The 56,322-nt window shown below is 66.4% G+C and carries 52 protein-coding genes (1 of these 52 only partly in view); 20 read left to right on the plus strand and 32 right to left on the minus strand.

Going from position 1 to position 56,322, the window contains the following annotated elements; translation table 11 throughout:
• Positions 1 to 223 precede the first annotated feature (223 nt).
• The 7 genes from ACX80V_RS15120 to ACX80V_RS15150 form a co-directional block, all read right to left on the minus strand.
• Positions 224 to 631, minus strand: a complete 408-nt coding sequence (locus ACX80V_RS15120) for a RidA family protein (RefSeq protein ID WP_485843836.1) — start codon at positions 629 to 631, stop codon at positions 224 to 226.
• A 196-nt stretch (positions 632 to 827) separates the two neighbouring features.
• Positions 828 to 1,028, minus strand: coding sequence for a hypothetical protein (locus ACX80V_RS15125; RefSeq protein WP_485843837.1), 201 nt, complete (start codon positions 1,026 to 1,028; stop codon positions 828 to 830).
• A gap of 584 nt (positions 1,029 to 1,612) precedes the next feature.
• Positions 1,613 to 3,064: an aldehyde dehydrogenase (NADP(+)) gene (locus ACX80V_RS15130; RefSeq protein ID WP_485843838.1), complete on the minus strand. Its 1,452-nt coding sequence runs from the start codon at positions 3,062 to 3,064 to the stop codon at positions 1,613 to 1,615.
• Between the two features lie 61 nt (positions 3,065 to 3,125).
• Positions 3,126 to 4,235: a mandelate racemase/muconate lactonizing enzyme family protein gene (locus ACX80V_RS15135; RefSeq protein ID WP_485843839.1), complete on the minus strand. Its 1,110-nt coding sequence runs from the start codon at positions 4,233 to 4,235 to the stop codon at positions 3,126 to 3,128.
• Positions 4,235 to 5,140: a 5-dehydro-4-deoxyglucarate dehydratase gene (locus ACX80V_RS15140; RefSeq protein WP_485843840.1), complete on the minus strand. Its 906-nt coding sequence runs from the start codon at positions 5,138 to 5,140 to the stop codon at positions 4,235 to 4,237. The genes ACX80V_RS15135 and ACX80V_RS15140 overlap by 1 nt, the downstream gene beginning before the upstream one ends.
• Positions 5,137 to 6,105, minus strand: a complete 969-nt coding sequence (locus tag ACX80V_RS15145; RefSeq protein ID WP_485843841.1) for an NAD-dependent epimerase/dehydratase family protein — start codon at positions 6,103 to 6,105, stop codon at positions 5,137 to 5,139. The genes ACX80V_RS15140 and ACX80V_RS15145 overlap by 4 nt, the downstream gene beginning before the upstream one ends.
• 27 nt (positions 6,106 to 6,132) lie before the next feature.
• A complete protein-coding gene (locus ACX80V_RS15150) occupies positions 6,133 to 7,557 on the minus strand; it encodes a Gfo/Idh/MocA family protein (protein ID WP_485843842.1) in 1,425 nt (474 codons plus the stop codon).
• A gap of 365 nt (positions 7,558 to 7,922) precedes the next feature.
• On the opposite strand from ACX80V_RS15150, the gene ACX80V_RS15155 reads away from it, so the two are divergent.
• A complete protein-coding gene (locus ACX80V_RS15155; protein ID WP_141141559.1) occupies positions 7,923 to 8,957 on the plus strand; it encodes a LacI family DNA-binding transcriptional regulator in 1,035 nt (344 codons plus the stop codon).
• Between the two features lie 12 nt (positions 8,958 to 8,969).
• Here the strand turns inward: ACX80V_RS15155 and ACX80V_RS15160 are convergent, their stop codons facing one another.
• Positions 8,970 to 9,692 carry a FadR/GntR family transcriptional regulator gene (locus ACX80V_RS15160; RefSeq protein WP_485843843.1) on the minus strand — a complete coding sequence of 241 codons (723 nt, stop codon included), beginning with the start codon at positions 9,690 to 9,692 and terminating at the stop codon, positions 8,970 to 8,972.
• Between the two features lie 96 nt (positions 9,693 to 9,788).
• Between ACX80V_RS15160 and ACX80V_RS15165 the strand changes: the two genes are divergently transcribed.
• Entirely contained in the window at positions 9,789 to 11,120 is a 1,332-nt protein-coding gene (locus ACX80V_RS15165; RefSeq protein ID WP_485843844.1) for an alpha-hydroxy acid oxidase, read from the plus strand.
• A gap of 29 nt (positions 11,121 to 11,149) precedes the next feature.
• Here the strand turns inward: ACX80V_RS15165 and ACX80V_RS15170 are convergent, their stop codons facing one another.
• Together ACX80V_RS15170 and ACX80V_RS15175 are read right to left on the minus strand one after the other, a co-directional pair.
• A complete protein-coding gene (locus ACX80V_RS15170; protein ID WP_485843845.1) occupies positions 11,150 to 11,692 on the minus strand; it encodes an ArsR/SmtB family transcription factor in 543 nt (180 codons plus the stop codon).
• Between the two features lie 79 nt (positions 11,693 to 11,771).
• Complete coding sequence (locus ACX80V_RS15175; RefSeq protein WP_485843846.1) at positions 11,772 to 12,983, minus strand: acetoin utilization protein AcuC; 1,212 nt, start codon at positions 12,981 to 12,983, stop codon at positions 11,772 to 11,774.
• 104 nt (positions 12,984 to 13,087) lie between these two features.
• On the opposite strand from ACX80V_RS15175, the gene ACX80V_RS15180 reads away from it, so the two are divergent.
• Positions 13,088 to 14,521, plus strand: a complete 1,434-nt coding sequence (locus ACX80V_RS15180) for a TrkH family potassium uptake protein (protein ID WP_485843847.1) — start codon at positions 13,088 to 13,090, stop codon at positions 14,519 to 14,521.
• Positions 14,514 to 15,200 (plus strand): potassium channel family protein, encoded by a 687-nt coding sequence (locus tag ACX80V_RS15185; protein WP_058931335.1) that lies wholly within the window; start codon positions 14,514 to 14,516, stop codon positions 15,198 to 15,200. The genes ACX80V_RS15180 and ACX80V_RS15185 overlap by 8 nt, the downstream gene beginning before the upstream one ends.
• 13 nt (positions 15,201 to 15,213) lie before the next feature.
• Here the strand turns inward: ACX80V_RS15185 and proC are convergent, their stop codons facing one another.
• The 6 genes from proC to ACX80V_RS15215 all read right to left on the minus strand — a co-directional run bounded on the left by proC (position 15,214) and on the right by ACX80V_RS15215 (position 23,312).
• Positions 15,214 to 16,047 carry a pyrroline-5-carboxylate reductase gene (gene proC, locus ACX80V_RS15190; RefSeq protein ID WP_485843848.1) on the minus strand — a complete coding sequence of 278 codons (834 nt, stop codon included), beginning with the start codon at positions 16,045 to 16,047 and terminating at the stop codon, positions 15,214 to 15,216.
• A gap of 275 nt (positions 16,048 to 16,322) precedes the next feature.
• Positions 16,323 to 17,327 (minus strand): Ppx/GppA phosphatase family protein, encoded by a 1,005-nt coding sequence (locus ACX80V_RS15195; protein ID WP_485843849.1) that lies wholly within the window; start codon positions 17,325 to 17,327, stop codon positions 16,323 to 16,325.
• Positions 17,328 to 17,379: 52 nt separating this feature from the next.
• Positions 17,380 to 17,832, minus strand: a complete 453-nt coding sequence (locus tag ACX80V_RS15200) for an SseB family protein (protein WP_248758737.1) — start codon at positions 17,830 to 17,832, stop codon at positions 17,380 to 17,382.
• 47 nt (positions 17,833 to 17,879) lie between these two features.
• On the minus strand, positions 17,880 to 20,609 hold the full coding sequence (gene topA, locus ACX80V_RS15205; RefSeq protein ID WP_485843850.1) for a type I DNA topoisomerase: 2,730 nt from the start codon (positions 20,607 to 20,609) through the stop codon (positions 17,880 to 17,882).
• 156 nt (positions 20,610 to 20,765) lie between these two features.
• Positions 20,766 to 22,481: a DUF7059 domain-containing protein gene (locus ACX80V_RS15210; protein WP_485843851.1), complete on the minus strand. Its 1,716-nt coding sequence runs from the start codon at positions 22,479 to 22,481 to the stop codon at positions 20,766 to 20,768.
• Positions 22,482 to 22,520: 39 nt separating this feature from the next.
• Entirely contained in the window at positions 22,521 to 23,312 is a 792-nt protein-coding gene (locus ACX80V_RS15215) for a MerR family transcriptional regulator (RefSeq protein WP_485843852.1), read from the minus strand.
• Between the two features lie 140 nt (positions 23,313 to 23,452).
• Here ACX80V_RS15215 and ACX80V_RS15220 point away from each other — a divergent pair, with 140 nt between their 5' ends.
• Positions 23,453 to 23,890 carry a DUF6023 family protein gene (locus ACX80V_RS15220; RefSeq protein ID WP_485843853.1) on the plus strand — a complete coding sequence of 146 codons (438 nt, stop codon included), beginning with the start codon at positions 23,453 to 23,455 and terminating at the stop codon, positions 23,888 to 23,890.
• A 68-nt stretch (positions 23,891 to 23,958) separates the two neighbouring features.
• Positions 23,959 to 24,552, plus strand: coding sequence for a DUF6023 family protein (locus ACX80V_RS15225; protein WP_485843854.1), 594 nt, complete (start codon positions 23,959 to 23,961; stop codon positions 24,550 to 24,552).
• A 13-nt stretch (positions 24,553 to 24,565) separates the two neighbouring features.
• Here the strand turns inward: ACX80V_RS15225 and trhO are convergent, their stop codons facing one another.
• Positions 24,566 to 25,459, minus strand: a complete 894-nt coding sequence (trhO, locus tag ACX80V_RS15230; protein ID WP_485843855.1) for an oxygen-dependent tRNA uridine(34) hydroxylase TrhO — start codon at positions 25,457 to 25,459, stop codon at positions 24,566 to 24,568.
• A 51-nt stretch (positions 25,460 to 25,510) separates the two neighbouring features.
• Complete coding sequence (locus ACX80V_RS15235) at positions 25,511 to 25,969, minus strand: hypothetical protein (protein ID WP_485843856.1); 459 nt, start codon at positions 25,967 to 25,969, stop codon at positions 25,511 to 25,513.
• A 95-nt stretch (positions 25,970 to 26,064) separates the two neighbouring features.
• On the opposite strand from ACX80V_RS15235, the gene ACX80V_RS15240 reads away from it, so the two are divergent.
• On the plus strand, positions 26,065 to 26,757 hold the full coding sequence (locus ACX80V_RS15240) for a GNAT family N-acetyltransferase (protein WP_485843857.1): 693 nt from the start codon (positions 26,065 to 26,067) through the stop codon (positions 26,755 to 26,757).
• Positions 26,758 to 26,784: 27 nt separating this feature from the next.
• Complete coding sequence (locus ACX80V_RS15245) at positions 26,785 to 29,214, plus strand: DEAD/DEAH box helicase (RefSeq protein WP_485843858.1); 2,430 nt, start codon at positions 26,785 to 26,787, stop codon at positions 29,212 to 29,214.
• On the opposite strand, the gene ACX80V_RS15250 is transcribed toward ACX80V_RS15245, so the two are convergent.
• From ACX80V_RS15250 to ACX80V_RS15285, 8 genes are all read right to left on the minus strand, one after another.
• Positions 29,187 to 29,546: an Rv3654c family TadE-like protein gene (locus ACX80V_RS15250; RefSeq protein ID WP_485843859.1), complete on the minus strand. Its 360-nt coding sequence runs from the start codon at positions 29,544 to 29,546 to the stop codon at positions 29,187 to 29,189. The two genes, ACX80V_RS15245 and ACX80V_RS15250, sit on opposite strands and share 28 nt — an antisense overlap.
• Positions 29,543 to 30,010 (minus strand): TadE family type IV pilus minor pilin, encoded by a 468-nt coding sequence (locus tag ACX80V_RS15255; RefSeq protein ID WP_485843860.1) that lies wholly within the window; start codon positions 30,008 to 30,010, stop codon positions 29,543 to 29,545. Before ACX80V_RS15255 ends, ACX80V_RS15250 begins: the two co-directional genes overlap by 4 nt.
• 71 nt (positions 30,011 to 30,081) lie before the next feature.
• Positions 30,082 to 30,444 (minus strand): DUF4244 domain-containing protein, encoded by a 363-nt coding sequence (locus tag ACX80V_RS15260; RefSeq protein ID WP_485843861.1) that lies wholly within the window; start codon positions 30,442 to 30,444, stop codon positions 30,082 to 30,084.
• Between the two features lie 173 nt (positions 30,445 to 30,617).
• The gene (locus tag ACX80V_RS15265) at positions 30,618 to 31,226 is read right to left on the minus strand and encodes a type II secretion system F family protein (RefSeq protein WP_485843862.1); all 609 of its coding nucleotides are present in this window, start codon (positions 31,224 to 31,226) and stop codon (positions 30,618 to 30,620) included.
• Entirely contained in the window at positions 31,223 to 32,104 is an 882-nt protein-coding gene (locus ACX80V_RS15270) for a type II secretion system F family protein (RefSeq protein ID WP_485843863.1), read from the minus strand. The genes ACX80V_RS15265 and ACX80V_RS15270 overlap by 4 nt, the downstream gene beginning before the upstream one ends.
• Entirely contained in the window at positions 32,101 to 33,324 is a 1,224-nt protein-coding gene (locus ACX80V_RS15275) for a TadA family conjugal transfer-associated ATPase (RefSeq protein ID WP_485843964.1), read from the minus strand. Before ACX80V_RS15275 ends, ACX80V_RS15270 begins: the two co-directional genes overlap by 4 nt.
• Before the next feature lie 26 nt (positions 33,325 to 33,350).
• Entirely contained in the window at positions 33,351 to 34,592 is a 1,242-nt protein-coding gene (ssd, locus tag ACX80V_RS15280; protein ID WP_485843864.1) for a septum site-determining protein Ssd, read from the minus strand.
• 116 nt (positions 34,593 to 34,708) lie between these two features.
• A complete protein-coding gene (locus ACX80V_RS15285; RefSeq protein WP_485843865.1) occupies positions 34,709 to 34,924 on the minus strand; it encodes an AsnC family protein in 216 nt (71 codons plus the stop codon).
• A 96-nt stretch (positions 34,925 to 35,020) separates the two neighbouring features.
• Between ACX80V_RS15285 and ACX80V_RS15290 the strand changes: the two genes are divergently transcribed.
• Both ACX80V_RS15290 and ACX80V_RS15295 read left to right on the plus strand, forming a co-directional pair.
• Positions 35,021 to 36,733 (plus strand): bifunctional 3'-5' exonuclease/DNA polymerase, encoded by a 1,713-nt coding sequence (locus ACX80V_RS15290; protein WP_485843866.1) that lies wholly within the window; start codon positions 35,021 to 35,023, stop codon positions 36,731 to 36,733.
• A 135-nt stretch (positions 36,734 to 36,868) separates the two neighbouring features.
• Positions 36,869 to 37,066, plus strand: a complete 198-nt coding sequence (locus ACX80V_RS15295) for a YegP family protein (RefSeq protein WP_083510592.1) — start codon at positions 36,869 to 36,871, stop codon at positions 37,064 to 37,066.
• 94 nt (positions 37,067 to 37,160) lie between these two features.
• On the opposite strand, the gene ACX80V_RS15300 is transcribed toward ACX80V_RS15295, so the two are convergent.
• The 3 genes from ACX80V_RS15300 to ACX80V_RS15310 are packed head-to-tail and all read right to left on the minus strand — an operon-like array spanning position 37,161 to position 39,978.
• Positions 37,161 to 37,838: an NUDIX hydrolase gene (locus ACX80V_RS15300; protein ID WP_485843867.1), complete on the minus strand. Its 678-nt coding sequence runs from the start codon at positions 37,836 to 37,838 to the stop codon at positions 37,161 to 37,163.
• Positions 37,835 to 38,659 carry an endonuclease III gene (nth, locus tag ACX80V_RS15305; RefSeq protein ID WP_485843868.1) on the minus strand — a complete coding sequence of 275 codons (825 nt, stop codon included), beginning with the start codon at positions 38,657 to 38,659 and terminating at the stop codon, positions 37,835 to 37,837. Before nth ends, ACX80V_RS15300 begins: the two co-directional genes overlap by 4 nt.
• Positions 38,660 to 38,667: 8 nt before the next feature.
• Positions 38,668 to 39,978: a hypothetical protein gene (locus ACX80V_RS15310; RefSeq protein ID WP_485843869.1), complete on the minus strand. Its 1,311-nt coding sequence runs from the start codon at positions 39,976 to 39,978 to the stop codon at positions 38,668 to 38,670.
• Between the two features lie 406 nt (positions 39,979 to 40,384).
• On the opposite strand from ACX80V_RS15310, the gene acs reads away from it, so the two are divergent.
• The 5 genes from acs (at position 40,385) to ACX80V_RS15335 (ending at position 46,784) form a co-directional block, all read left to right on the plus strand.
• Entirely contained in the window at positions 40,385 to 42,406 is a 2,022-nt protein-coding gene (gene acs, locus ACX80V_RS15315; protein ID WP_485843870.1) for an acetate--CoA ligase, read from the plus strand.
• Positions 42,407 to 42,614: 208 nt separating this feature from the next.
• On the plus strand, positions 42,615 to 43,925 hold the full coding sequence (locus tag ACX80V_RS15320; RefSeq protein ID WP_485843871.1) for an ABC transporter substrate-binding protein: 1,311 nt from the start codon (positions 42,615 to 42,617) through the stop codon (positions 43,923 to 43,925).
• Positions 43,926 to 44,058: 133 nt separating this feature from the next.
• Positions 44,059 to 45,030 (plus strand): carbohydrate ABC transporter permease, encoded by a 972-nt coding sequence (locus tag ACX80V_RS15325; protein ID WP_485843872.1) that lies wholly within the window; start codon positions 44,059 to 44,061, stop codon positions 45,028 to 45,030.
• The gene (locus ACX80V_RS15330) at positions 45,027 to 45,941 is read left to right on the plus strand and encodes a carbohydrate ABC transporter permease (RefSeq protein ID WP_485843873.1); all 915 of its coding nucleotides are present in this window, start codon (positions 45,027 to 45,029) and stop codon (positions 45,939 to 45,941) included. Before ACX80V_RS15325 ends, ACX80V_RS15330 begins: the two co-directional genes overlap by 4 nt.
• A gap of 57 nt (positions 45,942 to 45,998) precedes the next feature.
• Complete coding sequence (locus tag ACX80V_RS15335) at positions 45,999 to 46,784, plus strand: DeoR/GlpR family DNA-binding transcription regulator (RefSeq protein WP_485843874.1); 786 nt, start codon at positions 45,999 to 46,001, stop codon at positions 46,782 to 46,784.
• 19 nt (positions 46,785 to 46,803) lie between these two features.
• On the opposite strand, the gene ACX80V_RS15340 is transcribed toward ACX80V_RS15335, so the two are convergent.
• Together ACX80V_RS15340 and ACX80V_RS15345 are read right to left on the minus strand one after the other, a co-directional pair.
• Positions 46,804 to 47,823, minus strand: a complete 1,020-nt coding sequence (locus ACX80V_RS15340) for a LacI family DNA-binding transcriptional regulator (RefSeq protein WP_485843875.1) — start codon at positions 47,821 to 47,823, stop codon at positions 46,804 to 46,806.
• A gap of 17 nt (positions 47,824 to 47,840) precedes the next feature.
• Positions 47,841 to 49,040: a Gfo/Idh/MocA family protein gene (locus ACX80V_RS15345; RefSeq protein WP_485843876.1), complete on the minus strand. Its 1,200-nt coding sequence runs from the start codon at positions 49,038 to 49,040 to the stop codon at positions 47,841 to 47,843.
• A 210-nt stretch (positions 49,041 to 49,250) separates the two neighbouring features.
• On the opposite strand from ACX80V_RS15345, the gene ACX80V_RS15350 reads away from it, so the two are divergent.
• The 5 genes from ACX80V_RS15350 to aroQ all read left to right on the plus strand — a co-directional run bounded on the left by ACX80V_RS15350 (position 49,251) and on the right by aroQ (position 55,404).
• The gene (locus ACX80V_RS15350) at positions 49,251 to 50,192 is read left to right on the plus strand and encodes a carbohydrate ABC transporter permease (RefSeq protein WP_104060534.1); all 942 of its coding nucleotides are present in this window, start codon (positions 49,251 to 49,253) and stop codon (positions 50,190 to 50,192) included.
• A gap of 10 nt (positions 50,193 to 50,202) precedes the next feature.
• On the plus strand, positions 50,203 to 51,129 hold the full coding sequence (locus ACX80V_RS15355) for a carbohydrate ABC transporter permease (RefSeq protein WP_058931311.1): 927 nt from the start codon (positions 50,203 to 50,205) through the stop codon (positions 51,127 to 51,129).
• 43 nt (positions 51,130 to 51,172) lie between these two features.
• Positions 51,173 to 52,516, plus strand: a complete 1,344-nt coding sequence (locus ACX80V_RS15360) for an ABC transporter substrate-binding protein (RefSeq protein ID WP_485843877.1) — start codon at positions 51,173 to 51,175, stop codon at positions 52,514 to 52,516.
• Between the two features lie 95 nt (positions 52,517 to 52,611).
• Positions 52,612 to 54,801 carry an alpha-galactosidase gene (locus ACX80V_RS15365; protein ID WP_485843878.1) on the plus strand — a complete coding sequence of 730 codons (2,190 nt, stop codon included), beginning with the start codon at positions 52,612 to 52,614 and terminating at the stop codon, positions 54,799 to 54,801.
• 123 nt (positions 54,802 to 54,924) lie between these two features.
• A complete protein-coding gene (gene aroQ / locus ACX80V_RS15370; protein ID WP_485843879.1) occupies positions 54,925 to 55,404 on the plus strand; it encodes a type II 3-dehydroquinate dehydratase in 480 nt (159 codons plus the stop codon).
• A gap of 45 nt (positions 55,405 to 55,449) precedes the next feature.
• Here aroQ and ACX80V_RS15375 read toward each other — a convergent pair whose 3' ends face one another.
• Positions 55,450 to 56,322, minus strand: the 3' portion of a protein-coding gene (locus ACX80V_RS15375; RefSeq protein WP_485843880.1) for a MarP family serine protease. Its footprint extends 312 nt past the window's final position; only the last 873 of its 1,185 coding nucleotides appear in the window; its start codon lies off the right edge, out of view; its stop codon occupies positions 55,450 to 55,452.

The following is a 56,322-nucleotide window of genomic DNA, read 5'->3' on the forward strand; positions in this document are numbered from 1 at the left end:
CCGTCAGGGTGCGGGGCGACGGCGCCCGGCAAGCAGGACGGTGCCGAGCAGCAGCTTCAGGACGACGAGGCCGAAAATCGCGCCGTACAAGGGGTCGCTTCAGAAAAAGCAAAAAAACGTACGCTAAGGCCGCGTGGAGAAAAGTAACGGCTGGACCGCAGCTTGTCGATGGAAGCGGGCCAAAGTCCGTCCGTAGGGGGAACCTTGAGCGGACAATGGCCTGTCAGTCGAGAACTGCGGCGATGGCCTCAATCTCGACAAGCTGGTCGCGGTAGCCAAGAACTGTAACACCCATCAGCGTGCTCGGCACATCGTGGCCGCCGAACGCCTCTTGGACTACATCCCATGCCATCACCAGATCAGCCTGGTGGGCGGACGCGACGAGAACGCGGGTAGAAATCACATCTTCAATGCTCGCACCGGCGGCTTCCAGAGCAAGGCGCATGTTCTGGATCGCCTTCTCAGCCTGTGCCGCGTAGTCCCCGACACCAGCCGTCGATCCATCCTCATTCAACGGGCACGCACCGGCCAAGAAGATGAGCCGTGCGTTGCTAGGAGCGGTCGCCGCGTACGCGTACTGCGCAACATCGGCAAGTGCGCCCGAACGAATGAGAGTGATCGCGCGCGGCATGGCTGTCCTTCTTGAAGGTTGGTTAGTGGCTGGTTGCCAGCCTAGCAACGCCGACGCAGCGGTGATCACCACGTCCCATAAGCCGGTCCCCCACCGGTGATAGCGCCACCTAAAATGTACGGATCGCGATCGCCGCGTTTACGGGGTCGGTCGATTCCCGTAGGACCCGCCCGCAAAAATGCCCGGTGAGGGAACCCTATACGGGACGCATGGAGAGGTGTTCGCGGGTGATGGCGATGTCCGGTCCGTGAATCGCTCTCCACAGCATGCGGTGGTTCGGACTCGGCACGCGTCCGGTCTCCTGTTGCACGAACTGGAGCGGGTCCTGGAGATACTTTGCCATCTGCTTCTGTTCCTCGTCCCACAGGAAGTCGCGGGCGCCAACAAAGTATTCCATCGTTCCTGGATCAGGCGTGATTGTTTGGCCGACAATGGTGACCTAAGCGAGTATGAAGCGCCGGGGATCCGCACGGACATCCATGGACTGCCGGGTACGCGGGCGAACCTGATGGCGTAGTCGCCGGAGCTTACCGCCGGACCGGCAGGGGCGGAGGCGCCGGCTCCGTGACCGTTTGGTTTGTTGGATGCACCGGTTGGCGGAGCCGACCCACATGCGGTGGTGACGGCGGCTAAGGCGAGGCCCGCCATCGACAACAGCGCTTTCCTGTGTACTCCATGACCAGCGGTGCCCCCAGATGCAACCATGACGTGTGCGCGGCCCGATGTGACAGAACCCCTCATGCACATCGTCCGCTTCGGGACTTCGGGCATGTCTGCAGCGGGCGTTGAAGCTGGCACACCCGAGCAAGAATTCACGCGTCCGCCGAACTCATCCGGCCCTGTCTCAGTCAGGACCTCGTGCACATCTTGTCGAGTCAATAAGACAGGTGTCTCAGACGTAAACCCATGCTCCAAGCGGGAAGACACGCCAAGTGGGGCGCGCAAGAAAGCGAGTGTCACCGTCCTTTGGCCCGCGAACAGTTACGGAAGAACCAGCTCGCCGTCCACGCGGCGCGGGATGCCCAGCGGGTTGCTTTCGCGCAGCGCCGGGTGCAGCACCGTTTCCGGAGCATCCTGGTAGGCGACCGGGCGCTGGAAGCGGCGGACCGCCGTCGCACCTACCGACGTGAACAGGGACGTAGTGGCCGGGTACGGGCCGCCGTGCTGCTGCGCCCAGTTCACTGCGACGCCGGTGGGCCAGCCGTCGAACAGGACCCGCCCGGCGAGGCCGGACAGCTGCTCCACGAGGTCCCCGATGTCCTCGCCCGGCTGGGCGTGGACGGTGGCGGCCAGACTGCCGGGAACCTTGGCCAGGACGGCGGAGAGTTCTTGCTGGTCAGAGTATTCGATCAACATCGTGGTGGGGCCGAAGCACTCCTCCAGCAGCTCGTCCGGGCGCTCAAGGACATTGGCGGCAGAGGTGGAGAACACTACGGGCGCGGCGCCATTGAGGGTAGCGTCCTGGTCCGCGGTGCCGCTGACGATGGTCACGTCGGGCAGCGAAGCCACGCTGCGCAGCCCCTCCGGGTACGCATCGGAGATCCGGGTGGTGAGCATGGCCGCCGTCGGCTTGTCCTTGCTGGCCTCAGCCAGTTCCGCGGCGAATTCTGTGCCCGCCGGGATGAAGACCAGGCCGGGCTTGGTGCAGAACTGGCCGGCGCCCATAGTGAACGATGCTGCAAGTCCCGCCGCGAGCTGGCCTGAACGCTGGGCCAGCGCGGCCGCGGTGATGACCACCGGGTTGAGGCTGCCCAGTTCGCCGTAGAACGGGATGGGGTCGGGGCGGGAGACCGCGAGGTCAAACAGGGCCCGGCCGCCGGGGATGGACCCGGTGAAGCCCACGGCCTTGATGGCGGGATCCTGCACCAACGCGGTGCCCACCTCGCGGCCTGCAACGAGCGCGAACAGCCCCTGCGGCGCACCAGCGGAACGCAGGGCTTCGGTGACTACTTCGGCCGTCCGCTCGGACAGCTTCAGGTGGCCCGAGTGGGCCTTGACGATCACCGATGAGCCCACGGCCAGGGCCGACGCGGTGTCGCCGCCGGCCACCGAAAACGCGAAGGGGAAGTTGGAGGCCGAGAAGACTGCCACCGGGCCGATGGGACGCAGGATGCGGCGCAGGTCCGGCTTCGGCGGGGTGGCGGACGGGTCCGCGTGGTCAATCACGGCCTCAAGGTAGGAGCCCTCGGTGATCACGCGGGCGAACAGCCGCAGCTGCCCGGAGGTGCGGGCCACCTCGCCGGTCAGGCGGACGGTGCCGAGACTGGTCTCCGAATCGGCGATCTCCACCAGTTCGGCCACGTTGGCGTCCAACGCATCGGCGACGGCGGTGAGCCAGCCTGCGCGCTCGGCGTCCGTCGCGGCAGCCGCGATGGCGGCCGCCCGGGTAGCGGCAGCCGTGAGCTCGGAGAGGGAAAGGGTTGCAGTTGTCACTGGGGATACCTGATTTTCGTCGGGAGTGGTGGTGTCTGCGGTCAGTCGTGATTGCAAGCTGTCAGGCCTGCGGGTGGTCCGTGAACCGGAAGCCAAGTCCCGGCTGGTCTGTGAGGGTCAGGCGGCTGTTGCTGTAGCGGACCGGTGCGGGCCCGGACAGGATGCCCAGCTGTTCGAAGGACGCGTCTTCCACATCCTCGACCAGCGTGGGCTCCGCCAGGGTAAGGGCCAGCTGCCCGGACAGCTCCGGCAGCAGGTGCGGCATCACGCGGATGCTGTTGGTCCGGGCCAGCTCCACAATCCGCCGGAACGGCGTGATGCCGCCGACCCGGATGATGTTGGGCTGGATGATGTCCACCGCCTCCCCCTCAATGAAATCGCGGAAACGGTAGATCGTGTGCAGGTTTTCGCCCAGGGCGATGGGCACGGGTGAATGCTTCCGCAGCCTGCGGTAGGCCCAGAGGTCGTCCGCGCGGAGGGGCTCCTCGAGCCATTCCAGCCCGTACTCCGCGAGCACGTCCAGGGCCTTGAACGTGGTGGGCAGGTCCCACCGCTGGTTGGCATCGATCATCAGCTTCCGGTCCGGTCCGAGGACGGAGCGGACTGCCGCCACTCGCGCGGCGTCCTCGCTGATATCCGGCTTGCCCACCTTGATCTTGACCGCCCGGTGGCCCGCGGCCACCCAGCGTTCGGTCTGGGCCACCAGCTCCTCCAGCGTGTAGTGCAGGTTCACCCCCGAGCCGTACACCTCCGCGGACTCCTGCCGCTGGCCCAGCAGGCCCGTGACCGAAGTACCGGCACGCCGTGCCTGGAGGTCCCAGAGGGCAAGGTCGACGCCGGCCATCGCGATGGTGGTCAGTCCCCCGCCGCCGGCCTCATGCAGCCGCTTCCACAACGCGTCCCATACCGTCTCGGGGTTGGCGGGCAGCCCCGTAATGAAAGGCGCGATGTCGTAGTCGAGGAGCGCTTTAACGGCCTGCGGGCCGATGGTGGGCGTCCACGAAAAACCGTGCCCCGCGCCGCCGTCGTCCGTCTGGATCTCCGTAACGATCACGTGGTTTTCCGGTGCCTCCACTCCCCAGCTGCGGCGCAGCGGGACAGTCAGGAGGCGGGTGGTCAGACCGGTAATGAGCGGAACGGTCCGGACGGTTTCGACGGCGGGCGAACTCATCAGCGGCCGGCCAGCTCGTAGCCCTTGGCCAGGATGGACTTCAGCTGGAGCAGCTGGTCCTCGGTGGGGTCCACCAGCGGCGGCCGGACCGGGCCAACAGGAAGTCCGCCGAGCCGCAGGCCGGCCTTGACCAGCGAGACACCGAAGCCGGGGGTCTCGTCCCGGAGCCGCACCAGCGGGGCGTAGAAACCCTCCAGCAGGGCGTTGCGGCGGTCCTCATCGCCGGAGACATAGGCGTCGTAGTACGCCTTGGCGATCTCCGGTGCCATAGCGAACGCCGCCGAGGAGTAGAGCGGAATGCCGAGGCCCCGGTAGGCGCCCTGGGTCAGTTCGGCGGTCAGGAGGCCGTTAAAGAAGGCGAAGTCCTCGCGTCCCGTGGCGCGGACCGCGGACACGATCTCCTGGGCCAGGCCAACATCGCCCAGCCCGTCCTTGAAGCCGATCACCTTCGGGTTGGCGGCAAGGCGGACCATGGACGCGGCGGTGAACTTGGCGTTGCCGCGGTGGTAGACGATCACCGGGAGGCTGCTGGCGTCCGCCACGGCCTCGATGTACGCCACCAGGCCGTCGGTGGGTCCGGTGACCAGGTACGGCGGCAGGACCAGGAGTGCGTCGGCCCCGGCTTCCTCGGCAACACGGGCGGCGGCAAGGGCATGCCCCAGCGGCCCGCCGGCGCCGGCCACCACCGGCACCTTCCCTGCCACAACCTCGACGGCGGCGGTCACCACGGTGCGCACCTCGTCGATGCTCAGGGCGTGGAACTCGCCGGTGCCGCAGGCAGGAAACACACCGCCGGGTCCGAACGGGAGCCGCGAGCCGATGTGCTCTTTGAGGAGCTTCACGTCAACGGTGCCTTCCGGGGTGAACGGGGTGACGGGAAAGAACAAAACGCCGTCGAATTTCATGATGTCTCCTTGGCACCGCTGCCGGCGCTTACCAGCCGGGCGGATGTCTCGTCGTTGAGGGTAGTTGCTGTCTTCAGTTCGGTCCGCCAGCTGCGCTTGGGTTCCCAGCCGAGCAGTTGACGGGCCTTCGCGATGGAGAAGGCGGGGCTGGTGCCGGTCAGGCCGGCGGCGAGGGCTTCGCTGCCGGGCAGGAAGCGCGGCATCAGCTCGGCCAGCGGCGCCGTTGCCAGGGCATCAGCCGCCCCCACAAAGAAGGTTTCCCCGTTCGGGATGGAGTCCATCTTCTGCAGGAGCACGTCCAGGAAGTCCGCGACGTCGCGGGCGTCCACATAGTTGAACAGCGCCGGCGCCGACAGGGCGGGGTCGGCCAGGCGTTCTGCCAGGGTGTGGCCCTGCTGTGTGGGCGCGCCGTCCCATTCCTCCGGCGAGATGACGTAGCAGGGCCGGAAGGCGGCGTAGCGGATCTTCTCCCCCTGCGCCGCGGCAAACATCTCAACGGTCTGCTCGGCGATCAGCTTGGACAGCGCATACGCGTTCCACGGCTTTGGCGTGCTGCGCTCATCCAGCGGGAAGCTGTCCGGCAGCCAGCCCGCCGGGCAGCCGTAGCCCAGCACCGTGGGGCTGCTCGCCGTGACGATCTTGCCGATCCCCAGTTCCGTGGCCGCGCTGATGACAGCGTAGGCAAGGCGGGTGTTGGTGGCGAAGATGACGTCCTCCGGCGCGCTGAACGGAACGGCGATCGCGGCAAGGTGGATGACGGCGTCGGGCCTGGTCTCCCGGAGGAGGCGCAAAGCCTCGCCCGGGGCCAGCAGGTCGCCGGTTTCCTGCACAACGCCGGCCGGCAGCTGGACCGCCGGGATGGCGTCGCGGTCCACCGAGATGATCTCGTGGCCCGCTTCGGCGAGCCCCGCCACGACGCTGCGCCCCAGCCGGCCGGAGCCTCCGGTGACAAAGATCCTGCTCATGTTTGTTCCTTTGGGATTTCGGGCGGACTAGGCGTCGCGGCGAAGGTCTGCGCCGAGGTGGAGATCCTCGATGCGGACGGGAAGGGAGGACTCCAGCGAAAGGTTGCCGGCGATGCCCACGGACACGGAGCGGAGGCCGTCGAGGTAACCGGACGGACGGCCGAGCGGGTCCTCGCCGGGGCCGTTGAAGAGGTCGGAGAGCAGCAGGTCGTCGCCGCCGCCGTGGCCGCCTTCGCCGTTGACGATGGGCACCTCGTAGGCAGCTTCCCAGTGGCGCTGGACCACCAGGCGTTCGCCGTTGCGGCGGACGGCGTCTTCCTCCTCGATGGGGGTGGCGCTGGGGTCCACCACGGTCTTTTTGTCGGTGCTGTTGAGGACGGCGGCGCGTTCCACCACTTCAAGTTCGGCCCGGCCTTCGGTGCCGTTGACGGCCACGCGGTAGCCTTCCCACGGGCTGTGGGCGTTCAGGGAGTAGCTCAGGCGCGGGCCGCCTTGGTACTCCACCACGAGTGCCAGGTTGTCCTCGATGGTGATGCCGCCGGTGAAGACGTCCTGGTCGCGGCGGTAGCCGTCGTAGTGCTCGTTGTCCAGGAAGAGGGCCTTCAGGCGCTCATCCTCACGCAGATCCAGCGCGAACGGATCCTTTTCGGCGGTGGCGGGAGCGCCGGCGTCGGGCGTTCCACGTTCCGGACGGGGACCCAGGCCGCGCTCGACGGCGTTCTTGTCGCCATAGAACTTGAGGCCACCGGAAGCGAACACGCGCTCCGGGACGTCGTTGATCCACCAGTTGACCAGGTCGAAGTGGTGCGATGCCTTGTGGATCAGCAGACCGCCGGAGTTCTTCTTCTCGCGGTGCCAGCGGCGGAAGTAGTCGGCGCCGTGGACGGTGTCCAGGACCCAGCTGAAGTCGATGGAGGTGACCTTGCCGATCACGCCGCTCTGGATGATTTCCTTGAGGGCGCTGTTGCGCGGTGAGTAGCGGTAGTTGAAGGTGACCACCACGTTGCGGCCGGTTTCTGCCACGGCCTTGGTGATGCGGCGGCAGCCTTCGGCGTCGATGGTAAGGGGCTTTTCGACCACGACGTCGGCGCCCGCCTCGAGTGCCTCCACGATGTAGTCCGCGTGGGTGTAGTCCGGCGTGGTCACCACAACGCGGTCGATGTTGTTGGCCTGGATGTAAGCGGTGAGGTCTGCGGGGTCAAAGGAAGCGACGGGTCCGGGCGCACCGAGTTCCTGGATGAGCTTCTGGTAGAACTCCACGCGGCCGGGGTTCACGTCGGAGAAAGCCACCAGTTCCGCGGTATCGGCGTGCTTGCCGAAGATGGCCCGGATGTACATCTCGGAGCGGCCACCGGTGCCGATGAGGGCGATGCGGGCCTTGGTGCGCGCTCCTGGCTCCGGCGCTGAAGTGAAGGCAGCGGTAGCAGAACTCGATTCGGCTGTGTTGACCATGAGGGTCCCTTTCGAAGGCTTCAATACTCGGCCGGGCTGCGGCCGCTGGTGGTGCGCTGGACTGTGATGCTCTGGACTGTAGTGCTTGGAACCTGTGCTGCTCTGGACCGTGGCCCGGAAGTCGCTGCGTTACCTGAGAAAGCGTTTTCTCAGTGCCGCTACATGATTTCTATCAATAGACGCGCGGTCCCGTCAACCCTTATCCTCTCTAAGAGAAAGCGCTTTCTGACCAAAAGGCCTGTTTCTGCGGCGGCGCAGCCATCATGCGGCGCGCCGAACGAATGGAAAACGGTTTCCGAGAGCGTTGTATGCTGTCCCACGGGCGCCGGTAATCACGGGGACCGGGACTTACGAAAGGCAGGGCCATGGCCAGGAAATCGGCAACCGGCAGGATCGGCATTGCGGACGTTGCCGTGAAGGCAGGGGTTTCGCACGCCACTGTTTCGCGCGTCATGAACGGCAACTTCACCGTGGACCCGGACATCGCGGCACGGGTGCGGGCGGCCGCCGTCGAGCTCAAATACCAGCCCAATCCAGTGGGTCGCAGCCTCGCGCTGGGAAAAACGGACACCATCGGCATTGTGGTGCCGGACCTCGCCAACCCCACCTTCCAGGCGATCCTGCGCGGATTGAGCCGGGCCGCGGCGGAGGACGGCTACCGCGTCCTGATTGCCGATTCCTTCGAAGTCTCCAGCGAGGAAGCCATCCTGGCCGGCGAGGCCCGCCGGCGCTGCGACGGCCTGGTGCTCTGCGCCCCGCGTATGAGCGACGCCGAGCTCGAGGAAATCGCGCCGTCGCTGCACCCGCTCGTCCTGATCAACCGGACGACGGCGGCTGCCGGGATTCCCAGCCTCGTGGTGGACTACGGGCAGGGAGTCCAGGACCTCGCCGAGTACCTGGTGGGCCTCGGCCATACGCGCCTGGCCTTCCTGGCCGGCCCGGCAGGCAGCGCCTCCAACGGCCTCCGGCTCGAGGGCCTGGAGGCGTTCAAAACCCGGCACCCGCAGGTGGACGTCACCATGCTCGACGGCGGCTCGGACTTCGATACCGGCCACGGGGCTGTGGACTCGGTCCTGGCCAGCGGCGCCACCGGCATCCTTGCGTTCAACGACCTCGTGGCCATGGGCCTGATGAGCGGCCTGCACGAGCGCGGCGTGGACGTGCCGGGCGACATCTCCGTCACCGGCTTCGACGACATCCCGTTCGCCCGCTACACCACACCCACCCTGACCACCGCGGCGGTTCCGATTGCCGAACTCGGCGGCCAGGCCTGGCGTGAACTGCGGGCACTCATCCGCAAGGAAGACCACGACGCCCCGGGCAGCCGGTACCAGCCGCGCCTGGAAATCCGGGCCAGCAGCGGCCCCGCCAAAGCGCCACGAACTGCGGCCCACGGCTGACCCGCCACGGAATCAGCCCTCCGCCGGGCCCCCGCCCGCCGGGCGCCCAACCCCGCCCTCGCGGTAGTACCCCTCGATGTGGGCAGCCACCAGCGCGGCCGCGCGCGCGCCGTCGTCGTTCCTGATGGCGGCCAGAATCTCCCGGTGCTCCGCCTGCAGGCGCGACGCCGTGGCATCCCAGTCCGGGAGATTGGCCGTAAACCGGGCGGTGTAGCCCTGGATGGATTCGCGCAGCGAGCCCATCATGGCGCTGACCACGGCATTGCCGGCGGCGTCCGCGAGGGCCAGATGGAACCGGATATCCAGCGCCAGGAAGTCATCCGCCGTCCGGGCAACGCGTTCGACGGCGTCCATCTCGCCCAGGAGCGTGGCGGCCAGGTCCAGCACCGGAGCGTCGGGCTTGGCCCGGGCGGCCGCCCAGGTCTCCAGCAGGATGCGCGTTTCCACGATGTCGGACACGGGCAGATGCTGCGTGGCAACGTGGAGCCGCAGCGCGGAGCCGAGCGCCGCCGTCGGATCCGAGATCACCACCGTCCCCGCTTCCGGGCCGGAGCCAACCCCGGCCCGGACCACGCCCATGGCCTCCAGGATCCGGATGGCCTCGCGCACCGAAGTCCTGGAAACTGCCAGCTGCTCGGCGAGTGCCCGCTCCGCAGGCAGGCGTCCGCCCACGCTCAGCTGTCCGTCGGAGAGCTGCTGTTCGATCCACGTCAGGACAAGTTGGTGCGTACGCATATCACTATCGTAGTTGATGTGGTTGGACCACATGGTTTAGAGTGTGGTTAGACCACAGCCCGACCCCCTGTGCCAGGCCCACCAACGGAGGCAGCCATGACCCACACCATCCAGCCGAACAATCCCGAGGTCATCCCGGCCCCGGATGCCACGGACGTCCCGGCCGCCGCGGCGCCTAGGCCTGCAGCTTCGGCGGTGCCGGCTGCGCTGAAGCGCCGCATCCCCAAGTACTCGGACCTGGCCCCGCTGATGCAGTTCAAGAAGCCCGAGTTCAGCAAGGAAGCCCGGCTCAAGCGTGCCAGCACCATCTGGGACCTGCGGGACATGGCCAAGCGCCGGACCCCGCAGGCCCCGTTCGACTACACCGACGGCGCCGCCGAGGGCGAGATCACCCTGCGCCGCGCCCGCGAGGCCTTCCTGGACATCGAGTTCCGGCCCGGCATCCTGCGCAACGTCTCCAGCATCGACCTCAGCACCAACATCCTGGGCAAGCCTTCCCGGCTGCCCGTGGGCATCGCCCCCACCGGCTTCACGCGCATGATGCAGTCCGAAGGCGAATACGCGGGCTCGCAGGCCGCAGAGGCCGCCGGCATTCCGTACACCCTTTCCACCATGGGCACCGCGTCCATCGAGGACGTGGCCGCCGCCGCCCCGAACGGCCGCAACTGGTTCCAGCTGTACCTGTGGACTGACCGCGACCGCTCGCTGGAACTGATCGAGCGCGCCGCCAAGGCAGGCAACGACACGCTCATGGTCACCGTGGACACCGCCGTTGCCGGCGCCCGCCTGCGCGACGTCCGCAACGGCATGACCATCCCGCCGGCGCTGACCGTCAAGACCGTCCTGGATGCGTCCTACCGCCCGGCCTGGTGGTTCAACTTCCTCACGCACGAGCCGCTGACCTTCGCCTCGCTGTCACGCTACACGGGAACCGTCGCCGACCTCATCAACTCGATGTTCGACCCCACCCTCACATTCGAGGACCTGGACTGGCTGCGCGAAACCTGGAAGGGCAAGCTCGTGGTCAAGGGCATCCAGACCGTGGAGGATGCCCGCAAGGTGGTGGACCACGGCGCCGACGGCGTGGTGCTCTCCAACCATGGCGGCCGTCAGCTGGACCGCGCGCCCATCCCGTTCCACCTGCTGCCGGGCGTCAAGGAGGCCTTCACCAAGGACAACTCGGACGCGGCCATCATGCTGGACACCGGCATCATGAGCGGCGCCGACATCATCGCGGCCCTGGCCCTGGGCGCGGACTTCACGCTCATCGGCCGCGCGTACCTGTACGGCCTGATGGCCGGCGGCCGGGCCGGTGTGGACCGCACCCTGCAGATCCTTGAGAAGGACATGGCCCGCACCATGGCGCTGCTGGGCGTCAGCAAGATCTCCGAGCTGACCCCGGACCACGTGCACCTGCTCAACAAGTAAGTCGCACCGCCCAGAGGGGTGGGCGGGGGCTACTTCTTGCGGCCGAACTTGGGGAGGTTCGGGAGGTTGGCCAGCAGGTCCGCGGCCTTGGTGGCGGCGCGGCCCACAGTGCGGCCGATCTGCTGCGGCACGGTGTCGTCGCTGAGCGGGGCTACCGCGCCGCCGGGAATTACGACGGCGGGGCTCAGCTCGGCGCCCGGGCGCTCCAGGACCGCGGCAATGGCTGCGTTGTCCGGCAGCGCGGCAGCCACGGCTTGCTCGGTGCCGGCTTCCGCGCCAGCGTGGGGTGACGTGGCGACGGCGGCTCCCGGGCCGACGTCGAACGTCTCCAGCCAGCTGACGATCCCCTCCAGCGGTTTGGGGTTCAGTGCGTAATAGCGCTTCTGGCCCTGCGCCCGCATGCTGACCAGCTGGGCCTCGCGGAGGACTTTCAGGTGCTTGGAAATGGTGGGCTGGCTTGCGGAGAGTTCTTCCACCAGCTCGCCCACTGCCTTGTCCCCGGCGCGAAGGGATACCAAAATGTCGCGCCGGGTTGCTTCCGCAATGACGGCAAATACGTCGTCTGTCACCATGACTCCCACCCTAGCGACATATACGCCGCCGGGCATCAACTATTTCGCCCGTGACCGCCCCGCGCGCGTCGAAGAAGGATCAGTCGAACCAGGGATCAAGTCCGTGCAGCGGGAAAACGGCTTTGCGGGTGGCCATGACGGTGCGGTCCACGGCGTCGTTGGGGTCAAAGCCCACTTCCCAGGACCGCCACCAGAGCTCCACGTCATCGCCCATCAGGCCCGGCGTGTCCATGCCGAACTTGTCCGAAACATACGTGCGCCAGTCCTCCGGCACCGGGGTCCGGACAGGAACGGGGCGCCCGACGGCGATGGCGATCAGGTGGCTCCAGGAGCGCGGCACAACGTCGGTGACGCTGTACCCCCCGCCCCCCGTGGCGATCCAGCGGCCCTCGCAGTGCCGGGCTGCGAGATTTCCGACGGCGGTGGCTGCCTCGCGCTGGCCGTCCACGCTGATGTTCAGGTGGGCCAGCGGATCGAGGCGGTGCGAGTCGCAGCCGTGCTGGCTGACGATGACTTCGGGCTGGAACGCGCCCACGAGCTGCGGCACCACGGCGTGGAATGCCCGCAGCCAGCCGGCGTCGCCGGTGCCCGACGGCAGGGCAACATTGACGGCGCTGCCCTCAGCCTGCGGACCGCCGATTTCGTTCGCGAAGCCGGTCCCGGGGAAAAGTGTGAGTCCGCTTTCATGCAGCGAAATGGTCAGGACCCGGGGGTCGTCCCAGAAGATGCTTTCCGTCCCGTCCCCATGGTGCGCATCGACGTCGATGTACGCCACTCGGCGGATGCCGCCGTCGAGCAGTCTCTGGACGGCCAGGGCGGAGTCGTTGTAGATGCAGAAGCCGCTGGCCCGGTCACGGGCGGCGTGGTGCAGGCCCCCGCCGAAGTTCACGGCGTGGAGCGCGGATCCGTCCAGGATGGCGGACGCGGCGGCCAGCGATCCCCCTGCAAGCCTTGCGGCGGCGTCGTGCATGCCGGCGAAGGCCGGATCGTCGTCGGTGCCCAGTCCGCGGGCTTCATCCGGCGAGGTCGGGTCGTCGCTGACCCGGCGGACCGCAGCCACAAACTCAGGCGAGTGCACGGTTTCCAGTTCGGCATCGGACGCAACCTCCGGAGCCTCCACGGACACATGCGCCAGGTCCAACAGACCGAGGCTACGGGCCAGCCGGGCCGTGAGGTCCAGCCGCGCGGGAGCCATGGGGTGGCCGAGGCCAAAATTGTAGGCCGTCATGGCCGAATTCCACACCACCATCGTTGGTGGCGCGGGCTGGCTAAGACCGGGCAGGAATGTCATCAATGACAGGCTACCGGAGGCCGCCGCTGCCCCAGCCCGGCCATTACGCGGGCATTAGTGGTTTACTACTGGAGGAAACAGTTTCAACCGAGGAAAAGCCCCCCATGACGCAACGCCAGACGAGGCCCCGGAACCCGGCCAGCTGGCACCCCGCCGCACCGGAGCGCGAAGGTCTCTGGATCTTCACCCGCGTACGCGACTTCGTTGACGATATTGCCAATACGTCGCCCGCCCGGCTTGCCCTGAGCGCCTTCGGGGCGGTCTGCCTGGTCTTCACGTTCATCCTCTCACTGCCCATCTCTTCCGCCACCGGCACAGCCACTCCGATACACCAGGCAATGTTCACGGCGGTGTCCGCGGTCTGTGTGACAGGCCTGACGGTTGTTTCGACGGCGGTGCACTGGTCATTCTTTGGCCAGCTCGTCATCCTGATCGGCATCTTCGTGGGCGGTTTGGGAACGCTGACCCTCGCGTCACTGCTGGCCCTCATGGTGAGCAAGAAGCTTGGCGTCCGCGGCAAGCTGATCGCGCAGGAAGCCATGAACAACGCCGGCCGGCTCGGTGAAGTGGGTACGCTGCTGCGGATCGTCATTGTGACCTCCGTGGTGATCGAGGGCGTCCTGGCGCTGGCCCTGATCCCCCGGTTCATGACGCTGGGCGAGCCCTTCTGGCAGTCGGTGTGGCACGGAGTCTTCTACTCCATTTCCTCGTTCAATAACGCCGGCTTCACGCCTCATTCGGACGGCATTGTTCCCTACGAGACCGATCTCTGGATCCTCATCCCGCTGATGCTCGGCGTGTTCCTGGGCAGCCTGGGTTTTCCCGTGGTCATGGTCCTCCAGCAGAACGGGCTCAACTGGAAAAAGTGGAACCTGCACACCAAGCTCACCATCCAGGTGTCGTTCATCCTGCTGGCCGCCGGCACGGTGCTGTGGGCGCTGATGGAGTGGGACAACGTGCGGACCATCGGCCACATGGACCTCGGCGACAAGATCACCCATTCGCTTTTTGCCTCCGTCATGACCCGCTCGGGCGGGTTCAACCTGGTGGACCAGAACCACATGGAATCCACCACCATGCTGCTCACCGACGCCCTCATGTTCGCCGGCGGCGGTTCGGCGTCGACGGCGGGCGGCATCAAGGTGACCACCATCGCCGTGATGTTCCTCGCCATCGTCGCGGAGGCCCGCGGCGACTCCGATGTCAAGGTGTACGGCCGCACCATCCCGCAGGGGACCATGCGGGTGGCTATCTCAGTGATCGTTGCCGGCGCCACGCTGGTCTCCGTCTCGGCGTTCCTGCTGCTGCAGATCAGCGGCGCGTCCCTGGACCGAGTGCTGTTCGAAACCATTTCCGCCTTCGCCACCGTGGGGCTGAGCACCAACCTCAGCGCCGAGCTGCCGCCGTCGGGCGTTTATGTCCTCACGGCCCTGATGTTCGCGGGCCGCGTCGGCACCGTCACCCTTGCCGCTGGGCTGGCACTGCGCCAGCGCAGCCAGCTGTTCCACTACCCGGAAGAGAGGCCCATCATTGGCTAATTCCTCAGGCGCCCCCAACCGCCCCGCCCATAACGCGCCGGTCTTGGTGATCGGGCTGGGCCGCTTCGGCTCGTCCACCGCCGAGCAGCTCGTGAAACAGGGCCGTGAGGTGCTCGCAATCGAGCGCGACCGGAACCTGGTCCAGAAATGGGCACCCCTCCTCACCCACGTGGTGGAGGCTGACGCTACCAACATTGATGCGCTGCGCCAGCTCGGTGCACAAGAGTTCAGCTCTGCCGTTTGCGGCGTGGGCACCTCGATCGAGTCCTCCGTGCTGATCACCGTGAACCTGGTGGACCTGGGCATCGAGCACCTCTGGGTCAAGGCCATCACGCCGTCGCACGGCAAGATCCTCACCCGCATCGGCGCGAACCACGTGATCTACCCCGAGGCGGACGCCGGCGTCCGCGCCGCGCACCTGGTCTCCGGCCGCATGCTGGACTTCATCGAGTTCGACGACGACTTCGCCATCGTAAAAATGTATCCGCCGCGCGAGACGGTGGGCTTCACGCTGGATGAGTCCAAGGTGCGCTCCAAGTACGGCGTGACCATCGTGGGCGTGAAATCGCCCGGCGAGGACTTCACCTACGCCCGCCCTGAAACCAAAGTGTCCGCCCGCGACATGCTGATCGTGTCCGGGCACGTGGACTTGCTGGAACGGTTTGCCGCCCGGCCGTAATTGCGGGTGGGGACTAGCCGAGCTGCCTGGTGATCTCTGCGGAGCGGTCTGCTGCGGCGCGGGCGCCGGCGGCGATGATGGCCGGAATGCCCCGGTCGTCGAAGGTGGCGATGGCCCGTTCGGTGGTGCCGTTGGGGCTGGTCACTCCCTTGCGCAGGGCCGAGGGATCGGCGCCCGGCTCGGCCAGCATAAAGCCCGCGCCTGCGACCGTCTCCCGCGCCAGGAGCAGCGACAACTCGGGATCCAGGCCCAGCTCGACGCCGGCAGCTGCCATGGCCTCGGCCAGGTAGAACGCGTAGGCGGGACCCGAGCCGCTGATGGCCGACAACGCATCCACCTGATCCTCGCGCACCTCCACCACGGTGCCAGTGGCCCGAAGGATGTCCTTGACGGTCTGGAGCTGTTCCGGCGTGCAGTTGGTTCCGGGTGAGACGGACACGACGCCGCGGCCCAGCTTGGCAGGGGTGTTCGGCATGCTGCGGATCACCGGCTGTCCGGGAGGCAGGGCAGCTTCCAGTTGCGCCAGAGAGACGGCTGCGGCCACGCTGACAACGATGGCCTTCGGGGACAGGGAGCCGCTGATCTCGCGCGCCAGGTCGACGATGCCCACCGGTTTGACGCCAAGGATTACGACGGCGGATCCCTTGGCCGCCTGCTTGTTGTTGTCCGGTTCCTCTTCGCCTGCGATGGCCGTGATGCCGTGGTGACGCACGGCCAGTTCCGCGGCGCGTTCAGCACGCCTGACTGTAGCCACGACGTCGGCGGGGTCGGTTCCCCCGCCCAAGAGGCCGGCGAGGATGGCTTCGTTCATGGATCCACAGCCCAGGAAGGCGATTCGGTTGCTCATGCTTCCATCATTGCAGTTCGGGTGGGCGGCTGCAGAAATGGAACGAATCGGAAAAAGCGGGAACCCCCCGAAACGCATTCACAGCGGACTCCCATGTTCGCTGCAGCTTGCACACAACTTCGCCGCCTAACGTAGTTATTACCTCATTGAGGGTGCGAGTGATGCGGCAAGCATGGGGATGTTTGCCCGAGGCGCCGGTGGTTTGCAGCAGGTTTTCCCCCATTTTCCTGCTGCGGACGCCGGCGCTTTCGCGTTAACGCTGTTTTCAGGCGGGCTCAGGCGGGTGAAGCCTCGATCGTCTGGCGTGCCGCGGCGGGCTCCATGATATGCGGGGCCGGATCCAGCGGGCCGGCGAAGACCAGCTGGTCGAGCCGGCGCAGGATCAGCCCTTCACGCAGCGCCCACGGGCAGATCCTGATCTTCTTGAACTTGAACATTTCCAAGGCAGCCTCGGCCACCAGAGCCCCGGCGAGCAGCTGGTGCGCGCGGGCCTCTGACACGCCCGGCAGAAAAAGCCGGTCCTCGGACTTCATGGCTGAAATGCGCTGCGCCCACACGCCCAGATCCGTGGCGTTAAGTGTGCGCTTCACGTAGGGCCCCGCGGCGCTCGGGGCTGCTCCGGCGACCCTGGCGAGCGACCGGAAGGTCTTGGAGGTTCCTGCCACAACGTTGGCGCGGCCCAGGCCGTCGAACTGCCTGACCGCCGGGGCGAGGGTGGCCCGGATGTAGCGGCGCAGCTCTTTGACGCTCTTGGCGGAAGGCGGGTCCTCAGCCAGCCAGTCGCGGGTCAGGCGGCTGGCGCCCAGCGGCACCGAAGTGGCCACTTCGGGCAGTTCGTCCTGCCCGAAGGCCATTTCGAAGGAGCCGCCGCCGATGTCCAGGTTCAGGACCGGTCCCGCACCCCAGCCGTACCATCGGCGGACGGCGAAGAAGGTCATGGAGGCTTCTTCGCTGCCGGTCAGTTCCTGCAGGGTGACAGTGGTTTCGTGCTTGACCCGGGCCAGCACTGCAGGGCCGTTAGTGGCTTCACGGATGGCCGACGTACAGAAAGCCAGCAGGTCGTCCGCTTTGTGCCTGGCGGCAAACTCCCAGGCTTCAAGGACGAATTCGGTCAGCTCGTGCTGCCCTTCGTCTGTGATGTTGCCGTCGGTATCCAGGTATTGGACCAGGGATATGGGCCGTTTGTGCGACGCGAAAGGCACCGGACGCGCGCCAGGGTGGGCATCCACCAGGAGAAGGTGGACAGTGTTTGACCCGATATCAAGGACGCCTAGCCGCATCCTGCCATTATTCCCCCGCCCGGGCCCTCACTCACAACCTGCACTGAAGATGTCAGTTCGCGGAGGCGTCCTCGGGTGCGCCATCGGGAAGCTCATCCGCCCGCTTGAAGTCGCGCTTGATGTTGGCGACGCCCTCCGGGTTGATCTCAAACCCGTACGCAGCGCCGGGGTTGATCACCATGCCCAATTCCTCGCCAATGTTGGCGATGATGGCTGCACCCTGGGTCCCCAGGACGTTCGGGGCCGCCTCAAGATACTGCTCGTCAACGCGGCTGGGGTGCGAGAACACCGCAAGGACGGGCTCGCCGTCGGCGTTCGCCAATACCAGCGGCTCCACCTGGGAATCCTCCCCCTCGATGCCGTCGGTGCTGATGACGTAGACCTCGCTGTTGAGGAAGGACAGGATGACGTCCACCGGGCTGCCCTCGGGCTGGCCGCCCAGGGCGAGCTTCTCTTCGAGGTCGTTGAGCGGCGTGAGATCGGCTGTGCCGGGCTGTTCAGTCATGTATCTACTCGACCACGTTGGAGAGCCCGGCGCAATTCCGTCCGTACTTACTTCTTGGCGGGTGCCTTCTTCTTGGCCGGGGCCTTGCGGGCCGTTGTGGCGCGCTTGACCGGACCCTTAGCCCGCTTCTCGGCGAGGAGTTCAACGGCCTGTTCGCGGGTCAGTTCCTCCAGGGACGTGGACCGCGGGACGGTGATGTTGGTGATGCCGTCGGTGATGTACGGGCCGAAGCGGCCTTCCTTGACCACGATGTTCTTCTCGGAAACCGGGTCCGGTCCGAACTCGGCCAGCGGCGCCACCGCGGCCCGGGCCCCGCGCTGCTTGGGCTGCGAGTAGATCTCCAGCGCCTGCTCCAGCGTGATGGTGAAGATTTCCTCTTCGCTGCCGATGGAGCGGGAGTCCGTGCCCTTCTTCAGATACGGGCCGAAGCGGCCGTTCTGCACCGTGATGAGGTTGCCTTCGGCGTCCTCACCCAGGGCGCGGGGCAGGCTCATCAGCTGCAGCGCTTCGTCCAGGGTCACGGAATCCACGGTCATGGACGCGAACAGCGAACCGGTGCGCGGCTTGGCCTTGACGGGCTTCTTCGGCGGCTTCGGCTTGCCGTTCTTGTAGTACTCCACGGGCTGGTTGGCCAGCTGTTCCTCGGTCATCTCCGGGATGACTTCGGTGACGTACGCGCCGTAGCGGCCGTTCTTGGCGACAACGCTGTGCCCGGTGTGGGGGTCGTCGCCGAGTACGCGTTCTTCCGGCGCAGCCGTTTCCATCAGTTCGATGGCCTTCGCCGCCGTCAGTTCGTCCGGCGCCAGGTCCTCGGGGACGTTGGCGCGGGAGTTCTCCACGATTTCGCCGGTCTTGGCGTCCACCGTGGCAGCGGAGCTTTCCAGGTACGGGCCGAATTTGCCCACCCGCAGCGTGATCTCATCCGTGATGGGAATGGAGTTGATTTCCCGGGCGTCGATCTCGCCCAGGTTGTTCACGATGCTGAGCAGGCCCGGATCGGAATCTTCACCGTAGTAGAAGTGCTTGAGCCAGGCGGACCCAACGGCCTGGCCGTTGGCGATCTTGTCCAGGTCGCCTTCCATGTCCGCCGTGAACTCGTAGTCCACATAGTCCGTGAAGTGCTGCTCGAGCAGGCGGATCACCGAGAAGGCGATCCAGCTGGGCACCAGCGCCGAACCCTGCTTCCGGACGTAGCCGCGGTCCTGGATGGTGGAAATGGTGGAGGCATAGGTTGACGGTCGGCCGATGCCCTTCTTCTCCAGCTCGGCGGTCAGCGAAGCTTCGGTGAAGCGCGGAGGCGGCGAGGTCTCGTGGCCCACGGCCACAATGTCCGACGCCGTGAGGGCATCGTCCTTGGCCACGTTCGGCAGCCGCCGGGCTTCGTCGGAGTCGTCGTCCCCGCGGCTTTCGTCCTTGCCTTCTTCATAGGCGGCCAGGAAGCCCGGAAAGGTGATGACGGTACCGGAGGCGGAGAACTCAGCGTCCCGGCCATCGGTGGCCACGGCACCCAGGCGGATGGTCGCCGTCGAGCCCTTGGCGTCACCCATCTGGGATGCGACGGTGCGCTTCCAGATCAGTTCGTACAGGCGGAACTCGTCGCCGGAGAGCTGCTTGGCCACCTGCGCCGGCGTGCGGAAGGAGTCACCGGCGGGGCGGATAGCCTCGTGGGCTTCCTGCGCATTTGCAGCCTTGCTGGTGTACACGCGGGGCGACGCCGGGATGTACTCCGGGCCGTACAGCTCGGAGGCCTGGCGGCGGGCGGCCGTGACGGCTTCGTCGCTCAGCGCCGAGGAGTCGGTACGCATATAAGTGATGTAGCCGTTTTCGTACAGCCGCTGGGCCACCTGCATGGTGCTCTTTGAGGAGAAGCGGAGCTTGCGGCCAGCCTCCTGCTGCAGCGTGGAGGTGGTGAACGGCGCGGCCGGACGGCGCGTGTACGGCTTGGTGTCCACGGACCGGACACGGAAGTCCGCATCCTGGAGACCGGCGGCCAGCGAGGTGGCGAGTTCCTCGTTGAGGTGCGCCGCATTGCGCGAGGTAAGGACGCCGTCGTCGTTGAAGTCGCGGCCGCTGGCCACCTTGGCCCCGTCAACGGCAGCGAGCTTGGCCTTGAACGAACCGGAGCCGGCGCCGAACTGGCCCGTGAGGTCCCAGTACGAGGCGGCCTTGAAGGCCATGCGTTCGCGTTCACGGTCCACCACCATGCGCGTGACCACGGACTGGACGCGGCCGGCGGACAGACCGCGGGCCACCTTGCGCCACAGCACGGGGGAAATCTCGTAGCCGTAGAGGCGGTCCAGGACGCGGCGGGTTTCCTGCGCGTCCACCAGGGCCGTATCAACATCGCGCAGGTTGTCCATGGCGCGGTGGATGGCTTCCTTGGTGATTTCACCGAACGTCATCCGGTACACCGGGACCTTGGGCTTGAGCACTTCCAGCAGGTGCCACGCGATGGCCTCGCCCTCGCGGTCCCCATCGGTTGCGAGATAGAGGGCGTCGGCATCCTTGAGCGCGGCCTTCAGCTCGGTGACCTTTTTCCGCTTGTCCGCGGACACCACGTAATACGGTTTGAAGTCGTTTTCGATGTCGACGGCGAACTTGCCCACCGAGGTTTTCTTCAGTTCTGCAGGAAGCTCAGACGGCTGCGGCAGGTCGCGGATGTGACCAATGGAGGCCTCTACGATGAAGCCCTCGCCGAGGTACTTGGCGATGGTCTTGCTCTTGGCCGGAGACTCCACAATCACGAGTTTCTTGCCTGTTTTGGCCTTGCTTGGCACGGTGCTCCTACAGAAAAAGGTTGCGCGGGCAGATGAGCCCATATTGGCCTAGTTCACCATATTTTGGACAATAGTGCGCATTCATGTGGAAAACCCGTTGACTCATCAGGCACATCCGGGACACCGATTTGGGGTGTTCCGGGGCCCGCCAAACCGCTATTCAGCAGGCTCGGAAGGAACCAGGAAACCGTCGCTGACCAGGTTCGCGACGTCGTCGAGCAGCCCGGTCCGGAACGCGTCGCCGTCGAACCCGTCCTCCCCGGCGAGGCTCCCGCCGAGCAGCGCGGCAAGGGCTCCGATGATCTGGCCGACGGAGAGGTCACCGTCGCACGCGGAGACAAATCCGGCGAGTTCGGTGCTGAGCAGATTGGTCCGGCGCAGGCCCGCACCCTGGCGCAGCAGGATCACGCCGGGGTGCTCGGCGCCGGGGCGCTGATGGCGCTCCTCCGTGACGTCGTCCGCCACGAGCAGGTGCGCGTCCGCCAGGCTGTTGGCGGCCAGCCAGTCGGAACGCTCGACGGCGGCGCCCAGGTGAGGCCCGATGGGCTGCTCAATGGGGTACGTGATTTCCTCGAAACGGCTAATGGAGGCGGCGGGTCGTCCCGCCGTCGGCCGGCGCAGCCAGATCATCCCGAAGCCGACCCCCGCCACGTTCCGGGACGCGAAGTCCGCCAGGTAGTCGGCGTAGGCGTCCCGGTAATGCTTCCGGTCGCGGGATTCGGACGCGTCCTGCAGCCAGGTTTCGGCGTACTGCTCCGGGCCCACCTGCTCCCGCTGGATGAACCAGGCATCCGCGTCCGGACCGATCCAGCTCTTGGGCCGCTCATACCATTCCGTCCCGGCGGGGATTTCCCAGTTGCCCAGCATCTGAGCGGTGCCGCCGGGGGCCAGGGCACCGGGCAGCGCCACCACGAGCGAGGACACAACATCGTCGCCGGGCAGGCCGCCGTCGCGGTAGGTGAACTGCCCGGACGCGTGCTCGCCCAGGGTCCGCGGGGTGATGACGAACGGCGGGTTGGACACCACCAGTTCGAATTCCTCACCGGCCACGGGCTCCAGGAGCGACCCCAGCCGAAGGCTCACCCGGTCCTCCAGGTGTTCCGGGTCCAGGTGCAGGGCCTCGGCATTAAGGAGGAGGTTAAACCGGGTGAAGGCCAGCGCCCGTGTTGAGATGTCCGTTACCGTCACGTGCTCGGCATGGTGCAGGAGGTGGAAGGACTGGATGCCGCAGCCCGTGCCCAGGTCCAGTGCCTTGGCGACGTGGCGTCGGACGGTGGTCTGCACCAGCGTGGTGGACGCCTGCCCGATCCCCAGCACATGGTCGTGCCGGAGCATGCCGGCCTGCTGGTGCGCGGCGAGGTCGCTGGCCACCCAGAGCTCGGCGCCCCCGCTGCCGTCCTCATTGGCGTCCCAGCCGTACGGCCGCAGATCCGCTTTCGCCTGCAGCAAGTCCTGCGCCGGCTGATCAGTGCCGGGCTGATCGGTGCCACGCCGATCTGGGCCGGGCACGGGCTCGAGCAGCCCCAGCTCGACCAGGCCGTCGGCCCGTACTCCCGGCAGGGCGGCGTCGAGCGTTTCCCGCGTCTGCGGTTCCGCCAGGAGCCAGAGACGCACGACGGCGGCGAGCGCCGCCCTCGTCTTCTCACCGTTCACTCCGTCACTCTCTGCGGCGCTTTCGGTGGCCAGCAGCGCCGGGATGATCTGGTCCCGGTTCAGCGCGCGGTAGGCCGACTCGCCCAGGAGCCCGGCCACGCCGTCAAGCGTGTAGTCCACCCGGCGCAGGTCCGCGGCGAGCGCCGCCAGCAGCCCGGGGAGGTCGCTGCGCGGGGCATCTGGGGTGTTGCCGGCCAGGAAAAGCGTGGAATCAGTCACCGCCCAAGTCTATTGGCGGGCACGCTTCCTCCTGACGGGCTACAGGTTCTCCGCCGCGTAGATCTTCAGGGCGTCCCGGACGAAGCCTGCACCCTCCGCGCCGCCGTAGTTCTTCGCGAACCGGGGGTCAGCAACGTACATTTCGCCGAGCGCGGTCACGTATGCCTGGACGTCACCCTTGCCGGTGCCGCTCTTCCCGTCACCTTTGCCGCGGGCGTCCGACGCCGGCGTGCCCGGGATGCCGGTCAGCCATTCCACGTGCCGCCTCGCGATGTCCTGGGCCTCCGCGCTGTCCGGTGCGATACCCGCCGTGGCGGCGGCGATCCAGTCCGCGCCCAGCTGCTGCGAGCGCTGCTTCCACGCGGCCTTCTCGTCGGCGCTCATGCCGCGCCACCACGAATCCCCCTTCGCGTAGGCGTCCTTGCCCCAGCGTTCCTCCACTTCGTCCTTGTACTGCGTGTGGTCGAAACCGTTGAACATGTCTTCTGCCATGATTTCGCCACCTCCTTTCACTGCTTCGATGGTTTGGGTGACCGACGCGATCTGCCGCGCCAGCCTGTCCTGTTCCTGCTTCAGCCATTCGAGATGCCCGGTGAGCGCCTTCGCTGCGTCCGCTTCGTCGTCGAGCACCTGGCTGATCACCGGCAAGCCCAGCCCCAGCCCGCGCAGGAGCAGGATGCGCTGGAGCTGCACCAGCGCCGCCTGGTTGTAGTAGCGGTAACCGTTGTGGCCGGTGCGGCTGGGCTTGAGCAGGCCGATGTCGTCATAGTGCCGCAGCGTCCTGCTGGTGGTGCCTGCGATCCGGGCGATGTCCTGGATGGACCAGTCCATGCGTTCCTCCTTCCTGGTCTGTTTGCGGGATGGTCCGGACGTTCTGGTCCGGCTGATGGTTCAACGATAAATGTTGACGTAGCGTCAAGGTCAAGGGGTCTGAATCACGGAGCGCAGATAGGGCCGGGTAAGTTGGAAGCATGGTTCCATTTCCTTCCTCCCTGCCGCGCGCCCTCTCTGCTGTGGCTGCAGCAGCTGTCCTCCTGGGCGTCGCCGGCTGCGCGCAGCAGCTTTCGGTGGAGAACGCGGATGTGCCGGCCTGGAAAGCCACGGCGATGCCGTCGGCCAGCGGCATTGTTGCCGAGGATTCCGGCAGGATTCTCAACGCCCAGCCCATTGACCATACGGAGAACGTGCCGGCAGGCAAGTACACGCTGACACTCGTCTGCGAAGGCGGCGGCAAGGCCTTCCTCGCAGTGCGGTCCGGCGGCAAGGAACTCGCCGACCTCGGGGCGGCCTGCCACGGCGCGCCGGAGTCCATCAAGATCACGCTCCCGGAATCCGGACCGCTGGAGCTCAGCGCCTCCAGCGTCGATGCGCCGCTGATCTACGCCTACCAGCTGGTAACAGCGGGTTAGTTGACCCGGCTTTCCCTCACTTCCTTGAGGCTCTGGATTGGGGTCCGTGCCGGGCATAGAGTCGGAGTATGCCCGCAAGCCAGGGGGCGCCGCCGCCCCGCAGGGCGGTACTTCGTCCGGGCACTTGCCCGTCCCGGTCAGTCTCCGTGCGCACCCGGGTGAGGGCCGCCGTCGTACTCTGGACGGCGGGCGCACTCGTTGCCGGAACTGCGCTCGCCGGATGTGAATACACGTACGACGAAGGGTGGCGGCCCACCGAGGTCCCGGCCGCGCCGGAGGTGACCGAGCCGGGGCCACGCGCTGAGCTGTGGCGGAACGATCCCGTCAGCGAGGCTGAAATGGAGGCCTGGCTGACGGAGTCCCAGGTGGGGCCCGGCCTGCAGGTGGCGCACAGGACATTCGGCCTGTTGCGCGCGGAGGAGGTCCGAACGGACGCGACGGCGCCCCTCCCCGCCGGAACCTATGTCCTGGTGCTGGTGTGCCGGAGCCAGCGGCGCGTCGACTTCAAAGTCCGCAATGACGAATTCACCATGGTGGACCTCAGCCTGCGCTGCGGATCACGGCGCGAAAGCGTGATCTACCTGTCCAAGGAAACGGTGCTGCATTTCCAGGTCGAAGCGCCGTCCCCCGCCAATTTCGCCTACCGGCTGGCCCGGCTCTGAACCGTGCGAGCCGTCAGGCCGCGCAGCCTTCGGGGCAGCGTAGCGTCTCCGGGCTGGCGGCACACTCGGTGCAGTACAAGGTCAGCGTGCGGCAGCTCAGGTTGGAGCAGTTCTCGAACTTGCTGGTGGGCGCGGCACAGCGGACACACTCACCGATGGTCTTGGCGTCCTCGCTAAATTCCAGGTGCATGCGTTTGTCGAACACGTACAGCGAGCCTTCCCAGAGGCCCTGGTCCTTGAACGTTTCGCCGTAGCGGACGATGCCGCCGTCGAGCTGGTACACCTGCTTGAAACCGCGGTTCACCATCAGGCTGGAGAGCACCTCGCAGCGGATGCCGCCGGTGCAGTAGGTGACCACCGGTTTGTCCTTGAGGGCGTCGTACTTGCCGGAGTCGAGCTCCTTGATGAAATCGTGGGTGGTGGCCACGTCAGGGACGATCGCGTCCTTGAACTTGCCGATCTGGGCCTCGAAGGCGTTGCGGCCGTCGAAGAACACCACGTCCTCGCCGGCCTGTTTCGTGGCCTCCACCAGTTCATGGAGTTCCTCGGGCTTGAGGTGGGTGCCGCCGCCCACCACGCCGTGCTCATCCACCTTGAGTTCGCCTGGCGCGCCGAAGGAGACGATCTCGTCCCGGACCTTAACGCTCAGCCGCGGGAAGTCCTCCGCGCCGCCGTCGGACCATTTCACGTCGATGCCGTGGAAGCCTCTGTATTCGCGCGTGGTCTTCACATATTGCTTGACGGCGCCGATTTCGCCGCCCACCGTGGCGTTGATGCCGTCCTTGGAAAGGAGGATGCGTCCGGTCAGCCCGAGTTTTTCGCACAGGGCACGCTGCCAGAGCCGCACCGCGTCCGGATCAGCGATGGGGGTAAAGCCGTAAAAGAGCACAATTCGGTTCAAAGCCACGTATTTAAGGGTACTGGGTTGCCGGGCAACGGACCCGCCGGCAGCCCAGGCCTAAGATTGCCTCGCGGCGATGGCGGCGTCGCGCCTGTTCAGGGCAGTTTCGGCCGCCCGATAGCCCAGAACGACGACGGCGAAGGGCACCGCGGTTGCCGTCACTGCGGCCGCGAAAGCATCAGCGCCATTGTTGAGGGCGAGTTCTGCCGCACCGTCACCAACGAGGCGCGGCACCACAAACAGGACCACGGCAGTAAGAAACCCACCAAGTCCCGGCCGTTGCGCTCCTTCGGGCTCGGAGCGCGAACCCAAAAAGTCCAGCGGGCGCTTCAAATTCCGGTAGATCAGTGCGCCGGCCACCAGCGGGATGAGCCCGCAGGCAAGCCAGACCCAGTAAGCCACGCCCGTGGCCGTCTCCCAATACCTGGCGCCGCCCACCATGGCCACCATTAAGGCGACGCAGACCAGCAGGGACAGCGGAAAGGTGTTCTTGGACAGTTCCTGGGCGGCGGGCATTCGGTCAGTCTTGTCCTGTCACGATTGCATAAGCAAGTCACATCGGGGGCACCCTACCCCTGTTGCTTGTGTCGGGGCTGGAATACTCTCATGACATGAGTCCGGACGCCTTGGTTGAAGACATCACACGCCTTCTTGAAGTCTGGGTAGCTGGCTGGGCCGGCTGCCGCGGTTACCAGACAACGGTTGAGGGCCGATTCCCCGCCGCACTGCGGGCCGACACCACCGGGGAATGGGAATACTTCGCCCACGACCCCTCCGCTGACGAGTTCGCGGCCCTGGCTGCGAAGACTGCCGAGGCACCGCCGAGGGTCCTGACCATCCTCACCAACGACGTTGCCCGTTTCACGGCGCTGGCCCCAAAACACGGGCTGAACGTCACGTCCGCATCGCAGGCCATGATGATTGTGGACATGGCCACCCAGGACACGGAGGATCCCTGGCTCTCCGACGACGACCTGAACCTGGTCACCTCCGAACTTGACGGCGTCCACCACGCGGTGGTCCGATCGGGTGACACGGTGGCGGCGAGCGGCAGGGTGTTTGTAGTGGGCGAGACAGCGGTGTTCGACAAGATTGTTGTCCAACCCGCGTTCCAGCGTCGCGGCCTGGGCAGCTTCATCATGAAGGCCCTTGCGGCGCAGGCCATCGGACCGGATGTGGAGAACGGCCTGCTGCTGGCCTCCATCGACGGCCAGAAGCTGTACTCCCACCTGGGATGGTCCACTGTTTGCCGCGTGCTTTTGTTGTCCACCTCCGATGAGGGTGCTGACCTTTCCGTGGGGTGATTTTTCCCCGGGTGAAAGAATGTTGGGGTGAACCCCCATGACTCCCTGATTCCATTGCTGGGCCGAGGCCCGGACCCGGAACAGCTGCGTCATGTCCGCACCATCCCAGCCCGGCAGGCAGTCCACGAACCGTGGCCAACGTGGGCACACCCGGATCTGGTGGGCGCTTACGGCTCCCTGGGCATCCACGAGCCCTACCGGCACCAGATCCAGGCCGCCAACCTGGCCCACGGCGGCGAGCACGTGGTCATCGCCACCGGCACCGCCTCCGGCAAGTCCCTGGCCTACCAACTGCCGGCGCTTGATGCCATCCACCGCTCCGAACTGCGCGTCCTGTCCGAACCGGGAAAGATCCACGACGACGGCGCCGTGACGCTCTATCTCTCCCCCACGAAGGCACTCGCTGCCGACCAGCTCGCAGCCATCCGTTCCCTGAATCTGCCCACCGTACGGGCCGAGACGTACGACGGCGATACCGACCCCGCGTCCCGCCGGTGGATCCGGGACCACGCCAACTTCATCCTGGCGAATCCGGACATGCTCCACTTCGGCATCCTCCCCAATCACGCCTGGTGGGCCAGCTTCTTCCGGCGGCTGCGGTACGTGATTGTTGATGAGGCGCACAGCTACCGCGGCGTGTTCGGCTCGCACGTGGCCAACCTGATGCGCCGGCTGCGCCGCATCTGCGAGTACTACGGTGCCGGGACGGCCCATCCCGGTCCGGTGTTCATCGCCGCGTCAGCCACGGCTTCTGAGCCAGGCACATCGTTCGGCCGCCTGATCGGGGCGCCGGTCCGGGCCGTTGCCGAGGACTGCTCGCCGCACGGTTCCACTACGGTGGCTTTCTGGGAGCCTGCCCTGACCGACGTCAAGGGCGAGAACGGCGCCAGGGAACGCCGCACCGCCGTTGCTGAAACGGCCGATCTGCTGGCGAACCTGGTCTCGTCCCGCATCCGGACCATCGCCTTCATCAAGTCCCGCCGCGGAGCGGAGACAATCGCTTCGATCACCAAGCGCCTTCTGGACGAAGTGGACCCCAGTCTTCCCCAACGCGTGGCCGCCTACCGTTCCGGCTACCTTCCGGAAGAACGCCGGGCCCTGGAAAAGGCACTCCGCTCCGGCGAGCTCCTGGGTGTCTCCAGCACGTCCGCCCTTGAACTGGGCATCGACATTTCCGGGCTGGATGCCGTCCTGGTCGCGGGCTGGCCAGGCACCAGGGCGTCGCTGTTCCAGCAGATCGGCCGGGCAGGGCGCGCGGGCCAGGATGCGATTGCCGCGTTTGTGGCCAGCGATGATCCGCTTGACACCTACCTGGTGAACCATCCCGAGGCGATTTTCGACGTGTCGGTGGAGGCCACCGTCTTTGATCCCTCCAATCCCTACGTGCTGGGGCCCCATCTTTGTGCCGCCGCCGCGGAGCTTCCGTTGGGCGTGGCTGAGCTGGGCCTGTTCGGCGGCACGGCAGAGAAGCTGTTGGGGCAGCTCGTGGCGCAGGGCTATTTGCGCCGCCGGCCGGCGGGCTGGTTCTGGACGCACTCCCAGAGCGCTGCGACCATGGTGAACCTTCGCGCCGACGGAGGCGGACCGGTAAGCATCGTTGACGCCGACACCGGGTCCCTGCTCGGGACCATGGATTCGCCCCAGACGCACTACCAGGCGCACACAGGTGCCATCTACGTGCACCAGGGCGACAGCTATGTGGTGGAGGACCTGAACGAAGACGACCACTGCGTGGTGGTCCGGCGCGCCAACCCCGACTACTACACAACGGCCCGGGACGTGACCCAGATCGAAGTGCTCGAAACACTCCGGACCGAGCACTGGGGCGATATCGCCGTTCACTTCGGCGATGTGAAAGTGACAACACAGGTGGTTTCCTTTCAGCGCAAGGCCTTGATTTCAAACGAAATCCTGGGCGAGGAGCCGCTGGAGTTGGGCGCCCGGGACCTGTTCACGAAGGCCGTCTGGTTTGTGGTGGAGAACCGTTCGCTGACGGGCGCCGGGCTCATCGAGGCGCAGTTCCCGGGGGCCCTGCACGCCGCCGAACACGCAGCGATCGGCCTGCTGCCGCTCGTGGCCTCCAGCGACCGCTGGGACATCGGCGGAGTATCCACCGCAATCCACGCCGACACCGGCGTGCCCACCATCTTTGTGTACGACGGGCACCCCGGCGGTGCCGGCTTTGCCGAACGCGGCTTCGACAAGGCAAAGGTGTGGCTCTCCGCGACGCGCGACGCCATCAAGGCGTGTGAGTGCGAGTCGGGCTGCCCGTCCTGCGTCCAGTCCCCCAAATGCGGGAACAAGAACAATCCGCTGGACAAGGCTGCCGCCGTCACGCTCATCGACATCCTCCTCAAAGACGCGCGCGAAATGCCTCTCCGCGGTGCGGAATTCCCGGCCAGCACGGAGCCGTTCAGCACCACAGCCGCTCAGGGCGGCGGCCCAGCCCGAGCCTGACCCGTGGCGGCGCCAACCAGTGTCCGTGCCTTCAGCTCCGTTCGGACCCTGACGGTCTGACCGGCCCCTTCCCTACAGCTGACGAGTGCCGCCTCATGGCGGGCTGCTACCTCGGCGGCCACCGTGCAGGGGTCTCCGGACGTGATCCCGCGCAGGGCATCGGCCGCGGCAAGGGCAGCGAGGTCCGCCGCTGCCGCTGCCCTGCTGGCCATCACCGCCGACTGTGCGAACAACAGCATCAGGGCCATCGCCATGATCACAACCAGCGCCAGTCCCGCTGCGAGGACCGTTCCCGAACCGCGCTCCGGGTTGTCCCGGAATTGCCTGTTCACAACGGCGCCTCCTCCGGGGCCCCGACCGGCTCCAACCCCGGATTGGCCGCGGCAGCCGGCGTTTCGCTCCGCGTGGTGGCCTTGGCCGTGAGCGTCCAGGGCACAGTTGCCCCCAGCGGCCCGCCCACACCGTCGGCCACCGTAACGCTGAGCCACTCACCTTCAGTCCCAACGGACGCCGTTGCAGACGTCCCCGCGAAGGTCCTGACGATCCCCTGCACTGCGGCCGGGTCCTCGCCACGGGCCAGCGCCCTGGCGCCGGCCCGCGCCGCCTCCTCGAGCCTGAGCTGCGTGACGCCCGCGGAGGCTCCCGCTAAGAGCAATGCGAGGAGCAACAGTACTGCCGGCAGCGCTACCGCGAACTCCGCCGTCACGGCGCCGTGGGCATTCCCCGGCCCACGGCGCCGGCGACGGAACCGGCGACGTAACGCCGCCGCCGGTCCCAGCGCCCCGCGGCTTTCCACGCCCTGGTTCCGGCAGCGGCCACAGCGGCTGCTCCGGTCATCAGCCCGTGGCAGCTCTGCCGGCGGCAGACTCATGGCAAGGCCAGCGCCGTGCGGATGAGGTTCAACAGGAATCCGCGCACTTCGTCGCTGCGGAGAATGAAGACGAGAAGTCCGGCGAAGCCAACCGCGGCAAGGGTGGCGATGGCGTATTCGGCCGTCGCCATTCCGGCCTCTGAAGCTGTGAGCCGGGGCCGGCGCTTTTTCGCCTCTCTGGCACCGGGGTAAAGCTCCACGACGTTGCCAACGGCCTCCGGGGCCTCCTCCCGTTGGCAGGTACAAGCGCCCAGTCCTGCATTGGCAAGTACTACGGAGTCCCATGCGGGGGTACCCGCAACTCCCGTGCTGAGCTCCGGTGCAGGGGCGGCGGAAAGGCTGTTTCGGATGATGGTCATGGTGACGGTTTCCCTTCTGTGCTCCGGCCGAGTTGCCGGCTGATTTCGACTCTTCCCGGCTCCGCAGATCTCGGTAAGTGCAAACATCCCGTAAGTGGATAAGCGCCGCTTTGAGCGGATTGTGGAGGACGGGACGGGGTGTGGAGTAATGGACAGTAGGCCAAATCCCGCGGTCAGGACCCGGACGGCACCAGTGCCAGCAGGACCGGGACTACGCCCAGGCAGATGAAGGCCGGGAGCGAGCACAGGCCCAGCGGAATGACCAGCTTCACGCCGAGCGAGGCCGCCCGTTTCTCCGCGGCGCGGAATCTTTCCCGGCGCAACCTCGCGGCCTGTGCGTAAAGGATGGCCGACGACGGCGCTCCGGTCAGGGCGGCGAATCCCAGGGCGTCACGCAGTTCCAGGATTTCCGGAAGACGGACTTCGGAACTGCGCCAGGCTGTTTCCCAGTCGGCTCCGATGGCGAGCGCAGACACCACCGGACGCAGCGCCTTGCCGTAGTCCGTGGAGGCCGAGGCCGCGACGAGTTCCAGGGACCGGCCAATGCCAGACCCCGCGTCCAGCATCGCGGCCACGAGCTCAAGCATCATGGCCGTGTCACGCAATCCGTGAAGGCGGCCGCCTTGAGTGAGTGCTTCATCGGCCCCATGCGGCCCGGCGCCCACGTCCCCTCGCAGTCTGAGCAGTCGCTTTCGGACCCGGCTTGGCTGCGAAAGGGCAAGGCAGGCGGCAGCAGCCAGAACAACGGCCAAGGCAAGCCCCGGCACAAGAATGTCCGTCATGGCACACCGGCCCCGGCGGCAGCACCGACCAGGCGGGCGGACCAGATTCTTCCGGCGATGGTGAGGCCCACACCCGCTGCGAGGGCCGCCAGCCCCAGCGGGGTCCCGATCAGGATGGCCAAGGGATCCACGCCCAACGCTATTCCCAGGCCCAGTCCCATCAGCGGGAGCCACGTCAGGAGACCGACCGTGGCCTTGGGCCCGGCGAGCGCTGTTTGCCGTGCGGCCTCGGCGTCGTCTTCCACTTCCAATTGGGCCGCAAACCTCGCCAGGACATCCGCCAGTGGACAGCCACTGGCTTCGGCGATGTCAAAGCAGGCGGCCAGCTCGCACCAGATCCGTGACTCCCTGCCGTCGGCGCGCGAATACTCCGCAAGCGCGGCCTTCCGGATCGCCTCAGACACGGGTGCGCCCCGGAACGCTGCTGCCCGGACGGCGCCAAGCATCACCAGAGAGCCTGTGCTGAGGCTCGGACCGGTGCGCCCGGCCGCTGACCCGCGGATTGGTTCCGCCCTTCCGCCAAGGTCCTGCGATTCGCGTGAACCTGCGCCCGTAGTTGCGGAATCTGGCTCCGGACGGCCGCCGTGGACCAGACACAGTTCATCCCATAGCCGTGCCGGAGTGCGGCCGCCCTTCAGCAGCGCAGCAAGCTGCTGCACCACAAGGGTCAGTGACAGGTCATTCCGTTCCGGTCCGGCACGGAGCAACTTGCGCCACGAGCCGCCCGTCCTGCTGCCACCAGCCCCGCCGTGAACCCGAGAGGCGAAGCCTGGTCCTGCACTCCCCACGGCCCGCCGGAAACGGCCTGTGGCACCGCCGGGCGGGCTGAAGAGCAGCACGACCGCCAGCACGAGGACCACGGCCAGAACAAGTGTCATGCGGCGGCACCCGCCTCGAGGGACAGCTCCAGGCGCAAGCTCAGCGCTTCCCAAGCAGGACCGGTACAGAGCTGGCCTCGCCTGGTCTCCAAGGCCGGAACCACGGTCAGTCCGCCGGGACCGTCCTGCACCACGCCAACGCAGGCCACGTGCCGGCCGTGGCCGGACCGCTCCACGTGGACCACAACGTCCAAGGCGCTGGCTGCCTGCAGCCGGACCGCGTCCTGGCCCATGCCTGCCAGAGCTCCCAAAGCTGTCAGGCGGGCCGGGACAGCGGTGGCAGCGTTCGCATGGATGGTCCCTCCCCCGCCGGTGTGGCCTGTGTTCATGGCGGTCAGGAGTTCCCGCACCTCGGCACCACGGCATTCCCCCACCACCAGCCGGTCCGGCCGCATCCGCAGTGCCTGCCGGACGAGTTCGCCGAGATCCACTTCGCCGCCGCCTTCGAGGTTTCCGTGACGGGACTCCAGCGACACGATGTGCGGATGGACGGGGTTCAGTTCGGACGCATCCTCGATCAGGACCAGCCGTTCCGCCGGGGAGCACAGCCCCAGCAGGGTGGACAGCAACGTGGTCTTTCCGGAACCCGTGGCCCCGCTGATCAGGAAACTCAGCCGCTGCTCAACAACCCGTTCAAGGACCTCCTGGACAACGCTGCCGAACATGCCGCCGGCACGGAGTTCGTCCATGGAGAAGACCTGATCCCGCCGGATCCGGACGCTCAACAAGGTGCCGGCGGTGGAAATCGGCGGCAGGACTGCGTGGACACGGTATCCGCCCTCAAGCCTGACATCAACGCACGGGGACCCGTCGTCCAGCCGCCTGCCGCCGGCGGCCACCAGCCGCGATGCCAAGGCCCGCACCTGTGCCTCGCCGGAAAACGAAACCCCAGCCGGTTCGAGGCCCCGACCCCGGTCGATCCAGACCGAGTCCGGGGCGTTGACGAAGATGTCGGTGACGTGCACGTCCCGCGTCAGTTCCTGGAGTGGGCCGAGCCCGTTCAGCTCGGCGCTGATCCGTTCCACGGCGGCAAGGGAGCCGGCAGTCCCCAGCAGCCGGCCGGTGGCCTGGACGGCGGCGGCAACCCGGGACGGGGTGACAGGTCCGGCGTCGGCCATGACTGACTCACGGACCGTTTCCAACAGCGCCGAATCCAGAAAGCGCGGATCCAGGACGCGGTCCTGCCGACGGCGTGCCCCCGTCCGCTGGTCCTGGGGCAACGGGGGCGGGACGGGCCGCTGCGCGCTCACGGCAGGTCTCCGACAGGGATGTCGCCGTCCAGCAGATCGAGCACTGAGGCGGCGAAATGCCTGACACTCCGTCGTTTGCCCACGTCAAGGAGCCTGCCGTTTTCCCCGGCAGCCGTAACGCCGCGCAGCTCCGGAACCCGGCCCTGGACCGGCAGCCCGACGGCGTCCGCAATCAGTCCGGCGTCCAGCGCGGCACCAGCCTTGCCCCGGACGAGGAGGGCCGCCTCGACCGGCGGAAGTTCGTGCAGCAGCCGGGCCGTGGCTACCGCGGCCTTCAGCTGCGCCGGAACAACCACGAGGATGCGGTCGCAGTCCCAGGCAAACATGCGCACGGGTTCGGCGCCCCGGCCGATGTCCACCACCACCAGTTCATAGCCCCGCCGGGCCGCATCCAGTACGCCACCTGTGGTGGCGGCATCCACCGGTGCCTGGCGGTCGCGGCTGCCGGGCCAGGAGAGGAAGGAAAACCCGCCGGCGACCGGCAGTGAGTCGGCCAGCTGCTCGGGATCGATGCTTCCGCTGGCGTCGGACAGGTCAGGCCAGCGCAGACCCGGCGTCTCCTCAGCCGCCAGTGCCAGTTCCAGGCCACCACCCCACGGGTCGCCATCAACCAGCAACACGCGCACACCCAGCCCGGCCGCCGCCTGGGCGATCCAGATTGCCGCGGTGGTGGCACCGGCACCGCCGCAGCCCCCTGTTATCCCGAGGACGAGCCCTCCCGCTTCGGGTGACCGCGACCGGCTCAGGTACTCTGCCAGCCAGGCCGCGGCATCCGGAAGCACCGCCACCCGCTCCGCTCCGAGGGCTGTGGCCAGGTGCCAGAGACTGTCCCCCTCCCCGTTCAGGCCCACCAACACGGCAGGGGCCCGCCGCCGCGGCGGCAGCTCGCGGACATCGCTCCCCACCAATACTGCGGCCGCGGCGTCCCAGTACTTCGCGGCATCAGCCACGTCCGCCACCACCCGCAGCTGGCCGCCGGCGGCAGCCACAATGCGCTCCACTTCGCCCTGCAGAAAGTCGTAGCCGGTGACCAGGAGAACCTCGGCACCAGCGGGGTCCGGCAGCCAGGCTCCCGCGGCCCGTCCCGAGGCAGGCGCACGGGACGTGGATCCACCGGACCTGGAATCACTGGCCTGGGAACCACCGGATTCAGATCCTTGGGGAGGGGAGGGCCGGGCACGGGACAGCTGGGCGGAAGGCCGCTCGGAAGGGGGTGGCGATAGCTGGTGCCTGCTCATGCAGCAACTCTCCACCGAACTCAAGGGGGAGAAACAGGGCCATGCCACCGTATGTGGACAACTCCCCCACGCGGCCGAAAGGCCGGACAGAAAGACGGGCCGAACGGTCGGACCGGTTACTGCTTACCGTATTTGCGGTGGACGGCCTGCTTGCTGACCCCCAGGCACAGGGCAATGGCCTCCCAAGACAGACCGGCCTGCCTCGCCTTGCGGACCAGGGCCGCTTCGGCGCGGCCGACCTCCTTCTGCAGTTCCGCCACTGCGTACAGCGCTTCAGCGGGGCCTTTCCCGTCCATTGATGCGGCCAGCGTTTTCATCCGCTCTACCTCCATTCGTCAACTTTAGTTGACGAATGGAGGGCCGTCAACACATGTTGACGGCATGGGATTGGGGCTTGAATGTCCCCGCCACAGGGCAGAATTGGACCTATGTATCTGCTGCTCGCCGCCCACGCCCACGGCGCAGCCCTCCAGCAGGTCACCCAGGCGGGCGATCCCCACCCCGACCGCCCCGAACCTCGCCTCATCAGCGCAAGCGAGCTGGCCGGCGTCGTACGCCAGCTGGAGAACCGGCCCCGCGAGGCGCCACCCCGCTGGATCTGGAACCGGACCCAGGACTGGTACCCCGCCCTGCTGGCGGCCGGCGTGGAACTGGAGCGCTGCTATGACCTCGGGTTGTGCGGCAATATCCTGGCGTATTCGCAGTTCACCGCCCACACGGAGTACGCGCGGAACGCCGACAAGGAATCGTTGGACGATCCCCAGGAGCCGCCCCGCGCCCTCCAGCCGCCGCCCCCGCCGGCGGATCAGGGCGCCCTCTTTGACGATGTCCGCCACCGCGCCCCACGGCAAGGCCTGGCGGAGCTCCGCGCCGAATATGCCGCGCAGCAGGCTGCCCTGGCCGATGCGCCGCCGGAAGAAAACAAGCGGAAACGGCTCCAGCTGCTGCTGGCCGCCGAATCCGCCGGCGCCATGATCGCCGCGGAGATGCAGCACACCGGCGTCCCTTGGCGCGAGGACCTGCACGAGCAGATCCTGGCCGGCCACCTCGGGCCGCGCCCGCCGTCCGGTCACCGCCCCGCGAAGCTGGAGGCCCTGAACACCGAACTGCGGGGGCTGCTCAACTCGCCCGGACTGAACCCGGACTCGCCGCAGGAACTGATGCGCGCCCTGCACCGCAACGGCATCGAGGTGAAAAGCACGCGGCAGTGGGAGCTGATGGAGTCCAGCCACCCCGCCATCGAACCGCTCCTCGCCTACAAGAAACTCTCCCGTCTGCACACCGCCAACGGCTGGGCCTGGCTGGACGCATGGGTAGCCAAGGGCCGCTTCCAGCCCGAGTATGTTGTGGGCGGTGTGGTGTCCGGCCGCTGGGCCTCGCGGGGCGGCGGGGCCCTGCAGATCCCGCGGCAGATCCGCGGCGCCGTCCATGCGGATCCCGGCCACAAGCTCATCGTCGCGGACGCCTCCCAGCTGGAACCCCGAGTGCTGGTGGCGCTGGCGCAGGACTCCAAAATGGCGGAAGCAGCGCGCGACAAGGACCTGTACGCCGGCATCGCCGCCCAGGGTTTCGGCGGCGACCGCGCCAAGGCGAAGGTCGCCCTCCTCGGCGCCATTTATGGCGCCACCACGGGCGAATCGGGGCGCCTGATGCCGCAGCTGGCCCGGACCTACCCCCGCGCCGTCGGCTTCGTGGAGCAGGCGGCGCGCGACGGCGAGGCCGGCGGCACCGTGACCACCCGGCTTGGCCGGAGCAGCCCGCCCCCGTCGGAAGGGTGGTATCGGAGCCAGCAGTCGGCCACTGCCGAGGAGCAGCGCCGCGCGGAATCCATTGCCCGTTCCCGCGGCCGCTTCACCCGCAACTTTGTGGTGCAGGGATCCGCCGCTGACTGGGCGGCGTGCTGGCTGGCGGAATTACGACGGCGGCTGCGGGCCTTGCGTGCCGACGGCTCCGTTCAGGCGGAACTGGTGTTCTTCCTGCATGACGAGGTGATGGTCCATGCCCCCGAGGCCGGCGTCCAGGCCTGCATCCGGGCCATCGAGGAAGCTGCCGCCGCCGCGAAGGAACTGCTGTTCGGCCCCATCCCGGTGGAATTCCCCGTCAGCGTGGCCGTAGTGGACTCCTACGACAACGCAAAATAGCAAATCCGGTTAGCCGGAAGAAACCTACCGGTGAGTAGCTGGTCGAACCGCTGTGACCATGGTTACATCGGTGCAGGACTGAAGCAGACGGTCCAGCTATTCATGCAAAGACGCATATCAGGGGAGGTCCGGCATATGGCTGGCAGGTTTGAAATACATCGTGTAAGTGACGAGTGCTATCGGCTGAGGCTCACCGACTCAAACGGGAACATAGTGGCGGTTTCGCCCGACTTCAAGCATCTCGGTGCATTGAAGGACGGCATCAATGCCCTGCGTGAAAACGCAGCCACCGGCATTGTTGTTGATCTTCGGCAGCAGCCGATCGCCAGCTGAGGCGGTGTGCGCGAGCTCAGCCGGCGCACACGTGGTGCAAGCCCGGCGGGCTCAGTCCCGCCGGGCCACACCGAACCTGCGAGCTACCCCGAACCTAGAAGACCACCTCGTGGAGCCGGGTCCGGTCCCACGGCACGGCCCAGCCCAACTGGTCAAAGAGTCCATCCAGAACGATCCCGGTGAAGCCCCAGACCAGCACGCCGCTGACCGCGAAGGCCGGGCTGCTGAAGGTTCTGCCATCGCGGCTGACAGTGGCGGTCACCCGGTTGGCCGGGTCCAGCAGGTCGCGGACAGGGATCCGGAAAACCTGGGCGGATTCGGCATAGTCCACCACATGCACGGGCGACGGCGACGCCCACCAGCCGAGCACCGGCGTCACCAGGAAGTTGCTGCGGGCCAGCCCAAGCTCCTGGAGCACGCCCAGGACCTCCACACCGGCGGAGTCCAGCCCGGTCTCTTCTTCGGCTTCCCGCAGGGCGGCCGCAACCGGGGTTTCGTCCCCGTCGATGGAACCGCCGGGAAAGGCGACCTGTCCGGGGTGGGAATCCAGGGTGTGCGCGCGTTCCAGCAGCAGGACATCAAGATCCGCCGCGGCAAGGGGTTTGCCGGAGGCTGCGGGAACGTCGTCCAGCACACCAAATAGCATGAGGACTGCCGCCTTGCGGGCTATGGTTTCGTCCACGGTCAGGGCCGCCCAGGCAGTGTTCGGCGCGGTGACGTCGCCACTGTCCGATCTGCGCACCAGGTCGATCAGGTCCTGGCGTGCGCTCACGGGAGCCGCCTCTGCGATTCCATCCGTATTTCAGCGGCGCGGTGCGTCTCGGCCAGCAACCGTTCCAGGAGGCTCTCGCTCCCGGGCGCCAACTCGTATTTAAGGAGCTTGGCGGCTTTGACGGGATCGGTCTCGCCCAACCCATAGCTGGGGCACCAGTTCGCCACCGGACACGCGCCGCAGGCTGGCTTCCGTGAGTGGCACACCCGCCGCCCGTGGAACACCACACGGTGCGAGAGCATGGTCCAGTCCTTGGGCTCAAACAGTTCAGCGACGTCGAATTCGACCTGCACCGGGTCCTCGGACGTGGTCCAGCCGAAGCGCCGTGCGAGCCGGCCGAAGTGGGTATCCACAGTGATCCCCGGGACGCCGAAGGCATTGCCGAGCACCACGTTGGCAGTCTTACGCCCCACTCCCGGCAGCGTCACAAGGTCTTCCAGACGGCCGGGGACCACGCCGTCGTACTCGTCCACCAGCCGGGTACTCAGGGCCAGCACGCTCTTCGTTTTGGCCCGGAAAAAGCCGGTGGGCTGCAGGATCGCTTCCATCTCGGCGGGATCGGCCTCTGACATGGCCCGGGCGTCCGGGTACCGCGCGAACAGGATCTTGGTGACCTGGTTGACCAGCACATCGGTGGTCTGGGCCGACAGGACGGTGGCCACGACCAGCTCGAACGGGTTCCGGAAATCCAGCTCCGCGTGGGCATAGGGATACTTCTCCGCCAGGGCCTTGTTGATCCGCCGCGCCCGGCGCTTCAACGCCAGCAAAGACTCCGGAGCTGTCGTGGCCGGGCCGGATCCGGGTCTACGGGACGTGGCCACGGGGCCGGCTAGCCGCGCTCGATGTTGCTGAGGTCGCGCAGCACGCCCACTCGTCCGTCGGTGTGCTGGACCAGGAATTCGTGGCCCCGGTCTTCCAGGGCCAGCACCCAGCCGCCCGGTTCAATCACAAAGGCGGGGGCGCCGGTCTGGGGGTCCACCGCGGTCCGGTGCTGTGCCACGGCAAACCAGAACGCCTCATGCGCCGGCTCTTCGTACGATTCTTCCGGCCTGGATGCCGGATCCACAGTGGCGCCGATGGGCTCCACGCGGCGCACCTGCTGATGCACGGCCGTCGCTGCAGGTTCTGCGGCAGACTGGCGCGCCGAGGCAGCGACGCCTGTGCCGGCGGCGTGGGTTGCTGCTTCAGGGGCAGCGGCGGCGGACGCCGTAGCGGTCGGCGCAGGGGCAGCCGCAGCCGCCGTCGGGATGTCACCCGCAGAAGTCTCCGCAACGGCGGGCGCCGTGGAAGTGCCCGTCGCTGAAGGGGAAGGCACGACGTCGGCCGCCTGGGTTGCGGGGCTCGGGTCGCCGGCAGCGGTCCACTCGTTGACCTCCGGGGCGGAAGAGACGGCCGCTGACGCAGCCGGAGAGGAGGTGGGCGCGGCGTCGGAAAAGGCCCCGGCCGAAGCGGCGGGCGCGGCGGCACGCGCAGAAGTTGCCGCTGCAGGTGTGGCGGTAGGCGCGGCAGCCTCCGGAACGGGCGCGGCCGCAGGCTTGGGTTCCTTGGGCGTGTGCGGCTTGGGCAGCGGGACAGCCGAGTCGCGCGCCATCACGTGGGCCGGGGTTTCGTCGCGCCCCAGGAAGTCGCCGGCGAAGTACGGGATGAACCGGCTCAGCACGGTCCCCGCGAACAGCACGACGGAACCTATCAGGCCCACCAACAGGCTGGGCACATAGCCCGCGGCCGTGGAAACGAAGAAGAACGCCAGTGCAAAGGAAGCCACCACGGACGCAAACTGGTCGATGGACAGCGAACCGATGCGGACCTTCGTGGCGGGAGCGAGCCGGCGGGCAGCAAAGAGTGCCGTGACAATCATGGGCAACACAATGCCGAGGCCCAGGAAGAACAGGCTGCCCGCGTTCCAGAGGTTAAACCGGCCGAAGAAGATGGGCAGCAGCGAGGCGACCAGCAGGATGAGGGTGGCGGCGAAAACTGTCAGGTCCCGCAGGGTGAACGGACCCAGCACGGCCTGGTTGGTGGTGCCCGGCTTCGCGCCGGCCGGCTTCTGCATGCCCTTTGCTGAGCCGCCTCCCGGTGTGGTGCCAGGCCCTGCCTCGGGTGCGCGGCCAAATTTCTGGCCGAAGCTTTGCTGGTTCATTCTGTACTCCTTAGCGTGGCGGCACCGGGACGGTTCCGTCCCAAAACTGTGCCGTCCGAAACGGCGGCAACGGCCAGGCCCGGCAGTGATACACCGGATCCGACAGCTCCGTAGAAAGTCACAATTCAATCTCAGCCTAGTCAACCGCATGGCCGATCACTAGCTGATCCGCAGCGGCCGGACGCCAGCGGGCAGGGTCCTTTAACCATTCACCGCTAAATAAATGCCGTTCGCGGGGGCCTTTGTGACAGCGAACACGTCGCGGCCCCGGCGCGTATTAGGCTTGATTCCGGAACAGCTCTTTGCGGAATGTCCGTGATCGGCCGCTGCCTGATGCCGCGCAAATCGGCGGACGACGGCCGGCGACGGCAGCCGCTTAAAAGACCGATGAATGATGAGGTTCACCATGTCTCAGGACACTCCCGGCTCCACGGCCACCGCCCCCGCAGCTTCCGTGCAAAACAACCTGCAGGGCGGCCAGCAGGGCGACGCCATTGAAAACCTGCTGCACGAAAACCGTACTTTTGCCCCCAGCCCCGAATTCGCTGCCGACGCCGTTGTCACCGCCGCTGATTACGCAGAGGCCGACGCCGGCCGCCCGGCTTTCTGGGCGAAGCAGGCCCGCGAACTGCTCACCTGGAGCAAAGACTTCGACCAGGCACTGGACTGGTCCAACCCGCCGTTCGCCAAGTGGTTTGTGGGCGGAGAAGTCAACGCCGCGTACAACGCGCTGGACCGCCACGTGGAGAACGGCCTCGGGGACCGTGTGGCCATCTACTTCGAGGGCGAACCCGGCGACACCCGCACATACACCTACGCCCAGCTCACTGAAGAGGTCAAGAAGGCTGCGAACGCCTTTGAGTCCCTCGGCGTTGGCAAAGGTGACCGTGTGGCCGTCTATCTGCCCATGATCCCCGAAGCCGTCATCACGCTGTTGGCCTGCGCCCGCATCGGTGCCGTGCACTCCGTGGTGTTCGGCGGCTTCTCCGCGGACGCCCTGCGCTCCCGGATCGAGGACGCCGAAGCCAAGCTCGTGGTCACCGCGGACGGCACCTACCGCCGCGGCAAGCCCAGCGCGCTGAAGACCGCAGTGGACGACGCTCTCTCCGTCGACGGGCACACGGTCCAGAACGTTGTGGTGGTCAAGCGCAACGGCCAGAACGTAGACTGGCACGAAGGCCGGGACCACTGGTGGGCGGACACCGTGGAGCTGGCCTCCGCCGAGCACAAGGCGGTAGGACACGACTCCGAGCACCCGCTGTTCATCCTGTACACGTCCGGCACCACGGGCAAGCCCAAGGGCATCCTGCACACCACCGGCGGCTACCTCACCCAGGGCGCCTACACCCACAAGGCCGTGTTCGACCTCCACCCCGCAACGGATGTCTTCTGGTGCACGGCCGACGTCGGCTGGGTCACCGGCCACACGTACGTCGCCTACGCGCCCCTCATCAACGGCGCCACCCAGGTCATGTACGAAGGCACCCCGGATTCCCCGCACCAGGGCCGCTGGTGGGAGATCATCGAGAAGTACAAGGTCTCCATCCTGTACACCGCCCCCACAGCCATCCGGACGTTCATGAAGTGGGGCCGGGAGATCCCGGACAAGTACGACCTGACCTCCCTCCGCGTCCTCGGTTCCGTGGGCGAATCCATCAACCCCGAAGCCTGGATGTGGTACCGGGACGTCATCGGCGGCAACAAAGCACCGATCGTTGACACCTGGTGGCAGACCGAAACCGGCGCCCAGATGATCGCCCCGCTGCCCGGCGTCACGGCCACGAAGCCCGGCTCGGCCCAGGTCCCGCTGCCCGGCATCGCCGTGGACGTCGTCGATGAGCAGGGCGAATCCGTGCCGGACGGGCACGGCGGCTTCCTTGTGATCCGCGAACCCTGGCCCGCCATGCTCCGCGGCATCTGGGGCGACCCCGAACGGTTCAAGGAGACCTACTGGTCCCGCTTCGAAGGCATGTACTTCGCCGGCGACGGCGCCAAGAAAGACGAGGACGGCGACATCTGGCTCCTCGGCCGCGTGGATGACGTCATGAACGTCTCCGGACACCGGCTCTCCACCACCGAAATCGAATCCGCCCTCGTCAGCCACCCCTCGGTAGCCGAAGCCGCCGTCGTGGGCGCCGCGGACGAGACCACCGGCCAGGCCGTCGTCGCGTTCGTCATCCTGCGCGGCGACGCCGTGGACTCCGGCGACGCCACCATCCAGGAACTCCGCAACCACGTGGGCAAGGAAATCGGGCCCATCGCCAAGCCCAAAACCATCCTCGTGGTCCCGGAACTGCCCAAAACCCGCTCGGGCAAGATCGTCCGCCGCCTGCTCAAGGACATCGCCGAAGGCCGCGAATCCGGCGACGCCACCACCCTGGCCGACACCACAGTGATGCAGCAGATCGCACAGTCGCTCAGAAAGTAACAGCTGCCTCACGACCCAGTCCGACGCTATCGAGTGGCCCCGATTACCCGTTCTCATGGGAAAATCGGGGCCACTCCCTGTTTGGGACGATTCAAAAAAATCGACGCTCGAAATGTTATTTGCCGTTCTTCCATGTTCTGTTTTGAACGTTTATAGTCAGATGCAATGTGAGGTGTCTCACATGCGGCTATTTTTCAAGGGAGAGAACATGGTTTCACAGTTTGATGCGTCTGCAACTGCTTTTCCCAGCAGGCGGAGCATCCTCAAGACCGTTGGCGTAGGCGCGGCAGGCCTTGCCGGCATTCCATTCCTCGCAGCCTGCACGGGCGGAAGTGCGCCGTCCGCCACGGGTTCCGACTCCGCCGGCCTTACCTTCGGTTCCGGGTCCTCCGATGACGTCCCCAAGCGGGCGTACCAGGCTGTCACCGACGCCTTCACGGCCAAGTCCGGCAAGAAGGTCACCACGAACGTGGTGCCCCACAATGATTTCCAGAACAAGATTAATTCGTACCTGCAGGGCTCTCCGGACGATACGTTCACTTGGTTCGCCGGTTACCGCATGCAGTACTACGCAGGCAAAGGCCTCCTTGCGCCCATCGATGACGTCTGGGAAACCATCGGTGGCAACTACTCCGATGCGCTGAAGAAAGCCTCCACCGGACCGGACGGCAAGATGTACTTCGTACCCAACTACAACTACCCGTGGGGGTTCTTCTACCGGAAGAGCCTCTGGGCCGAAAAGGGGTACGAGGTGCCGGAGACCTTTGACGCCCTCAAGGCCCTCGCTACGAAGATGCAGGCAGATGGCATCATTCCCATCGGCTTCGCCGACAAGGACGGCTGGCCGGCCATGGGCACCTTCGACTACATGAACATGCGGCTCAACGGCTACCAGTTCCATGTGGACCTGTGCGCACACAAGGAATCCTGGGACCAGCAAAAGGTCAGCGCGGTCTTTGACACCTGGGCGGCGCTCCTTCCCTTCCAGGATCCGGGAGCTCTCGGCCAGACCTGGCAGGACGCCGCCAAGGCGCTGGAAGCCAAGAAGACCGGCATGTACCTGCTGGGTTCCTTCGTCACCCAGCAATTCACCGACCCGGCGGTGCTGGCGGATATCGATTTCTTCGCCTTTCCGGAGATCGCCATGGAAGGCCGCGACGCCGTCGAAGCCCCCATTGACGGCCTCCTGCTGTCCAAAAAGGGCGGGGAGAACAAGGCGGCCCGCGACTTCATGGCCTTCCTCGGCACCGCCGATGCCCAGGACGCCTACGCCGCCGTGGATGCGTCCAACATCGCCACCGCCAAGGGCACGGACACGTCCAAGTTCAGCCCGCTCAACAAGAAGTGTGCGGACACCATCGCGGACGCGAAGTACATCAGCCAGTTCTTCGACCGCGACGCCCTGCCGGCCATGGCCAACAACGTGATGATCCCGGCCCTGCAGAGCTTCATCAAGGACGGCAAAATGGACGTCAAAAACCTTGAGGCCCAGGCCAAGTCGCTCTACGCCGCGCAGTAGTTCCAGGGCAGCACTTCCAGCCCTGTCAGCGCCGTTTCAGAGGCGCCCAGCCAGGAACGGAACGACGACGGCGGCGCAGGCTCCCGCCGCCGTCGTTCCCTTCCAGCGTCCCACCAAAAGAGGGAAGACTTCCATGAGCAGCACCGCACAAGAACTGATACCGCCGGAAGCGCGGGAACCCGGCGGCGGCCGTATCCGCCGGGCCAAAAGCGGGCGCGTTCGCCGCCTGACCGGACGGGACAAGGTTGTCCTGTCGCTGATGGTGGGCATCCCCACCCTGATCGAACTGGCCCTGGTGTGGCTGCCGACGCTGATGTCCGTGGGGCTCAGCTTCACCCGGTGGAACGGCCTGGACCTGGCCGACATACGCCCCGCCGGCACGGCGAACTACCAGTACATCACGCAGGACTACCCGCCCTTTTGGCCGGCGGTGCAGCACAACCTGCTGTGGCTCCTGTTCCTGGCCCTGATTGCCACACCGCTGGGGCTGCTGCTCGCCGTACTGCTGGACCAGAACATCAGGGGCAGCAAGATCTACCAGAGCATCTTCTTCGCACCCGTGATGTTGTCACTGGCCCTGATCGGCATCATCTGGCAGCTCTTCTACCAGCGCGACAACGGACTCCTGAACTTCCTCCTTGGCACCGCAGGGACACCACAGGCCGTTGACTGGTTCGGGGACTCCTCCGTGAACATCTGGGCCGCCATGATCGCAGCCACGTGGCGGCATGCCGGCTATGTCATGCTCCTGTACCTGGCCGGACTGAAAGGCGTGGACCCGACCCTGAAGGAAGCAGCCGCCATCGACGGAGCCAATGCCGTGCAGACCTTCTTCCGTGTGGTGTTCCCGGCCATGCGCCCCATCAATATCGTCATCGTGGTGATCACCATCATCGAATCGTTGCGCGCCTTTGACGTGGTCTACGTCATTAACCGCGGAACCAACGGCCTGGAAATGCTCAGCGCCCTGGTGATCCAGAACCTCGTGGGCGAAGGCCAGGTGATCGGCGTCGGTTCTGCCCTGGCAGTGGTGCTGCTGGTCATTTCCCTCGTCCCCATCGTCTTCTACCTCAGCCGGACCTTTGGCAAGGAGAACAGAGCATGAGCACCACCACAGCCCGCGCCGGCCGTACGCCCACCGCAGCGGCGCCCCGCTCCGGCAACAGGCCCAAACGCCACTACGGAACACACATCTTCCTGGCCGTTATGGCGGTGATGTGGCTGATCCCGCTGGGTTGGTCGCTTTTCACCGCGCTCCGTCCGGTGGCCTCGACGAACCAGTACGGCTATTTCAGCTTTGCCGGCGACTTCAACTTCGATAACTTCGCCCAGGCCTGGACCCAGGGCGGGTTTTCCACGTACTTCTGGAACTCGGTCATCATCACCGTCCCGGCTGTGCTGCTGACCCTGTTCCTTGCCTCCCTCATGGCCTTCGCCGTCAGCCGGGTGAGCTGGAAGTTCAACATCACGCTGCTCATCATGTTCACCGCCGGCAACCTGCTTCCCCCGCAGGTCCTCGCCGCCCCGCTGTTCGAGATGGCAAAGCACTTCGAAGTGCCGTACTCGTTCAGCGATTCCGGAAACATGCTGAACACCTACATCATTGTGATAGCGGTCAATACCGCCTTCCAGATGGGTTTCTGCACCTTCGTGCTGTCCAACTACATGAAGGCGCTCTCCGCGGACCTGACCGAGGCCGCCCTGGTGGACGGGGCCGGCATCTGGCGGCAGTACCGGGAAATCATCATGCCACTCTGCCGGCCGGCGTTCGCCGCACTCGGCACGCTCCAGGTCATCTTCATCTACAACGACTACTTCTGGCCCCTCATCTTCATCCAGAGCGGCAACCGGCTTCCGATCACCACGGCCATCAACAACCTGCAGGGCGAATTCCTGAACAACTACAACCTCCTGGCCGCCGGTGCAGTCATCACTGTCATTCCCACGCTGGTGATCTACCTGCTCCTGCAGCGGCAGTTTGTTGCGGGGCTGACTCTTGGTTCAAGCAAGGGGTAGACCATCATGGAACGTGACGGGGATATGACTCCCCCGCCTCAGCACGAAAGGAATTCCATGCTCCCCGCAGCACGCCACCAGGCAATCGTGGACGCCGTCCAGCGCGAACGGGTTGTTCGCGTCTCGGACCTCGCCCAGCAACTGGGTGTTTCGCTGATGACTGTCCGCCGGGATATCGAGCTGCTGGAGGAGGGCGGCAAACTGGAGCGTATCCACGGCGGCGCCAAGCTCCCCGGCGATGCCAGCACCCACGAGCCAGGCTTCGAACTTAAGTCCACTCAGTTGACCGCGGAGAAACGGGCCATCGCGTTGGAGGCTGCGGGTCTGGTGCATGAGGGCATGGCCGTCGGACTCAGCGCCGGGACCACAACGTGGGCGCTCGCCAAGGAGCTGGTGAACGGTCCTCGGATCACGGTGGTCACCAATTCCGTGCGCATCGCTGACCTCTTCCACCACGCCGCGTCCGGCGGCTCAGCCCGGTTTGGATCAACCGTGATCCTGATCGGCGGCGAGCGTACGCCGTCGGACGCCTTGGTGGGTCCCATCGCCACCGCAGCGCTCAAACAGCTGCACCTGGACGTGCTGTTCCTGGGCGTTCACGGCATGGACGCCGACGCCGGCTTCACCACACCCAACCTCCTGGAGGCCGAGACGGACCGGGCGTTCGTCGCAGCCGCCCGGAAAACCGTGGTCCTTGCCGATCACACCAAGTGGGGGCTGCTGGGCATCAGCACCATCGCCCCCTTGGACGCGGCCGATGAGGTCATCAGCGACGCCGGGTTGGGCCCCGAAGCCCAGCGAATCGTCGGCGAGCGGGTGGGCAAGATCCGGATCGCGGGCTAGCGAACCACCAGCCCTTAGTTCACGGGCAGCCGCAGGACTGGCGGACGTGGAGCTTCGTGGGGAACATCCGCTGCTGCGGCGGGGCCTTGCGCCGCGCACCCAGAATGCCTTCGACGGCGGCCTCGGCCATCTCCCGGACCGGCTGATCCACGGTGGTCAGCGCCGGCCATGTGTACTCCGCCTCGGCGGAACCGTCGAAGGAAGTCAGTGCGATGTCCCCGGGCACGGCGACGCCTGCCTCATGGAGTGCACGGAGGATGCCGACCGCCTGCATGTCCGAGCTCGCGAAAATCGCCGTGGGCCGGTTGGAAGAGGCCAGGAGCCGCTTCCCTGCTTCGTAGCCACCAGCCCGGGTGAAGTCACTACGAGCGATTGGCCCTTCGGGGAGGCCAGCCTCCTTCAGCGCCTTCAGCCAGCCCAGTTCGCGGCCGTCGACGTTTTTCCCCACGTTGGTGCCCATGGCCAGGCCGATGTTGGTATGCCCGTGTCCCAAGAGGTGTTCCACGGCGATCTGTGCCCCGGCAGCCAGGTCCACCCCGATGCTATTGATGCCCGGCCCCTCGCTGTCATGGTTGAGCAGGACCCAGGGAATGTCGGCCTTCTCAAGGTCTTCAAGGTCCGGCTGGAACAGGACGCTGGCCAGCAGTACCCCGTCCACCTGCCGCGCGGCCAGGTTCCGGACGTTACGGCGCTCCTTTGCGAGGTTGCCATCGGAGTTGGTAAGCAGCAGGGCGTAGCCCCGCTCGGCCGCGGCGTCCTCCACGGCGTGCGCCAGGAGCGAGAAAAAAGGGTTCGAGTTGTCCGGCACGATGAGCCCCAGCGTCTCGCTTGATCCCAGCTTGAGGGCCCTGGCCGCCGCGTTGGGGCGGTAGTCCAGGACGCGGATGGCGTCCTGGACTTTCGCTTCCGTGGCGGGAGCCACTTTCTTGGGCCCGCCGTTTACTACATAGCTGACGACGGCGGTGCTAACGCCCGCGTACCGGGCAACATCCTTGCGGGTCACCGGGCCGCGTGGGGCCTGCACTGCGGGAGTCGTCATGGTGTACATGCTAGCTATCAGAACCCCGGCGCGTCGCCGAAGTCGCGGATCGGCAGGCGCTCTCCGCCGCGGAGGGCGGACTGGTGCGCCACGATGCCGGGCAGCGTGAACCGGGCGGCAACCCAGGCGTTGACCGGCGGAAGCGTACCGGTGTTGACCGCTGTCACGAAGTCATCCACCAGGAAGTGGTGGCTTCCCTCGTGCCCGTTCGGTGCGCCGCGGAACTCCTCCGGCAGCCGATCAGCGTCATGGACAGGCGAGAGTCCGGAGACGAAGGCGTCCCTCAGTTCCGGCGCAACGTTGGCCAGCGACGGGTCATCAAGGGACATGCTGGGCCGGGTTTCGAATTGCTCGGAAATATCTTGGACGTTTTCCTTGTCCTGCCAGACGGAGACTTTTGCGAGTTGTTCGAAGCTGGCCTCCGTCCCGAAGAACCGGAAGCGGGACTCCCTGATGTGTGAGGGGTAGCCCACGCGGCGCATCTCGTTGGTGCGCATAACGCCGCCGTCATTGAGTTCAAAAAGGGCGGTGGCGTTGGAGAAGTCGTTGCCGAACATGCTGACCTCCTTGTCGAAGACGCCGTCATTGCGGTCATCCTTGACTCCGACGCAGCTGACACTGACGGCATGGGCGGGGACCGCACCGAGGACTCCGCCCACCGCGTGGGTCGGGTACAGCATGGGCGGGTAGCTGGCGGTTTCCTTCCAGCGGTCACCGCCGCTGTACTGGTAGGCATCGTAGAAGCCCAGGTCCATGTCGTGGACGTAGTCGCCTTCGGTGTAAAAGATCCGCCCGAAGCGGCCGGCCGCATGCTGTTTGCGCGCATAGACGGTGGCCGGGTTGTAGTAGCTGGTCTCCCCCATCATGTAGACCAGGCCGATTTCGCGGACAGCGCTAATGATCCTGGCGATTTCCTCCTCGGAAATGGCCATGGGGACGGCCGAATAGACGTGCTTTCCGGCGCGGAGCGCCTGCTCCACCAGCGGACCGTGCGTCCAGCGCTGCGTGAAGATGGCCACGGCGTCGACGTCGGAGGCGAGGAGGTCCTCAAAGCTCGCCTCGGACCCCGCCAGGTGGTACCGGTCCACGGCCTCGGCCGCGCGTTCCGGAAGCTCGTCCACCACATAGACGTCGCTGACGCCGGGGTGGAGATTGAAGAGGTGCGCGAACTGGCCGCCGAACTGGCCAACTCCTACTACGCCGATTGAGAACGTCATTGTTTGCCTTCCCTGGATGCTGTGACGGAGCGCCGGCAAGCGCTGTCCATCAGGATTTCAGTGTTTCATTCGAATCTACTCGAGTCAATGCTCTAGCGACTGGATAATCCCTCTAGAAATAAAAGAAAAATTAACACTTGCGACTCCAAATCTACTCGTGTAGATTTCTCAGCAGTTGTTATCCACATCACAGTCAGGAAAGGGTCGACGATGACCACCCTTGCCAAAAACGCGAGATCCGCCCCGCCCCAGACCGGAGCACCCAAGCCGCGCGGCGGTTACCGCCGGCTCGGCGACCTCAAGATCGCCCTGTTCTTCATCGCCCCGGCAATGATCGGGTTCATCTTCTTCTACGTTGTCCCAACCATCCGCGGCGTGTACCTGAGCTTCACGGAGTACAACATCCTCGGAGACCCAACATGGGTAGGGATGGACAACTACACGGCGATCGCCAAGGACCCGCTGTTCTGGAATTCCCTGGCCGTCACCGGCCAGTACGTCCTCATCAACATCGTCCTCCAGACAGCCCTGGCACTGGGACTGGCCCTCCTGATGCACCAGGTCGCCAAGTCCACGCTCATCCGCGGCGCTCTGCTCCTGCCCTACCTGATGTCCAACGTCATCGCGGCGCTGCTCTGGTTCTGGATGCTCGATTATCAGATCGGCGTGGTCAACCAGTTCATCGAATGGGCCGGCCTCCCCCGCGTCGCGTTCTTCGGCAGCGAAGAGTGGGCCATCCCCACCCAGGCAGTCATCAACACCTGGCGGCACATGGGCTACACCGCGCTGCTCATCTTTGCCGGCCTGCAGGCCATCCCCGGCAACATCTATGAGGTCGCAAAACTCGACGGCGCCTCAGCGTTCCAGACCTTCCGCAAGATCACCATTCCGCTGCTGCGGCCGGTGCTGGTCCTCGTCCTTGTTGTCACGGTGATCGGATCCTTCCAGGTCTTCGACACCGTGGCCGTCACCACCCAGGGCGGACCGGTGAACGCCACCCGCGTGATCCAGTACTACATCTACCAGCGGGCCTTCACCGAGTCGGACTTCGGTTACGGATCCGCCATCGCCGTCATTCTCTTCCTCATCCTCGCCCTGGTGGCCTTCATCCAGATGAAGTTCCTCAAGGGCAACGAGTCGGACCTGGACTAAGGAGTCCCCCATGACATCCACCACCAGCCGCGCACCGCAGCAGGCCCCGGCCCGCCGCCGTCGTCCGTTCAACACCCGCCGCGCAGGTGCCTGGGCCCTCCTGGTCCTCGCCATCGCCGTCTCCGTCCTCCCGTTCCTCTGGGTGCTGCGGACGGCGCTGTCCACCAATTCGGCACTGGCCGCCAACTCAGCCAGCCTGCTTCCCGCCGATTTCACGTTCGGTGCCTTTATGCGGGTGTTCGGGCTGCAGAGCCCCGCGGACGCCATCGCCGAGGGCGGTTCCGGCGCCACCATCGATTTCTGGCTGTACCTGAAGAACTCCATCATCTTCTCGTCCATCACCACCGCCGGGGCCGTGTTCTTCAGCGCCATGGCCGCCTATGCCTTTGCCCGGCTGCGCTGGCGGGGCCGGAACGCGGTGTTCAGCCTGTTCCTGGGCACCATGCTGGTCCCGCCGATCTTCACGGCACTGCCCAACTTCCTGCTGATCAAGAACCTGGACCTGCTCAACACAATGCTCGGCATGGTCCTGCCGTACGTCTTTATGACTCCGTTCGCCATCTTCTTCCTCCGCCAGTTCTTCCTGAACATGTCCCGCGAGGTCGAAGAAGCCGCCATGCTCGACGGCGCCAAGCACCTCCGCATCTTCTTCCAGATTGTGCTTCCCAACGCCGCAGCCCCCATCGCCACCCTTGCCCTGCTCACCTTCATCGGCCAGTGGAATGAATACTTCTGGCCGCTGCTCGTCGGGTCCCAGGACGATGTGCGCGTCCTGCAGGTGGGCCTCGGCGTCTTCAAATCCCAGGCACCCCAGGGTTCCCCGGACTGGTCCGGTCTGATGGCCGCGACCCTGGTTTCGGCCCTGCCCGTCCTGATCCTCTTCGCCGCCTTCGGCAAGAAGATCGTCAACTCCATCGGCTTCTCCGGCATCAAGTAATCACCCAACGAAACCATGCATCTCCCGAACGGAAAGTAGAACCATGAAGAAATCCCTCGGCGCCGTCGCCGTCGCCGCAGTTATGGCACTGTCCCTGTCCGCCTGTGGCGGAGGCTCATCCTCCTCGGCAGAGTCAGCCAAGGGCGAGATCAACTACTGGCTGTGGGACGCCAACCAGTTGCCCGCCTACCAGCAGTGTGCCGACGACTTCGCGAAGGCCAACCCGGACATTTCGGTCAAAATCACCCAGCGCGGGTGGGACGACTACTGGAGCACGCTGACCAACGGCTTTGTCGGCGGCACTGCCCCGGACGTTTTCACCAACCACCTCGGACGCTATGGCGAGCTCGCAGAGAACAAGCAGTTGCTGGCCATCGACGACGCCGTCAAGAAGGACAACATTGACCTGACCCAGTACAACGAGGGCCTCGCGGACCTCTGGGTTGGCCAGGACGGCAAGCGCTACGGCCTGCCGAAAGACTGGGACACCATCGGCCTGTTCTACAACGAGGCCATGCTCGCCAGCGGCGGCGTCACCGAAGAGCAGATGAAGAACCTCACCTGGAACCCCCAGGACGGCGGCACGTACGAACAGGTCATCGCCCACCTGAGCGTTGACAAGAACGGCAAGCGCGGCGACGAGGCCGGCTTCGACAAGAACAACGTCGCCGTCTATGGCCTTGGCCTCAACGGCGGCGGCGACTCCTCCGGGCAGACGGAGTGGAGCTACCTCACCAACACCACCGGCTGGTCCCACACGGACAAGAACCCGTGGGGCACGCACTACAACTACGACGACCCCAAGTTCCAGGAAAGCATGGACTGGTTCGCCGGACTCGTGGAAAAGGGCTACATGCCCAAGCTGGAGACCACCGTCGGCGCCAGCATGGCCGACACGTTCGCGGCCGGTAAGTCCGCCATCAATGCCCACGGTTCGTGGATGACCGGCCAGTACACCGGCTACCAGGGCATCGATGTGGGCATCGCCCCCACCCCGGTGGGCCCCGAAGGCAAGCGTGCCTCCATGTTCAACGGCCTGGCCGACTCGATCTGGGCCGGAACCAAGAAGAAGGACGCCTCGATCAAGTGGGTTGAGTACCTCGCCTCCGCTGACTGCCAGGACGTCGTAGCGTCCAAGGCCGTCGTCTTCCCGGCGCTCAAGGCTTCCTCCGACAAGGCTGCCGCGGCCTTCGCCGCCAAGAACGTGGACGTCTCCGCGTTCACTGAGCACGTCAAGAACAAGACAACCTTCCTGTACCCGATCACGGACAACACCGCCAAGGTCAAGGGCATCATGGAGCCCGCCATGGACGCAGTAGTGTCCGGCAAGGCCCCGGCCAGCTCCCTGACCCAGGCCAACGAACAGGTCAACGCCCTCTTCAAGTAGGCACCAGCTTGACCGGCTGCGCGCCGCGGACACCTTGTTCCCGCGGCGCGCAGCCTCGTATTCTTACTCACATCCCCGCAGAAGGACAGCATCTTATGGACCCGCTCCACCTCCGTTCCGCCGGCACCAGCCTGGTGATGGGCTTCGACAGCGGGGAGGCCGAGGTCATCCACTGGGGCGCAGATCTTGGCAGCACCCTGCCGGACCTCGCCATTCTGGGCGAACCCATCCCGCACTCCGCCATCGACGCCAACGTGCCCGCAGGGCTCCTGCCGCAGGCATCCTCCAGCTGGCGCGGCCGTCCCGCCCTCCGTGGCCACCGCGTCGCCGACGGCGTCTCCGGCCTTGACTTCTCGGCCCGCCTCCGCGTCGTGACAGCGGGCGCCGAGGGCAACTCCGCCGTCATCGTCCAGGCCGATTCCGACTCCGGCCTCACCGTCTCGTCCGCACTGACACTGCACGACGGCGGCCTGCTGGAGCTGCGACACACCCTCACCAACGACGGCGCCACTCCCTACCAGCTCGACGAACTGGCCACCGTCCTCCCGGTGGCGCCGGACGCCGTCGAACTCCTTGACCTGACGGGGCGCTGGTGCCGGGAACGCCACCCGCAGCGCCGCCCCATCCAGCAGGGCACCTGGGTCCGCACCGGCCGTCACGGCCGCACCGGACACGATTCCTCGCTGCTGTTCGCCGCCGGCACCCCCGGCTTCGGCAACCGACACGGAAAGGTCTGGGCCACGCACCTGGCCTGGAGCGGCAACCATGAACAGTTCGCCGACAGCATCGGCGACGGCCGCACCATGATCGGCGGCTCCGAGCTCCTGGGCCCGGCCGAGGTCATCCTCGCACCCGGCGCCAGCTACACCACGCCGGCACTGTTCGCCGCGTACTCGGACCGCGGCCTGGACGGCATCAGCGAGGCGTTCTACAGCTGGTTCCGGTCCCGCCCCCACCACGTGCTCCCCGCAGCCGGCACCACCACCCCGGGCAAGCCCCGTCCCGTGGTGCTCAACACCTGGGAAGCGGTCTATTTCGACCACAACCTGTCCACCCTGATCGAGCTGGCTGACTCCGCCGCCGAACTGGGCGTGGAGCGATTTGTGCTCGACGACGGCTGGTTCCGCGGCCGCCGCGACGACCACGCCGGCCTGGGCGACTGGTACGTCGACGAATCACTCTGGCCCGACGGCCTCACTCCCCTGATTGATGCCGTGACCTCGCGCGGGATGGAATTCGGGCTCTGGGTGGAACCGGAAATGGTCAACCTGGACTCCGATATTGTCCGCGCGCACCCTGAGTGGATTGTTGGCCCTTCGGTCCAGAGCTACAAGGACGGCGGCCGCCTGCCGATTGAATGGCGGAACCAGCATGTGATCGACCTCGTGAACCCGGACGCGTGGCAGTACATTTTCGACCGCGTCGACGCCCTGTTGCGCGAGAACAACATCAGCTACCTCAAGTGGGACCAGAACCGGGACCAGCTGGAGCACGGCCACGCCGGCCGCTCCTCGGTCCACGAACAGACCCTGGCCGCCTACCGGCTCTTTGACGAACTCAAGAAGGCCCACCCCGGCGTCGAGATTGAAAGCTGCTCCTCCGGCGGCGCCCGCGTGGACCTGGGCATCCTGGAGCGCACCGACCGGATCTGGGCCTCGGACTGCAACGATGCCCTGGAACGGCAGACCATCCAGCGCTGGACCGGGCTGGTGGTCCCGCCGGAGCTCGTGGGCGGTCACGTCGGCCCCACCACCTCGCACACCACGGCCCGCACGCACGATCTGTCCTTCCGCGCCATCACAGCGCTGTTCGGCCACTTCGGCATGGAGTGGGATGTCCGCGGGGTCCAGGGCGCCGAGCGCGAGGAACTCAAACGCTTCATCGCCCTTTACAAGGAACACCGCGGCCTGATCCACTCCGGGCGCATGGTCCGCGCGGACGTCGCGGACACTTCCCTCATGCTCCACGGCGTGGTAGCCGACGCAGAATCTCTTAAAGGCACGACGGCGGCGCTGTTTGCCCTGGTCAGTACCGGCACCTCCTTCGCCGAGCAGACCGGCCGGATCACCATCCCCGGGCTGGAGCCTGACCTTACCTACCGGGTGGAGGCCATCTTCCCGACTCCCGGTGATGCGGACCACGGACACACGTTCACGCAGGTCAGACCCCCGGCTTGGCTTTCTAACGGTGCCGTCGCGGGCGGCCGCTTCCTGGCCGAAGTGGGCCTGCCGATGCCCATCCTCAACCCCGAGCACGCCCTCGTCCTGAGGTTCACGGCACTCTAGGGTCCCTTGCGACAGATTCTGCACCATCATTCACCGTTCGAAGTCCACGGCCCCCGGAAATCCGGCGACGTGGAATGTCCCGGGCCGAATGATGGTGCAGAATCCGACGGGTAGATTGGAGCCATGACTGACGTTTCCTCCCCTGACTCCGCATCTGCCTCCGCTGCCGGGCGCGGCACGATCCTTGTGATCAACGGCCCCAACCTCAACCTGCTGGGCACCCGTGAACCCGAGAAGTACGGCACCTCCACCCTCGCGGACGTGGAACAGCTGGCAGCCACCACGGCGCAGGCGCACGGCTTCACGGTGGAATGCGTCCAGTCCAACCATGAGGGCGTGCTCCTGGACGTCATCCACGCAGCCCGCGGCACCGCCGTCGGGATTGTGCTGAACGCCGGCGCCTTCACGCACACCTCCGTGGCACTGCGCGACGCCCTGGCAGCAGTGCAGCTTCCCGCCGTCGAGGTCCACATCACCAACGTGCACCAGCGCGAGGAATTCCGGCACCACTCTTTATTGTCCCCGGTGTGCGCCGCGGTGATCGTGGGCGCCGGAGTGTTCGGCTACAAGCTGGCCATCGACTACCTGGCCGAAGCGCTGTAGCCCGGCGCTTTGTGGCGCAGGCTCGTGTGGCTCAGGCCGCCCGGGCTACTTCTGGATGCACTGCCCGGAGGAGACTGGAGCGCTGAGGCTTGCGGCCTGGGATGCGACCGGGAACAGGTCATTCATGGTGATCGCGAAACCCATTTCGGTGTCCGAGGTTGCCTTGGCGAAAATGACGCCGGCCACCAGGCCCTCCATGGTCAGCAGCGGGCCGCCCGAGTTCCCGGGCTGGACATTGCCGGCCAGGCGGTAAATCTCTTCCGGGGCCGGGTTTTCGCCGTAGATGTCGGGCACCAGAACCGAGGTGATGTCCTGGACCGTGGCGGGGTTGGACTGGAACGGACCGCCGTGAGGGTACCCCGCGAAAGCTGCCGGACTGCCGTTCGGAAGGTCGGACGTCAGCGTGAGTGGTTCGGAAGGCAACCCGTCAACGGCCAAAACGGCGAGGTCGTGCCTGGTGTCGAAGTACACCACCCGCCCGGGCATCGCGCCGCCGTCGGGAATTTCAACCACCGGCTGCGACACGCCCGCCACAACATGGGCATTGGTCACAACCCGGCCGGGGGAAACCACAAAGCCGGTGCCGGTCTGGTTCTGCCCGCACTGGTAGGCGGTTCCGGCTATTTTCAGGACTGACTGTGCGGCCCGGTTCAGCGCCGGCGTATCGGTGCTGGCATTGGGCACCGCCACTGGCTGCCCCTGGTCCAGACCTTCCAGCAGCGTGGGGATTCCGTTGCCGATCACCGTTGACCGCAGCTGCGCCATGGTGGTCTTCAACGGGACAGGGGTCAGCCCGTCGATGTACCGGATGACTTTGGACTCGGCCAGTTGCTGGGACACAAACGGAACGCCCAGGGCGCTGACGCTGAAGGCAAGCATGGACATGACCAACGCCGAGACCACCACATTGACGGCCCC

It is taken from the genome of Pseudarthrobacter arbutini (genome assembly GCF_054510915.1).

What these genes read in the sequence shown, in the direction of transcription:
- ACX80V_RS15340 (WP_485843875.1), bottom strand. Translation starts at nt 47,823, where the DNA reads ATGACGACTCCCGCAGTGCAGGCCCCACGCGGCCCGGTGACCCGCAAG.
- ACX80V_RS15355 (WP_058931311.1), top strand. Translation starts at nt 50,203, where the DNA reads ATGACATCCACCACCAGCCGCGCACCGCAGCAGGCCCCGGCCCGCCGC.
- ACX80V_RS15285 (WP_485843865.1), bottom strand. Translation starts at nt 34,924, where the DNA reads ATGGAGGTAGAGCGGATGAAAACGCTGGCCGCATCAATGGACGGGAAA.
- ACX80V_RS15125 (WP_485843837.1), bottom strand. Translation starts at nt 1,028, where the DNA reads ATGGAATACTTTGTTGGCGCCCGCGACTTCCTGTGGGACGAGGAACAG.
- ACX80V_RS15295 (WP_083510592.1), top strand. Translation starts at nt 36,869, where the DNA reads ATGGCTGGCAGGTTTGAAATACATCGTGTAAGTGACGAGTGCTATCGG.
- ACX80V_RS15145 (WP_485843841.1), bottom strand. Translation starts at nt 6,105, where the DNA reads ATGAGCAGGATCTTTGTCACCGGAGGCTCCGGCCGGCTGGGGCGCAGC.
- ACX80V_RS15150 (WP_485843842.1), bottom strand. Translation starts at nt 7,557, where the DNA reads ATGGTCAACACAGCCGAATCGAGTTCTGCTACCGCTGCCTTCACTTCA.
- ACX80V_RS15330 (WP_485843873.1), top strand. Translation starts at nt 45,027, where the DNA reads ATGAGCACCACCACAGCCCGCGCCGGCCGTACGCCCACCGCAGCGGCG.
- ACX80V_RS15180 (WP_485843847.1), top strand. Translation starts at nt 13,088, where the DNA reads ATGACGCAACGCCAGACGAGGCCCCGGAACCCGGCCAGCTGGCACCCC.
- ACX80V_RS15310 (WP_485843869.1), bottom strand. Translation starts at nt 39,978, where the DNA reads ATGAACCAGCAAAGCTTCGGCCAGAAATTTGGCCGCGCACCCGAGGCA.
- ACX80V_RS15195 (WP_485843849.1), bottom strand. Translation starts at nt 17,327, where the DNA reads ATGCGGCTAGGCGTCCTTGATATCGGGTCAAACACTGTCCACCTTCTC.
- ACX80V_RS15325 (WP_485843872.1), top strand. Translation starts at nt 44,059, where the DNA reads ATGAGCAGCACCGCACAAGAACTGATACCGCCGGAAGCGCGGGAACCC.
- ACX80V_RS15235 (WP_485843856.1), bottom strand. Translation starts at nt 25,969, where the DNA reads ATGCCCGCCGCCCAGGAACTGTCCAAGAACACCTTTCCGCTGTCCCTG.
- ACX80V_RS15360 (WP_485843877.1), top strand. Translation starts at nt 51,173, where the DNA reads ATGAAGAAATCCCTCGGCGCCGTCGCCGTCGCCGCAGTTATGGCACTG.
- ACX80V_RS15240 (WP_485843857.1), top strand. Translation starts at nt 26,065, where the DNA reads ATGAGTCCGGACGCCTTGGTTGAAGACATCACACGCCTTCTTGAAGTC.
- ACX80V_RS15350 (WP_104060534.1), top strand. Translation starts at nt 49,251, where the DNA reads ATGACCACCCTTGCCAAAAACGCGAGATCCGCCCCGCCCCAGACCGGA.
- acs (WP_485843870.1), top strand. Translation starts at nt 40,385, where the DNA reads ATGTCTCAGGACACTCCCGGCTCCACGGCCACCGCCCCCGCAGCTTCC.
- ACX80V_RS15270 (WP_485843863.1), bottom strand. Translation starts at nt 32,104, where the DNA reads ATGACACTTGTTCTGGCCGTGGTCCTCGTGCTGGCGGTCGTGCTGCTC.
- ACX80V_RS15160 (WP_485843843.1), bottom strand. Translation starts at nt 9,692, where the DNA reads ATGCGTACGCACCAACTTGTCCTGACGTGGATCGAACAGCAGCTCTCC.
- ACX80V_RS15140 (WP_485843840.1), bottom strand. Translation starts at nt 5,140, where the DNA reads ATGAAATTCGACGGCGTTTTGTTCTTTCCCGTCACCCCGTTCACCCCG.
- ACX80V_RS15260 (WP_485843861.1), bottom strand. Translation starts at nt 30,444, where the DNA reads ATGACCATCATCCGAAACAGCCTTTCCGCCGCCCCTGCACCGGAGCTC.
- ACX80V_RS15335 (WP_485843874.1), top strand. Translation starts at nt 45,999, where the DNA reads ATGCTCCCCGCAGCACGCCACCAGGCAATCGTGGACGCCGTCCAGCGC.
- proC (WP_485843848.1), bottom strand. Translation starts at nt 16,047, where the DNA reads ATGAGCAACCGAATCGCCTTCCTGGGCTGTGGATCCATGAACGAAGCC.
- ACX80V_RS15220 (WP_485843853.1), top strand. Translation starts at nt 23,453, where the DNA reads ATGGTTCCATTTCCTTCCTCCCTGCCGCGCGCCCTCTCTGCTGTGGCT.
- ACX80V_RS15320 (WP_485843871.1), top strand. Translation starts at nt 42,615, where the DNA reads ATGGTTTCACAGTTTGATGCGTCTGCAACTGCTTTTCCCAGCAGGCGG.
- ACX80V_RS15170 (WP_485843845.1), bottom strand. Translation starts at nt 11,692, where the DNA reads ATGGTGACAGACGACGTATTTGCCGTCATTGCGGAAGCAACCCGGCGC.
- ACX80V_RS15265 (WP_485843862.1), bottom strand. Translation starts at nt 31,226, where the DNA reads ATGACGGACATTCTTGTGCCGGGGCTTGCCTTGGCCGTTGTTCTGGCT.
- aroQ (WP_485843879.1), top strand. Translation starts at nt 54,925, where the DNA reads ATGACTGACGTTTCCTCCCCTGACTCCGCATCTGCCTCCGCTGCCGGG.
- ACX80V_RS15365 (WP_485843878.1), top strand. Translation starts at nt 52,612, where the DNA reads ATGGACCCGCTCCACCTCCGTTCCGCCGGCACCAGCCTGGTGATGGGC.
- ACX80V_RS15290 (WP_485843866.1), top strand. Translation starts at nt 35,021, where the DNA reads ATGTATCTGCTGCTCGCCGCCCACGCCCACGGCGCAGCCCTCCAGCAG.
- ACX80V_RS15175 (WP_485843846.1), bottom strand. Translation starts at nt 12,983, where the DNA reads ATGACATTCCTGCCCGGTCTTAGCCAGCCCGCGCCACCAACGATGGTG.
- ACX80V_RS15345 (WP_485843876.1), bottom strand. Translation starts at nt 49,040, where the DNA reads ATGACGTTCTCAATCGGCGTAGTAGGAGTTGGCCAGTTCGGCGGCCAG.
- ACX80V_RS15200 (WP_248758737.1), bottom strand. Translation starts at nt 17,832, where the DNA reads ATGACTGAACAGCCCGGCACAGCCGATCTCACGCCGCTCAACGACCTC.
- ACX80V_RS15155 (WP_141141559.1), top strand. Translation starts at nt 7,923, where the DNA reads ATGGCCAGGAAATCGGCAACCGGCAGGATCGGCATTGCGGACGTTGCC.
- ssd (WP_485843864.1), bottom strand. Translation starts at nt 34,592, where the DNA reads ATGAGCAGGCACCAGCTATCGCCACCCCCTTCCGAGCGGCCTTCCGCC.
- ACX80V_RS15135 (WP_485843839.1), bottom strand. Translation starts at nt 4,235, where the DNA reads ATGAGTTCGCCCGCCGTCGAAACCGTCCGGACCGTTCCGCTCATTACC.
- ACX80V_RS15215 (WP_485843852.1), bottom strand. Translation starts at nt 23,312, where the DNA reads ATGGACTGGTCCATCCAGGACATCGCCCGGATCGCAGGCACCACCAGC.
- ACX80V_RS15165 (WP_485843844.1), top strand. Translation starts at nt 9,789, where the DNA reads ATGACCCACACCATCCAGCCGAACAATCCCGAGGTCATCCCGGCCCCG.
- ACX80V_RS15120 (WP_485843836.1), bottom strand. Translation starts at nt 631, where the DNA reads ATGCCGCGCGCGATCACTCTCATTCGTTCGGGCGCACTTGCCGATGTT.
- ACX80V_RS15225 (WP_485843854.1), top strand. Translation starts at nt 23,959, where the DNA reads ATGCCCGCAAGCCAGGGGGCGCCGCCGCCCCGCAGGGCGGTACTTCGT.